This is a genomic window from Domibacillus sp. F004 (assembly GCF_057814295.1).
The window spans coordinates 230,686-288,356 of record NZ_JBVATB010000003.1 but is presented as its reverse complement, the minus strand read 5'-3'; the positions used below and the strand labels follow the sequence as shown (position 1 = coordinate 288,356).

The window sequence follows — 57,671 nt, the reverse complement described above, 5'->3', positions numbered from 1 at the left end:
CAATCAAGCGACAGATAAGTATATCGTAACGGAATTCAATCAGCAAAAAGTTGTTTTTCATGTGCAAAATGTAACACGTATTCATCGTATTTCCTGGACTGATATTGAGAAACCATCTGAAATGTATCAAGGCATTGAAAATCAAATTATCGGTGTGATCAAGATGAATGAAACAATGATATTACTGATTGATTTTGAAAAAATCGTTGTTGATATTAATCCGCATTCAGGAATTCATATCGATCAAATTCAGAGTCTAGGAAAACGAGAAAGGTCTGAAAAACGGCTTATCGTCGCGGAAGACTCACCACTGCTGCGTAAACTGATTCATGACACATTAGGTGAAGCAGGATATGACCAGATTGAGTTTTTTGAAAATGGCCAGTTAGCGTACGATTATTTAGAATCTACCATTGGACAGGAAAATACAGTTGAAAAAGTGCAGCTCGTTGTGACAGATATTGAAATGCCGAAAATGGACGGTCACCATTTAACGAAACGCATTAAAGAGCATCCGCAATTAAAGCAATTGCCTGTCATCATTTTCTCCTCTCTTATTACAGATGAGCTCCGTCATAAAGGAAAAGGTGTCGGTGCAGATGCACAGGTGAGTAAACCAGAAATTGCGCGCCTTGTTGAATATATTGACGAACTTGCCTTATAAAAGAGAAAAAGGACGCTTACCCTTGCCGGGCAGGTTGCGTCCTTTTTCGTTCTAGTAGGATTGCCCAAGCGGTTTGAAAATGGGCTTTGTATACTTTTTACGGCCTGGAGGATTATGTTTTGGCTGATCTTCTTTCAATCGAGTATAAGCTTCTAATACACCTTTTGCTTTTGACAAACTCATTGAGCAGCGTGGATTACGAAATTCCTCATTAAGGTATCCTAAATGAGGCAGTAAGCTGAAGTCTTCTTTGCATGGCGGTATATGAAATGTATAATGACCACATTCAACGAGGACATCCGATTGTTGCCGGCTATGTTTTGGATTTCGAGAAAAATGAAGGCCTTTTTTTTTCGCTTTTCCTTCTTTAATCATTTTTAAGAGGGCTTGCTTCTTTAATTCATACAAATATTTTGGATTTGTCGCCGTCTTTGCATGACGGTTAACCGTAAAGATCGCTTTAGCGAGGGTATCATCAGATGAAGGTTCGGTGAAAGGTTCAGATAAATTACTCAAAATTGTGACTCCTTTCGCATTCATTTTTTCTTATTATATACCTTTTCAAGTGGATTTGAAAGCAAACATAACAGTTTGCATGGTATATTTAAGTGGAAAAGATGAATAAAAAAGAAAGCAGGAAAATTAATGGAGCACAGTAGAACAGCAATTATTGATATCGGGTCGAATACCGTTCGTCTCGTTTTATACAAAGAACAGGGAGTGGGCATTGAGGAATTCCGTAACGTAAAAGCGCCACTCAGATTAAACCGTTTTCTAGATGAATCAAGTGTGATGAGTGACGAGGGAATAAATTTATTGCTTGAAGCACTCAAAAACTTTCGTGAAGTACTTGATTATTATAATGTAACAGAAGTGGAATGCACGGCAACTGCTGCGATCCGCCAGGCGAAAAATAGGGCTGAAATCATTCAGAGGGTGAAAGAAGAAACCGCTTTTCAAGTCCGGCTTTTATCAGGCGAAGAAGAAGCAATGTACGGTTTATCCGCCGTCTTAAAAACAATGCCCCTAGATAATGGCTTAACAATTGACATTGGCGGGGGAAGTACAGAAATTACACTGTTTGAAAATAGAAAATTAAAGTATTCACATAGCTTTTCATTTGGTATTGTTTCACTTAAACAGATGTTTATTGCGGAAGACCGGATGAAGCCGAAGGAACAGAAAAAAATGGCGGAATACATTCAAAAGGAATTGCTGAAATATCCATGGCTGCAAAAAGCGCCGGATGGCGTTATTGCAGCTATTGGAGGGAGTGCAAGGAACCTGGCGATTGTGCAGCAGTTAAAGGGAAATTATCCGCCGCTCGGTGTTCACGGATATGAATTGACTCTAGATGCGCTGGATAAGCTACGCGAAGAACTGTCATCACTATCCTATTCAGAATTGGAAAAAGTGGATGGACTATCGAATGAGCGAGCCGATTTGATTTTGCCAGCGATCGAAGTATTTTACCAGCTGGCCGTACATACGAGAGCAAAAGGACTAATGGTCAGTTCACGCGGGCTTCGCGATGGCATTATGCTTGAACGGATAAAAGGCGGACAGTATGATACAGCGGAAGACGTGAAGCGAAATGGAATTAAACGGCTTTTAAAAGTATACGGACATGATGATGAACATCATTATCAAATGATACAGTTAACGAAAAAAATGCTGAATGGCTTTGAAAAAGAAGGCTTATTAAACGTTACAAAGCAAGAACAATTTATGATTGAACAGTCAGCGGCGCTGTTTTATCTTGGTGAATATATTTCATCAAGTTCTAAAAGCAGGCATACATTTTATTTGTTAATTAACTCGTTATTTGACGGTTTTACCCATGTTGAAAAAGCGTATCTTGCATTAACAGCATCATTCACAAATAATTCAACGTTAAAACAGTATTTAGAAGAATTTGATGGATGGTTTACTAAAGAAGAGATACAAAAAATGCGTGAATATGGTGCCTTGTTGAAATTATGCTATAGCTTAAATAGTTCAAAGAGAAGCGTCGTGCAAAACCTTGATATCAAAGAGCTGCAAGATGGTATTCTTATTATTGTCTTTTGTGAAGGAAACGAAATGGCAGAGCGCTATCAGAGTGAGAAGCAAAAAAAACACCTGGAAAAAGCGTTGCATAAAGAAATTAAATTACATTTTGAAAGAAAATAATTGAAATGGGGGATGTGGGGTGAATGGACAGGTGGAAAAGGACCTGGCAAATCCAAATTATTATAACAATCGTGAATTGAGCTGGCTTAATTTTAATCAGCGAGTATTGCAAGAAGCATCGGATTTAAATAATCCGCTTCTTGAGCGAATGAAATTTTTAGCTATATTCAGCTCCAATCTCGACGAGTTTTTTATGGTGCGTGTTGCCGGACTAAAAGACCAAGTAAAAGCTGGTTTTAATAAACCGGAAAACAAAGCAGGACTAACACCGAAACAGCAGTTAAAAGCGATTAGTGAAAAAGCGCATGAACTGGTACATATGCAAAACCGGATCCTGACAGAAGAAATTTTGCCTGCTCTTGGAGAAGAAGGGTTTCGCTTCGTAAAACCGAATGAATTGAATGCTGAACAAAAAAAGTACCTTCAAGATTATTTTGAGAATGAAGTGTTTCCTGTGCTGACCCCAATGGCGATCGATGCATACCGTCCGTTTCCAATGCTTTTGAATAAAAGTTTGAATTTAGTTGTGATGCTTGAAAATGATGACCCTGAAGCAGAAACGGACCGTGTAGCAATCGTTCAAGTACCCGGTGTCCTTGAGCGGACGATTGAAGTACCATCTGATGCAAAAGGAGGAACGTATGTCCTTTTGGAAAATGTCCTTATTCATTTTATTGATCGTATTTTCCAAGGATACACCGTAAAAAGTGTAAACATGTTCCGGATTACGAGAAATGCAGATATGGAAATTCATGAAGAAGGCGCACGCGATTTGCTGCTTGAAATTGAAAAAGAGTTAAAAAAACGGAAATGGGGAGCTGCGGTTCGCCTTGAGATTAAGGCCCAGGATTTTGATCAGCATGTGCTTGATTATTTACTGGATGAACTCGAAATTCACTATAAAGATGTATATGAAATTGAAGGCGCAGTCGATTTAACCCTCTTTTTTCCTTATACAAAAAAATTAAGTTCACTAAGGGAAGAATTAACATACGAAACATTTATTCCCCAGCTCCCGGAAGATTTATCGTCGCGTGAAGATGTGTTTGCAAAGACATTGCAGCAAGATATTCTGTTTTACCATCCATACGAGTCGTTCGAACCAGTCGTCGATTTTATTTCACAGGCAGCAGATGATCCTTCCGTATTGGCGATTAAAATGACGTTGTATCGTGTCAGCGGCGATTCACCGATTATTGAATCGCTCAAACGAGCTGCTGAAAAAGGAAAACAGGTGACGGTACTTGTTGAATTGAAAGCACGTTTTGATGAAGAAAATAACGTGCAGTGGGCAAAAGAGCTTGAAAAGGCGGGATGCCATGTTATTTACGGTATGCATAATTTAAAAACGCACAGTAAAATCACGCTTGTCGTTCGTAAGTCTGCCGGCCAAATTGAACGATTTGTTCATCTTGGCACAGGGAACTACAATGATGCTACGGCTAAAATCTATACAGATCACGGGTTGATTACGTCGAAAAAAGAGTTTGGCGTAGACGCTACAAATTTCTTTAACTATTTGAGTGGCTATATGGATAAGCCCCATTATAATCATCTGGTCGTCGCACCATATGACATTCAAGAAGAATTTATTAAATTAATTGATGAAGAAATTAAAATTCATAAAAAACACGGTAACGGCCGGATTATTGCAAAAATGAACTCGTTAACAGATAAACGTCTGATCATGAAGTTTTATGAAGCATCGAATGCGGGTGTTCAAATAGACTGTATTATTCGTGGTATATGCTGTATGAAACCAGGGATACAAGGTGTGAGTGAAAACATTCACGTCATTAGCATCGTCGGTCGTTTTTTAGAGCATAGCCGTATTTATTACTTCCATCATGCAGGCAAGCGAAAGATTTATTTATCATCTGCTGATATGATGACACGTAATATGATTAAGCGGGTGGAAATTTTATTCCCTATTGTAGAAGAAGAATTAAAAGACCGTTTAACAAATGTTCTTCAATTACAGTTATCGGATAATGCCAAAGCGCGTTATCAAGATAGTGAAGGCAATTATCATTATGTGCCGCGTAATAAGGGCGATGTATACATTAATAGCCAGATGGAGTCATTAACGGCTTCTTATAGAGTAAGAGAAGACGAAGAGTAAAAAGAAAAACTCCGTGTAGAGTCGTTATGCGGAGCTTTTCTTTTCGTACAAGAGAATAATTGATTTCCATGTTAACAAACAGGCAGCGGATTCCGCTGTCTTTTTTATGCACAATCGTTTTCTTCCTATCTTGACAACTTGTATATACAAGTGATAAAATCGCACCAAGATGTATATACAAGTTTGGGGGGGGGAGCACGAATGGGAGCGTATTCAAAGCAAGCAAAATATATTGTTGAAGCAGTTGGTGGTAAGGAGAACATTGAGGCAGCAACGCATTGTGTGACAAGACTCCGGTTTGCCTTGAAAGATGACAGCAAAGTGGATGAATCGAAATTAGAGCAGATTGATGTCGTTAAAGGATCATTTTCAGCAAACGGTCAATATCAAGTCGTCATCGGACAAGGAACCGTTAATAAAGTGTACCAGGATCTTGTCGATCAAACAGGGATTGGAGAAGCGTCTAAAGACGATGTGAAAAAAGCATCCGAATCCAATTTAAATCCGCTTCAGCGGGCGATTAAAACACTGGCTGATATTTTTATTCCAATCTTGCCAGCAATTGTCACAGCAGGTCTGCTTCTCGGGTTAAATAATATTTTAACAGGTCAAGGCATCTTTTTTGATGAGTCGATTATTGAACGGTATCCTCAGTGGGCAGACATTGCGAGCATCATTAGTTTAATTGCGAATACAGCGTTTACATTTTTGCCGGCACTTATTGGGTGGTCTGCTGTCAAACGATTTGGAGGAAGCCCACTTCTCGGGATTGTCCTTGGCTTAATTCTTGTTCATCCGGATTTATTAAATGCATGGTCGTATGGAGCTGCCCAAGAAGCGGGAGAAATTCCAACGTGGAACATTCTTGGATTAGAAATTGAAAAAATTGGCTATCAAGGCCAAGTACTTCCGGTTTTATTTGCCTCCTATTTATTGGCGAAAATTGAAGTCTTTTTAACAAAGCGTGTACCTGAAGGCATCCAGCTTCTTGTCGTTGCACCTGTTGCTCTTCTTATTACGGGGTTTGCAGCGTTTATTTTAATAGGACCAGTTATGTTTACCGTTGGAAATGTCATTACAGATGCCGTTATTCTCGTTTTTGATAAAATACCGCTTCTCGGCGGTTTCATTTACGGCGGTTTTTACAGCCTGCTCGTGATTACAGGAATGCATCACACGTTCTTGGCAGTAGATTTACAGCTTGTCGGGTCACAATTAGGCGGTACATTCCTCTGGCCAATGCTTGCCTTGTCCAACATAGCACAGGGTGCAGCTGCAATGACAATCGGCTGGCTGTCAAAAGATGAAAAATTAAAAGGATTGTCATTTACATCTGCACTGTCTGCCTTTTTAGGAATTACAGAGCCTGCGATGTTTGGGGTTAACCTTCGTTTCCGTCACGCGTTTGTTGCAGCTATGATCAGTTCAGCAATTGCAGGAATGTTCATCTCGCTCAATGGTGTATTAGCAAGCACGATCGGTGTCGGGGGTATTCCTGGATTTCTAGTCATCAGCAACGGCATGATAGCGTTTTTAATTGGAATGGTCATCGTAATCGTGCTGCCAATTATCTTAACAATCATCTTTTCAAAATTTGTGAAACAAAAATAAAGGGCGAAATGGGCCCTTTTTTTCTGTGAGGAGGAGATATTTATGAGGGAACAATGGTGGAAAAAAAGTGTTGTTTATCAAATCTATCCGAAGAGTTTTAACGATACGACAGGAAGCGGAACGGGAGATATTCAGGGTATTATTGAAAAATTGGACTACTTACATGATCTCGGAGTCGATGTCTTATGGCTGACACCGATTTACGAATCACCGCAAAAAGACAATGGCTATGATATAAGCGATTATTACAAGGTGAATCCACAGTACGGCACGATGAAGGATATGGAAACATTGCTTTCAGAAGCACACGGCCGCGACATGAAAATCGTAATGGATCTCGTCGTTAATCATACATCGACTGAACATGAGTGGTTCCACAAATCGCGCAATGACAACTCGTCATACAGAGATTATTACATCTGGAAAGATGGCCAAAATGGAGGTCCGCCAAATAACTGGAAATCTAAGTTTGGCGGTTCTGCATGGGCTTATGATGAAGAAAGCGGGCAGTACTATTTGCATTTATTTGATAAAACACAGGCGGATTTAAATTGGGAGAATCCAAATATGCGCCGCGATATATATGACATGATGCATTTCTGGCTGAGAAAAGGGATCGATGGCTTTCGGCTCGATGTGATTAATTTAATTTCGAAGGGCCAGAAATTTCCAGATGATTTTGAAGGAGACGGTCGTCGTTTTTATACGGATGGACCGCGCGTACACGAATTTTTACAGGAAATGAATAAGGAAGTATTTTCTCACTATGACTTGTTGACGGTTGGTGAAATGTCTTCCACATCGATCGAGCACTGCATTCGCTATTCGCACCCGGATTCAAATGAACTGGCCATGACGTTTAACTTTCATCATTTAAAAGCGGATTATCCGAACGGTGAGAAATGGGTGGCAGCACCATTTGATTTTAAGTGGCTGAAGCAGGTCATGTCTGCGTGGCAGGTGAAAATGAATGAAGGAAGCGGCTGGAACGCATTGTTTTGGTGTAATCACGACCAGCCCCGCATCGTAAGCCGATATGGAGAGGACGGACAGTACCGAGAAAAGTCCGCCAAAATGCTGGCAAATGTCATTCATTTTATGAAAGGAACTCCCTACATTTATCAAGGGGAAGAGATGGGTATGACGAACCCGAATTTTGAACGGATTGATCAGTATCGGGACGTAGAATCCCTTAACATGTATACGATTTTAAAGGAACGTGGTCTTTCTGAACAGAACGTGATGACGATTTTAAAGCAAAAATCACGTGATAACAGTCGTACACCTGTTCAGTGGAATGATTCTCTTCATGCGGGCTTTACAAGCGGTACACCTTGGATTGAAACGGCTGCTAATTATAAAGAAATTAATGCGGACATTGTTCAAAAAGATGCACATTCAATTTTTCAACATTATAAACAGCTGATTAAGCTTCGCAAAACACATCCTCTTCTTCGCGAAGGCAGTTACCGTCTTTTAATGCCAGATCATCCAAAGTTATTTGCCTATTTACGTGAAACAGAAGAGGAGAAGTGGATCGTTATAAACAACTTTTTTGCAGAACATGTTTCGTTTACAGTGCCGGATGAGTGGACGGCCTATCAATCAGAGCGTGTGATCACGAATGATCCAGATTCACCGGCTCAATTGTCAAATTGGACGTTATCACCATATGAAAGCACGGTGTACCGTCTGTATAAATAATGTGTATTGTGCTATAGTGGAGTTGAACGACATCATGTAGGTGAACCGGATGAAAAAAAATAAGTATAAGAACATTTATGAAGAATTAGTAGAGAAAATGAAAGACGGCACATTTCAGCCTGGAGAATTGATTCCATCTGAAAATGAACTCGCATTGCAATATGAAACGTCGCGTGAAACGATTCGTAAAGCGTTAACCCATCTCTCACAAAATGGCTATATTCAAAAGCTGCGCGGAAAAGGCTCGGTCGTACTTGACACAAGTCGGGCGAGTTTTCCAATTTCCGGTCTTGTGAGCTTTAAAGAGCTGGCGGAGCAAATGAAAGGCTCGATCTCGACAGCAGTGGAAGAATTTGATCTGATGCAACCGCAACCTTTTTTGCAGCACCAGCTTCAGTGCAGTGCGAAAGATGATGTTTGGAAAGTTATTCGCACACGTACATTCGACGGAGAACGGGTCATTCTTGACAAAGATTTTCTGCTGAAAAAGTACATTCCAATTTTAACAGAAGACATTTGCAAGCAGTCGATTTATGCTTATATTGAGCAGGAACTAGGTTTGACAATCAGCTTTGCGAAAAAAGAAATTGTTGCGGAGCCGTGCACAAAAGAAGATGAGAGGTATTTGGATACGAAGGGTTTTGCACACGTTATTGTTGTGAAAAATTATGTATATTTGGATGATGCAAGTCTATTTCAATATACAGAGTCAAGACACCGGTTAGATAAATTCCGATTTGTTGATTTTGCCAGACGTCATACGAAATGAACCCAGCCCTTAAACAGGCCGGGTTTTTTCATGAAAGCATATCCGAGAAAAGTTATGTATAATAATAAGCGATTTGATGGAAAAAAGGGGGTCCTTCAATGGACGCACTGGAAATAATGAGTAATCTCGATCGGGTCATCCCATATTATCAACCGATCTTTAGCGCTGATGAACACAAAGTTGCCGGCTACGAAGTACTTGGCCGTTATATGGATGGAGAGACGGCAAAGAGTCTTGGCGGCTTTTTTCATGATGAAGATATCCCAGATGAATACCGCCATGAAGTGGAAGATGTTATTTTAAAAAAAGCGCTTGATGCTTATACGGCTGAAAAACAGAACTCTTTTCTATTTATTAATCGTCAGGCATCAGGGCTTCTCGAAGACTACGGTGAATCGTTTCTTGCAACTATCGAAAGCTACACAAATAAAGGCATAAGGTTTGATAAAATTGTACTTGAAATTTCAGAAGCGGAATATAGTCCCTCACTCGCTAACATATTGCGCTACTACAAGACGCTTGGCATCCGCTTGGCAGTGGATCATCTTGGTGAAGTAGAAGGCGATATTCGGCATTTTGCGAATTATTCTCCAGATATATTAAAGGTAAGTCTCCGGGCGCTACGCAAAGATGCGGGAGATCAAACATATAAAAACATTGTGTATTCCTTATCTATGTTTGCACGAAAAATTGGTGCCTCGCTTTTATTTGAAACAGTAGAAGTCGAATACCAACTACAATATGCATGGAAAAATGGAGGCCGCTATTATCAAGGATTTTACCTTGCAGAACCGTCTCCTGTATTTGTACATCGAGATCAGTTAAAAGCCATGCTGCGAGAAAAATGCAGTCAGTTTATTTCTTATGAAAAGCAGGCGCTCAGCAGTGTGTATACACTAGCTGATAAAATTGAAAGGGAGCTCGATATGGTTTTGTCTAAATCAAAATTAGCCTCTAAAGAAAATATTTTGGGAGAAATCGGGCGCCATTTTGGTGATATGTGTTTTCGTCTTTATATATGTGATGAAAATGGTTTTCAACTGACACCTAACTATTTTAAAAAAGACGGCGAGTGGGTGTTTCAGCCAGAATATGTCGATAAAAACTGGAGCTGGCGGCCTTATTTTTTAGAAAATATATTAAGAATGCGAAAAAATGGAGGCGGGCTTATTTCAGATCTATACAGTGACATTGAAACGGGAGAAATGATTCGTACGTTTTCTTGTCCGATCAGAGATAATAAATATTTGTTTTTCGACATACCTTATGAATTTTTGTATGATCAGGAAGGGCTTTTATATTAATGTATGAGAAGAAGAAAAGTGGGGCAGACTAGCAAATATCACGAAGAATAAGAAGGTGGCTGTCATCGCAATTTTTCTTATAGGTTCAATCATTTTACTTGCTGCTGCAATTTTCGGTACAGTGGCAGCTGTGAGACGAGCATCAGCTGGGAAAGTAAAGGATGAGAATGTAGGTCTACTGGTACGTAATCATCCTTATACGCTTAATCCAGTTATTTGGATGTATTTGGCTGCAATAGTGATTTTCTTAGGGATTATACTTATTGTTTGGCTTAGGGGACGCTAACTTTTTAGCGTCTCTTTTTAAGGGAAATCAATGAAAAAAAGGGATAAAAATGTTGGATTATCAAATAGATGTATGGTATATTTCTTGTGCTTACTTAAAGGACTAAGAATCGAAAGGGGTCGACAATATATGTCGCAACTAGTTGGGATTGTACAGCGTTTAAAGTCATTGCAGGAGGGCGGAGAGCAGGGTGAAGTGCAGCAGCGCCTTTTTGAATTGAACGGAAAAATGCTCTGCCAAGTAAAATACTTCCCGAATAAAGATACATTTGAACTTGAAGTATACGATAAAGATGGAAAAGGAAGTAAATACCCGTTTGATGATATTGACATGACCGCAATTGAAATTTTTGAACTACTTCAGGAAGAGAAACAGAAGGATCAGATATAAGGCCAACTGCCATTTGAGAGCCGAATCTTTTTTTATGAAAAGAACGGCTCGTCTGCCTGGCGTATTGTATATAAGGTTTGCTATACTAAAAGTTAAGTTAAGCGCTTACAAAAGGAAAAGGAGAATCAAGATGATTTCCTTCACAAATAAAGATGTATTACAGACAAATATTATGGATTACATTATTTCAGGAGAGAAAGTAGCATTTGTTCAGCGTGGTAACAGCCTTGAGCATGCGCTTCTCATTTTGACGAAAAGTGGCTATACGGCGATTCCTGTGTTGGACACAAAGTACCGTCTTGAAGGATTAATCAGTATTCCGATGATTACGGAAGCAATATTAGGTCTTGAACGAGTTGAATTTGAACGGCTTGAACATATGAAAGTAGAAGAAGTCATGGCGGTGGATAAGCCGAGTTTAACGGTTCATGATCATTTTCGAAAAGCACTCGGTTTGTTAATTAATCATCCTTTTTTGTGTGTGACCGATGAAGAGGGGTATTTTGAGGGGATTTTAACGAGGCGGGTCATTTTAAAACAGTTGAATCATTACATCGATCAGCTGAATTAACGAGGATCTGCCTAAGCGGTAGGTCTTTTTTTGTTGAAGGCTCTGTTATAGAACATTATTGATTTTTGGCTCATTTTAGCTCTGGCTCGATGAAGCGTTTAGAGAAAGCTCGCTTTCTCCTGCGTTTCATCGAGCTAGAGCAACCTTTCAGCTATGCTGAAAGGCGCCCCCCGGAACTGCGGTTCCAGGGCGAAATGAGCTAAAAATCATTTTATCAATAATATTGTTTAACATAGCCTTGTTGAAGGAAGGATTAAATTATGAAAGAAAGACAAACAAACCGGCCGCTCGTACTAGTGGCTGTGATGCTCGTAATGTTTATGAGCGCAATTGAAGCGACAATTGTGGCGACCGCCATGCCAAATATTGTAGCGGATCTCGGTAGTTTTTCGTTATACAGCTGGGTATTTTCAGCCTATTTGTTAATGAACGCAGCGACCGTTTTAATATACGGAAAACTTTCCGATATTTTTGGGCGCCGCCCGGTTTTAGTCATCGGGATCGTCATCTTTTTAATTGGTTCTGTTTTATGCGGTTTTTCGGCATCGATGGAGCAAATAATTTTATTTAGGATTATACAAGGTATAGGCGCTGGGGCGGTCATGCCGGTGGCAACAACGATTGTGGGTGACATTTACACGAAGGAAGAACGGGCGAAAGTACAGGGCTATTTAGCTAGTGTATGGGGTATTTCAGCTGTCTCTGGTCCGGCACTGGGAGGATTGCTTGTTGAATTTGTCTCGTGGCGCTGGGTATTCTGGATGAACGTACCGCTTGGCATTATTTCGATCATTATGCTATTTCTTTTTTTGCATGAAAAAGTGGAGAAAAAGAAACCGAATATTGATTACATCGGAACGGCTTTGTTTTTGATAAGTATATCATCTTTTATGTATCTTCTTGTCGAGGCAGGGAAAACGAAATTGATGATTCCGCTTCTCCTTGTCGGAATGACTTCACTCGTTTTCTTTGTCTTTCATGAGCAGCGGACTGCTGTGCCGATGATGCCATTTCATTTATGGAAAATGCGTCCGATTTTAATTGCTAATCTTGTGTCATTGATGACAGGGATTATGCTGATCGGTATTTCGACCTTTTTACCAATGTATGTGCAAAGTGTAATGGGCAAAAGCGCGACGATAGCAGGGTTCACCTTAACCGCAATGTCCATTGGCTGGCCGATTGCTTCCTCGTTGTCTGGAAGGCTTCTTTTGTTTTTGGGCTACCGGAAGACAACATTGATTGGTGGCGCGGCACTGCTTGCAGGTGGACTTATGTTCGCCTTGATGGATCCATCTTACGGTCCATGGTGGGCGGCTTCTGCATCCTTCGTAACAGGCATTGGCATGGGTCTGACTTCAACAGCCTTTATTGTCTCTATTCAAAATGCAGTCGATTGGGATGAACGGGGAGCAGCAACAGCGTCAAATATGTTTATGCGCAATATCGGCAATACGATTGGTGCTGCACTTCTTGGTGGTATACTGAACATCCGTCTTACTGCTTACTTGCAAAACAATCCGAATGTGCCTGATGGTTTAACAGTCGATTCCATTAATAACCTTTTTGGAGAAGGCGTTCAAATAAATGAATCGGTCCGTTTCATTTTAAGTGAAGGATTGACGACATCGCTGCACAGCGTATACTGGGTCGTTTTTCTATTTGCAGTGGTTTCGTTCCTGCTGCTGTTGTTTTTGAAGAAAGGGGAATAAGAAAATATGTCCTTTTCAGAATTTCGCTTGTTAACAGTGCTTGCAGAAGAAATGAATATGAGAAAAGCAGCGGAGCGTCTGTTCGTCTCTCAGCCGGCATTATCTCAGAGGCTTCAAACGATTGAAAAAGAGTGGACGTACAAAATATTTAACCGTTCAACAAAGGGATTATCTTTAACACCAGCAGGTGAACTTATTGTCGATTATGCAAAAAAAGCACTTGAGAAGAAAGAACGGCTGCTCGAAGAATTGCAATCACTAGAACCACACGTACATGGAACGCTGAAAATTGCTTGTGCGAGCATTGTCGGTCAAAATTGGCTGCCAAAAGTATTAAAGCTCTTTGTTGAACGTTATCCGTATGCGAAAATTCAACTTATGACGGGCTGGAGCAGTGAAATTTTAAAAGAGCTGTATGAAGGTGACGTTCATATTGGAATCATTCGCGGCACACCTGAATGGAAGGGACGTAAAATTCATTTGTTTGAAGATCCGCTTTATTTAGTTGATAAAGACATTCAGGATGTAGAAGAAGTGTTAACGACAGAAAAACCGTTTATTCAATTTAAAAGTGATTCAAATTATGACCAAGAAATTCAAGAATGGTGGCATAATCGATTTCAGGTAACACCAAAGCGCTCCATTGTTGTTGATCAAATTGAAACATGCCGGCAAATGGCGTTTAATGGAATCGGTTATGCGATTTTGCCGGCGATTACGCTATCAAATCAAGAAAATAACTTGTATAAAACACCGCTCCTAGACCGCGATGGAGAACCGATCCAGCGGGACACATGGATGCTTGGCTATGATGCTGCATTTGAACTGCGGCAAGTGAAAGCCTTTGTTGAAACGGTTGAACGGTTTATGGAACATTCGGATGAAAATTGCTTGTGAAAATTGCTTCACTTTGGTAAAGTAAAGGCAGAAAATTTATTATAAGAAGTCTGGGGAGGAATACATAACGATGAAAATGATGGATGCACATGAAATTATTTCATTTATTAGTAACAGTACGAAATCAACACCAGTTAAAGTGTATGTAAACGGTGATATTGAAGCAATCAACTTTGGCGCTTCAGCAAAAGTGTTTGGGGAAGGTAAATCCGTTATCGTATTTGGTGAATGGGCTGAAATATCAGAGGCACTTGAACAAAATAAAGATAAAATCACGGATTATGTTGTTGAAAATGACCGCCGTAACTCAGCGATTCCGTTGCTTGACATGAAAAATATTAAAGCGCGTATTGAGCCGGGTGCTATTATTCGCGATCAAGTTGAAATTGGTGACAATGCGGTTATTATGATGGGGGCTTCAATTAATATTGGCTCTGTTATTGGTGAAGGTACGATGATTGACATGAATGCAATCCTTGGTGGCCGGGCAACAGTTGGTAAGAATTGCCATGTAGGTGCGGGCGCTGTGCTGGCGGGTGTTATTGAGCCGCCATCTGCATCACCGGTTGTGCTTGAAGATAACGTATTGATCGGCGCTAACGCTGTCGTACTTGAAGGCTGCCGTATTGGTGAGGGCTCCGTCATTGCTGCAGGCGCTATCGTAACAGAAGATATTCCGCCATTCTCGGTTGCTGTTGGAGCACCGGCGCGTGTTATTAAACAAATTGATGATAAAACAAAATCAAAAACAGAAATTATGCAAGAACTCCGTAAACTGTAAGAGCGGTGGGGAAGAACGCGTGGGCAGTTGCCTGCGCGTTCTTTTTAAAAAGGTTTTGTTATACGTTGTTCATTTTAGGATCATGCTAGCTAGCTCTATGGAACGTTAGAGAAAGAGTAAGGCGTACGTTCTTCTTGCGTTTTACAGTGCCTGGGATGAATGAGCTTAAAATCGTTTGATCAACACTATCGTTTAACATACCCTTTAAAAAAGAGGAGGACTTTGCACATGAACCGGTTTATAGATATTCGCCGCGATCTCCATCGAATTCCCGAGCTTGGCTTTGAAGAGGTGAAAACACAACAGTATTTATTGGCCTATTTACATACACTGCCGCAGAACCGAATTAAACTAAAAAAGTGGCGTACAGGCATTATTGTTAAATTAGAAGGGTTGAAACCGACGAAAACAATCGGCTGGCGTGCTGATATCGACGGTTTACCGATTATTGAAAAAACAGATCTCCCGTTTTCATCCGTACACGAAGGACGGATGCATGCCTGTGGACATGACTTTCATATGAGCATTGCTCTCGGTGTTGTCACACATTTTGCTGAAAATCCAATCAATGATAATCTTGTTTTTATCTTTCAACCGGCAGAAGAAGGACCGGGCGGTGCGGAGCCGCTTATGGCGTCTGAAGAGCTGCAAACATGGATGCCTGATGAAATTTATGCATTGCACATTGCACCGGAACATCCAGCCGGTACTATTGCAACAAAGCCGGGGCTTTTGTTTGCGAACACGTCGGAGTTATTTATTGATTTTAAAGGAAAGGGAGGCCATGCAGCTTACCCGCATGAAACAAAAGATATGGTAGTTGCAGCATCCTACTTCGTTACCCAATTACAATCGATTGTATCTAGAAATGTGGATCCGCTCGACAGCGCGGTTGTAACAATTGGTAAAATGACAGCTGGTACCGTGCAAAATGTCATTGCCGATCATGCGCGTCTAGAAGGGACAATCCGCACGTTATCACCCGAAGCGATGATAAAGGCAAAAGCACGTGTTCAAGCACTATTAAAGGGCATTGAAGTATCCTTTGAATGCGAGTCGGAAATTGATAATGGAAGCGGCTATTATCAAGTATTTAATGATCCAGAAGTGACGGACCGATTCATTCAATTTGCTAAAGCGCAAACGGATATTCAGTTCGTTCATTCACGTGAAGCAATGACAGGTGAAGATTTCGGCTTTATGTTAAAAGAGATACCAGGCATGATGTTTTGGCTAGGTGTTGGGTCAGAATACGGTTTACACCATGCAAAATTGAATCCGGATGAAGCTGCTATTGAAACGGCAATCTCATTTATTACACGCTATTTTACTGTTCTTGGACATAAGTAATTTACATAAAAGACACATTGAGGCCTAACTTAACTGTTAGGCCTTAATGTGTCTTTATATAAAAACGGATAACTTTTGTGAATGATTGTGAAACTTGTCACAAAATAGTCATACCCCATTTATAGCATTGTTATTGTTTTCGGTTTACAATACGGATAGCGTGATAATTTTATTTAAATTGAATCACTCAGGAGGTCGTATAAATGGAACTCGACAGCGTCATGCTCAGCCGGATGCTGACAACAATGACATTAATGTTTCATATTATTTTTGCGATGATTGGCGTAGGTGTACCGGTTATGATTGCTATTGCTGAATTTATCGGTATTAAGAAAAATGATCCATATTATTTATTATTGGCAAGGCGTTGGGCGCGCGGTTTTACGATTACAGTCGCTGTAGGCGTCGTAACGGGAACAGCGATTGGTTTACAGTTGTCACTTTTATGGCCAAGCTTTATGGAAGTAGCAGGACAAGTTATTGCTTTGCCATTGTTTATGGAAACATTTGCATTTTTCTTTGAAGCGATCTTTCTGGGTATTTACTTGTATACATGGGACCGGTTTAAAGGAAAATGGACACACTGGTTCTTAACGATTCCTATTATGATTGGGTCATCGGCGTCTGCATTGTTTATTACAACCGTAAATGCATTTATGAATACGCCGCAAGGATTTGATTTAAAGGATGGTCAGGCAGTTAATATTGATCCAATTGCGGCGATGTTAAATCCGGCCACACCATCAAAAGTGTTTCATGTCGTTTCTACATCATACATGACGTCTGCAGCCATTTTAGCAGCGATTGTTGCGTTTGCTATTTTAAAAGGAAAACGCAGTCAATATGAGAAAAAAGCCCTTCGCTTAACTGTTACATGCACATTACTATTTTCGGTTCTTACAGCCATCGCGGGTGATGTATCAGCGAAATTTTTAGCGGAAGTGCAGCCAGAAAAATTAGCCGCTGCTGAGTGGCATTTTGAAACGGAAGAAGGAGCAGATATCATTTTCTTCGGAACACTTAATGAAGACGGAGAAATCGAGAATGAAATTCGTGTTCCAAAACTGTTAAGCTTTCTCGCAGGTAATTCATTTGATACGGAAGTAATTGGGTTAAATGAAACACCTGAAGATGAACGTCCACCACTTTGGATTCATTATATGTTTGACATAATGGTCAGCATTGGCATGTTTGTTATGGCGGTAACGGCGCTCTTTGTTATCATGAGTAGAGTGAAAAAATGGAATGAATGGAACAAACCGCTTTTATGGGCGATTGTGGCATCAGGACCGCTATCTCTTATTGCCTATGAAGCGGGATGGATTTTAGCTGAAGTGGGGCGCCAGCCGTGGATTTTACGCGGTTATATGACAGTGGCGGAAGCAGCGACAAGAAACGATGATGTAGGCATTACGTTTGTTATGTTTGCTTTGCTTTACCTCGTGCTCGGTGTGATGACAGTAATTGTATTGATTAAAATGTTTAAAAATTCGCCGGCAGAAGCAGAACTTGAAAAACGCTTTCCAAATGGGGAGGGATCGGCATGAATTTAGAAATTCTCGGGATCACGGTTCTATGGACCTTTTTGTATGGTTATTTAATTGTATCGTCTATTGATTTCGGTGCCGGTTTTTTTGCTTTTTATGCCAGGTGGAAGAAAAAAGACCATATTATGAATGATCTTATTTCACGTTACTTATCACCTGTATGGGAAGTAACGAATGTTTTTTTCGTCTTCTTTTTCGTTGGCATTGTCGGTTTTTTTCCGGCAACAGCTTACTATTTTGGAACAGCACTTCTAATTCCAACAAGTGTCGCGATTATTCTACTTGCGATTCGTGGTTCGTTTTATGCGTTTAATAATTATGGTTCGCGTGATAGTATAGTGTACCTTTTCTTATACGGAGCGACAGGATTATTAATTCCAGCTTCGTTATCAACTGTACTGACAATCTCTGAAGGGGGCTTCTTAGCCGTTACGGATAATAATGTGACATTCCTTGCTAAAGAGTTGTTCACAAGTCCGTTTTCATGGAGTGTTGTCTTTTTATCTATCGTATCCGTTTTATATATTAGCGCCATGTTTTTAACGTATTATGCAGATCGTGCGAATGATAGACAGGCACGCCGGACGATCCGCCAGTTCGCGCTGTTCTGGAGCATGCCGACAATTGTGGCAAGCCTCCTTGTCTTTATATCCCTGCAAATGCACAATCCAGAACATTATAATAGAGCTGTAACAGAATATTGGTGGATGTTTGGGTTATCTCTTCTCTGTTTCGGTATTGCTTCTTGGTTTATTTACACAGGAAAAAAATATGGAACGGCGTTTATTATGGTGATGCTGCAGTTTTTCTTCGCTTTTTTTGGCTACGGAGCCTCTCATTTGCCGTATATTTTGTATCCATATATTACAGTTCATGAAAACGTAACGAATGAAACAATGGCGTTGGCACTCGTTATTGCCTTTATTTTAGGCTTGCTCTTGCTTATTCCTTCACTTATCTTGTTGATGAAACTGTTCCTATTCGATGCAGATTATGTAAAAGGAAAAAAGAAATAAGCACAGTTTTGAAGAAATCATGGTAAACTTTCATAATAGGAACCATTCTTTAGTATGGACAGCGGGGGAATGAATATGAAAAAAGAATTTGTCGTTATTGGCCTCGGTCGTTTTGGCAGCAGTATTTGCAGAGCACTGAGCGAGCAGGGAATGGAAGTGATGGCGATTGATAGAGATGAAGACCGAGTGAATGAATTCGCCTCGATTGCATCCCATGCTGTTGTTGCAGATACGACAGATGAATCTGTATTAAAAAGCCTTGGCATTCGCAACTTTGACCATGTAATTGTTGCGATTGGGGATGATATTCAATCAAGCATTTTGACGACGCTCATGTTAAAAGAAGTTGGCGTTAAAAAAGTAACAGCAAAAGCACAGAATGATTACCATGAAAAAGTGTTAGTGAAAATTGGCGCGGATCAAGTTGTTCATCCGGAACGGGACATGGGGCGGCGTATTGCAAACAATATTGTGTCAAATAATGTACTTGATTATTTAGAGCTTTCTGATGAACATTCTATTAAAGAACTTATTGCAAATGACGCTCTTGCAGGGAACACCATCATTGATCTTGATATACGTGTTCGATATGGAATTAACATTGTTGCTATTAAGCGGGGAAAAGAAATCATCGTCTCACCACAGGCGGATGAAACAATCATTTTGAATGACATTTTAATTATTATCGGAGCAGATAGAGATATTGACCGTTTTGAGAAAAAAATGAATGATTAAATCCCACCTCACAGTGGGATTTTTTGTGAATCAGGTGGTGTAATAAGGACGAAGCGGAGTATAGAAGACTGCTTTTTATACGATATGCATTTTTGTTTACTATCGCGGCCAAGTCCCCCGTTGTCGTGAAAAAATAAAATAATCTCCCCATCCTTTATTTTATAGCCAGTTAAGACAACCCAGTGATACGCATATAAGGGGTTTGAAAAAAAACGAAGGGAAAAATATTTATCGAATTTTGCTGCAACAGGGTGGCCTTTTTGCAGTTCAGCTACTACTTCATCGATTCGATTTGTACTTTTCACTTGCCAGTCTGGGCCAAGAAGACGGCGAAGCTTATAAACCATCATAAAACGAAATAGACCGATCGGTGTCGTGCACAGTGATGTGTACAATTCATTCACATGAAGCGGATAATTGTTATTAAACCAATAGTTTAATATAACGGAAACAGTAACGGGTCCGCAGGCTGAAGAGCGGAATTGCGGCTTTATTGTATCATCGTACTGCGATTTTCCTTTCACAGGAATCATGATAAGTACCTCCAATCAAAAAGAACTTTCCAATAAACGGAAAGTTCTTTTGTTATGTTATACTTCCATAATGATAGGTAAAATCATTGGACGGCGTTTTGTTCTTTCATAGAGAAACGGCGAAAGCGTATCGGTAATTTCATTCTTAATATCGGACCATTGAGTTGTACTACTAATAAGCAATTGCTTAATATGACGATTTAATACTGATTGTGCTTCATAAATTAAGTCGCCTGATTCACGCATGTAGACAAATCCACGTGAAATAATATCGGGACCGGCTTCAATTTTATTTGTTGTTTTATTAATGCTTACAACGACAATCACAAGGCCTTCTTCTGATAAAATACGGCGGTCACGCAAAACGATGTTGCCGATATCGCCAATACCGCTTCCATCAATGTAAACAGAACCGGATTGAATGCGGCCAGCAACGTGAGCTTCCTCTTTTGAAAGAGCAAGAACATCTCCATTATCCATAATAAAGCAGTTTTCTTCAGGTACACCGCAGTCGATTGCATGCTGACAGTGTGTCTTTTGCATCCGGTATTCACCATGAATGGGCATGAAGAATTTAGGTTTTATAAGACTGAGCATTAACTTTTGCTCTTCCTGACTTCCATGGCCGGATGTGTGAATGTTATTAAGCGGTCCGTGAATGACATCCGCACCAGCACGTGACAACGCATTAATAATTCTATTTACGCTTACCGTATTCCCTGGAATAGGGGAGGATGAAAAGACAACGGTATCTTTTGGCTGAATTTGAATTTGACGATGGGAGCCGTTCGCGATACGCGAAAGGGCCGCCATTGGTTCTCCTTGGCTGCCTGTACAAAGAATCGTGACTTTGTTAGCCGGCAATTTATTCAATTGGTGTGTATCGACAAATGTGTCTTTAGGGCAGTGAATGTAACCTAACTGTTGGCCGAGCGTAATGGCATTATCCATACTTCGTCCAAATACACCGACTTTTCGACCGTCTTCAACCGCTGCTTCGACTACTTGCTGTAATCGATGAATATTTGATGCGAACGTCGCGAAAATAAGCCGGCCTTCCACTTTACGAAAGATATTGCGGATGCTTTCACCGACTTTGCGTTCTGACATTGTAAAGTTAGGCACTTCACTGTTCGTACTATCAGAGAGGAGACAAAGTACACCTTCTTTTCCGATCTCCGCTATTTTGGTTAAGTTTGCAGGTTCACCGACTGGCGTAAAATCAAATTTAAAATCTCCGGTATGCACGATGTTTCCTTGAGGTGTTTTAACGACAACACCATATGAATCCGGAATACTATGCGTTGTTCGGAAAAAAGAAACGGACGTTTTCCGGAATTTAATTACATCATCTTCTACGATTTCATGAAGACGTGCGCGGCGCAGAAGCCCATGCTCATCCAGCTTATTGCGAAGCAGGCCGAGAGCAAGTTTTCCGCCGTATACAGGTACATTGACAACACGCAGCAAATAAGGGATACCACCGATATGGTCTTCATGACCGTGTGTGACGAACAATCCTTTAATTTTATCTGCATTTTTTTCTAAGTATGAATAGTCGGGAATCACATAATCGATTCCAAGCAGTTCATCTTCTGGAAATTTTATTCCGGAATCAATTAAAATAATTTCATCTTGAAATTGGACAGCATACATGTTTTTACCGATTTCACCCAAACCGCCGAGGGCAAAAACAGCTGTTTGATCATTTTTTACAAACTTCATACTTTACAGCTGCTCCACTTTATAGTTTGGCGACTGTTTCTCATATTCGAGATGAGATTCATTCACCAATTGAACAAATTCAATATTATAGGGGCGGTTTTTTAATGCGTGACGAACGGCGCGTTCTGAATCTGCTTCTGCGTATAACGATTTCGTATTTTCACGAACGGGTACCTCTGAATAATCTTCTTGATAGTATACTTTGTAAATCATGAACTTCTCTCCTTTTTCCGAAGTAATATATAAACCGCTCGAGAGCGGTTCTTCTCAGGATGTTAATGTTTTTTAATATGCGGCGATGTTAAACAGTATTGTCGATCAAACGATTTTTGGCTCATTTTGTCCTGGAACAAAAGTTCAGAACGCCTTTCAGCCATGGTGAAAGAGTGCTAGAGCTATAAATTGATCCAAAAAGCAACAATGTTCTATAATAGAGCCTATTATATAGAAAAAAAGATGTTTTTACACGAAATGAACATCTTCAGTCTCTTACATAAAGACAGCCCTTCGTTTCGGAAGGGCTTAACCATTCAATGTTATGCGATTGTTTTTCTTCTGAGCATATCTTTCCACTGTTTTACAAGCTTTTTTTTAAGCTTTTTTAACATTGTGGATCACTCCCTAAAGCCATTTTATCATACACACAGCTTTATGAAAAGAAAAATGGGTATTCTTAGAATGAACAATGTTTATGCATATTATCTTTCAATAGGACACGCATTCTCTTCTACATAGAATGGGTCATTTTGATTAATGTGGTCGTAAAATAAGACACCATTTAAATGATCAATCTCATGCTGAATACAGATGGCAGGCAGTCCTTTTAAACGAAATTTAACATCATCACCCGCAAGTGTCGTTCCTTTAATTGTGACACGTGCATAGCGATGAACGTATCCAGGTATATCACGGTCAACCGACAAACACCCTTCCCCACTTGTTAAAAATGCTTTTTCTACCGAGTGGCTCACAATTTTCGGATTGAAAAGGGCATAACTGATTAATGCACCTTTTTCATCTTTTACATGAATCGCAATCATTCTTTTTGATACACCAATTTGTGGAGCGGCAAGACCGATACCGGGGCGAAGTCCATGTTTTTCAGCAATTTTCGGATCCTGGCTATTTTGCACATAGTCCATTAGCGAAGCAAGTACTTCCTTGTCTTCAGCTGAAGCAGGAAGCGGTACATCGCTCGCTTTTTTACGCAGGACAGGTTCTCCTTCACGTACAATATTGTTCATTTTAATCATCAGTATACCTTCCTTTTTACGATTGGTGTACTTATCTTATCAAAAAGTGTGCAAAATGTTAATGACGCATATCATGTGTTTTGAAAAGTAAGGAAAGGGAAAAAGAGGAAGGCAGGTAGATAAACGTAATGTATAACAGATGTTAAAAGCGCTTCCTTTTTATAATACAGGTTGCGAATACAAACTGATACAGGTATTCTTTTTTGAGAGCTATATAAGAAAAATATTTTGATTTGACGTAGTAAACATGATGTTATAAACTGATGATCATAGCTTTATATTGTATTAGTATGAGTTTTAAAACAACTGATACAGTAAATTATAAATAAAAAAATAGTTGTGTAACCAATAATGAAAGGATAGGTGACGATCATGAGTGTAAAGAAAACGGCTCAGTTCGATCCACAAAAAACACTTGAATCGATTGAAAATCAAATTGAAATGATCCAAGTTTTAAATGAAGAAGGAAAAATTGTGAATGAAGAGGCTATGCTGGAAATGCCGGATGAAGCGCTTCAAGAGTTAATGACGCGTATGGTTTATACACGTGTTCTTGACCAGCGTTCCATATCGCTTAATCGTCAAGGCCGACTAGGTTTTTATGCGCCGACTGCTGGACAGGAGGCATCACAAATCGCCTCTCATTACGCACTTGAAAAAGCCGATTGGATTTTACCAGGTTATCGTGATGTACCACAAATCTTTTGGCATGGGCTTCCGCTTTGGAAAGCGTTCTTATTTTCACGTGGACATTTTGTTGGTAATCAGGCACCTGAAGGCGTAAATGTATTGTCTCCACAAATTATTATTGGTGCACAGTATGTTCAAAATGCAGGTGTGGCACTTGGATTGAAAAAACGCGGCAAAAAAGCAGTTGCTGTAACATATACAGGTGATGGCGGTTCTTCACAAGGCGATTTCTATGAAGGAATTAACTTTGCAGGAGCATTCAATGCCCCAGCGATCTTCATCGTGCAAAACAACCAATTTGCGATCTCAACACCGCGTGAAAAGCAAACTGCGGCGAAAACGATCGCTCAAAAAGGAATTGCTGCTGGTATCCCATTTGTTCTTGTTGATGGTATGGATCCACTTGCTGTATATACAGTCGTGAAAGAAGCCCGTGAGCGCGCAATCAATGGGGGCGGCCCGACATTGATTGAAACAGTGTGTTACCGTTATGGCCCGCATACAATGGCTGGTGACGATCCAACACGCTATCGTACTTCTGATCTTGATACAGAATGGGAGAAAAAAGATCCGCTCGTTCGCTTCCGTAAATACCTTGAAGAAAAAGGCTTATGGAATGAAGAGAAAGAAACAGAAGTAATTGAACGCGCAAAAGAAGAAATTAAAGATGCGATTAAAAAAGCAGATGAAACACCAAAACAAAAAGTAACAGATTTAATGGCAAACATGTATGACGAAATGCCAGCTAATCTGAAAGAACAATATGAAATTTATACTGCAAAGGAGTCGAAGTAAGCCATGGCACAAATGACAATGATTCAAGCGATTACGGATGCCTTGCGCGTAGAACTAAAAAATGACGAAAACGTACTAGTCTTCGGTGAAGACGTTGGCGTTAACGGAGGGGTGTTCCGTGCAACAGAAGGTCTTCAAAAAGAATTTGGAGAAGAACGAGTATTTGATACACCGCTTGCGGAGTCAGGAATCGGCGGTCTAGCGGTCGGTCTTGCTCTTGAGGGTTTTCGTCCTGTACCAGAAATTCAATTTTTTGGTTTCGTCTATGAAGTAATGGATTCCGTGAGTGGACAGCTTGCACGTATGCGCTACCGTTCTGGCGGCGTTTATTCGGCTCCTGTGACAATCCGTTCTCCTTTTGGCGGCGGCGTTCATACACCTGAACTTCATGCGGACAGCTTGGAAGGGTTAATGGCTCAACAGCCAGGCTTGAAAGTGGTTATTCCTTCATCACCGTACGATGCAAAAGGACTTTTAATTTCTGCAATCCGTGACAACGACCCGGTTATTTTTCTTGAGCACATGAAATTGTACCGCTCATTCCGTGAAGACGTGCCAGAAGAAGAATACACAATTCCTCTTGGCAAAGCAGCTGTAAAGCGCGAAGGGTCTCATTTGTCAATCATTACATATGGTGCAATGGTTCATGAATCATTGAAGGCAGCTGAAGCACTTGAAAAAGAAGGTCACTCTGTTGAAGTCATTGATCTTCGTACGATTCAACCGCTAGATATCGAAACAATTATTGCCTCTGTTGAAAAAACGGGTCGTGCAATTGTCGTACAAGAAGCACAAAAACAGGCTGGTATTGCAGCGAATGTTGTCGCTGAAATTAATGAGCGTGCGATCTTGAGTCTTGAAGCGCCTGTTCTTCGCGTTGCAGCACCCGATACAGTCTTCCCGTTTTCACAAGCGGAAACTGTATGGCTGCCTAACTATAAAGATGTGATTGAAACGGCTAAAAAAGTACTTGAATTTTAATGAATAGATCACATTAGAAAATGAGGGTCCACGTGCCTTCTAATCTAAACTGACTATAGAGGAGGATGAATACATTGGCATTTGAATTTAAACTACCGGACATCGGAGAGGGAATTCATGAAGGTGAAATTGTCAAATGGTTCGTAAAGCCAGGCGATAAAGTACAGGAAGACGACGTGCTTTGCGAAGTTCAAAATGATAAAGCAGTGGTTGAAATTCCGTCACCTGTTGCTGGAACGGTAGAAGATATACTTGTTGCTGAGGGTGCTACGGCCATTGTGGGCGATACATTGATTAAACTTGATGCACCAGGTTATGAAGATTTGAAGTTTAAAGGCAGCCATGAAGATGAAGGAGCCGCTGAAACAGAAGAGCAAGTTCAATCAACAGCGGAAACAGGTCAAAATATAGATAAAACACCAGCAGAAGAAACAAAACAAGCATCGGTTGAAACGACAGGGGCAGCCGGCCAGCCGCAAGCCGATACATCAGAAGCAGATCCGAATCGTCGGGTTATTGCTATGCCATCTGTACGTAAATATGCGCGTGAAAAAGATGTCAATATTACACTTGTATCAGGAAGCGCTAAAAATGGCCGTATCCTAAAAGAAGATATCGATCAATACCTTCAAAAAGGTCCTGAAGCAACTGAACAGCAGGTACAAGAAAAAGTGAAAGAAGCGGAAGTGCAAGAATCAACACCAGTTGCAGCATCGGTCATTCCTGAAGGGGAATTCCCGGAAACACGCGAAAAAATGAGCGGAATCCGCAAAGCGATCGCCAAAGCAATGGTTAATTCAAAACAAACCGCACCACACGTTACACTAATGGACGAAATTGAAGTAACAAAATTATGGGCGCACCGTAAAAAATTCAAAGAAGTAGCGGCGGAAAAAGGCGTGAAATTAACATTCCTTCCATATGTTGTGAAAGCTTTAACGAGCGCACTTCGTGAATATCCGGCTTTAAACACCTCCATTGATGATGCAACAAGCGAAATCGTTCACAAGCATTACTATAATATCGGAATTGCAGCAGACACAGATAAAGGATTAATGGTACCAGTTGTGAAAAATGCAGATCGTAAATCAATGTTCACTATTTCCAATGAAATTAATGAGCTTGCCGTAAAAGCACGTGACGGTAAACTGGCACCGGCAGAAATGAGAGGTGCATCTTGCACGATTACCAATATCGGGTCAGCTGGAGGCCAATGGTTTACGCCGGTTATTAACCATCCGGAAGTGGCGATCTTAGGAATTGGCCGAATTGCTGAAAAAGCAATTGTGAAAAATAGTGAAATTATTGCCGCACCTGTGTTAGCATTATCATTGAGCTTTGATCATCGGATGATTGATGGAGCGACAGCACAACATGCATTGAATCATATTAAGCGGTTGTTGAACGACCCAGAACTTTTACTAATGGAGGCGTAATAAATGGTAGTAGGAGATTTCCCAATTGAAACAGACACTATAGTTATTGGTTCAGGTCCTGGTGGATATGTAGCCGCTATTCGTGCAGCACAGCTTGGACAAAAAGTGACCATCGTTGAAAAAGAAAATTTGGGAGGCGTTTGTTTAAACGTAGGCTGTATTCCTTCAAAAGCTCTTTTAACAGCAGCTCATCGCTTTGATCAGGCGAAGCATTCAGATGATATCGGTATTGTCAGTGAAAATGTGACTGTGAATTTTGAAAAAGTTCAAAAGTGGAAAGGCAGCGTTGTTAAGAAATTAACAGGCGGCGTTGAAGGATTGCTAAAAGGGAACAAAGTAGAAATTGTACGCGGTGAAGCTTATTTTAACGATGCGAATACACTTCGCGTTATGACAGACAGCTCTGCTCAAACGTACAACTTTAAAAATGCAATCATTGCAACAGGGTCACGGCCAATCGAAATTCCAAACTTCAAGTTTTCAAAACGTGTTCTTGATTCAACAGGTGCGCTTGCACTTCAAGAGATTCCGAAAAAGTTGGTCGTTATTGGCGGCGGCTATATCGGATCAGAATTGTCAACAGCATTTGCAAATTTCGGTTCTGAAGTAACCATTCTTGAAGGTGCCCCTGAAATTCTAGGCGGCTTTGAAAAACAGATGTCTGCTATTGTTAAACGCAGTATGAAGAAAAAAGGTGTATCCATTGTAACAAAAGCGATGGCAAAATCATCAGAAGAAACAGAGAATGGCGTAAAAGTAACATACGAAGCAGGCGGTAAAGAAGAAACAATTGAAGCTGATTACGTGCTTGTTACAGTAGGCCGTCGTCCAAACACGGATGAACTTGGACTTGAAGGCGCTGGTATTAAAATGACAGACCGTGGAGTAATCGAAGTAGATAAACAGTGCCGTACGAGCGTTGAAAATATTTTTGCGATCGGTGATATTATTGCGGGACCACCGCTTGCCCACAAAGCATCTTATGAAGGTAAAATTGCTGCAGAAGCAATCAGTGGTGAAAAATCCGAAATCGATTATTTGGGAATTCCAGCTGTCTGCTTTACAGAACCTGAGTTGGCAACAGTCGGTTATACAGAAGCACAAGCAAAAGAAGAAAAAATGGATGTAGTAGCAGCTAAGTTTCCATTTGCTGCGAATGGACGTGCACTTGCACTTAACAGTACAGAAGGTTTTGTTAAAATCATAGCGCGTAAAGAAGATGGCCTTGTAATTGGTGCTCAAATTGCAGGTACAGGTGCATCAGACATGATATCTGAACTTGGCCTTGCCATTGAAGCAGGCATGACACTTGAAGATATTGCGATGACCATTCATGCACATCCAACACTCGCTGAAATGACGATGGAAGCAGCAGAAGTTGCGCTTGGAACACCTATTCATGTTGTGAAATAATAAAATAAACGACTTGTATCCCCCTATTTACTATACAATGTAAATAGGGGGATTTTTGTCCCATTTTTAATTATGTTATACAATTTATACTTGCAATCTTTAATGTGTTATATTATTATATATTTAAGAAACATAAAGCGTTTTCAAAAAGAAGAAACAATGGGAGGTAATGAAAAATGGGAACAATCATCTGCACAACTTGCTTGAAAACAATTGAATATTTTGAAGAAAATAAGGTGACAGTTCTTTACTCTCACTGTGGATGCGATTGCGAAAAAGAAACAGAAACAGAAAATGATAATTAATATATACAAAAAGAGCTGTCTCGACGGAGGCTAACAGTCTAGAGTAAGACGAATAAAAAACACCTTTCAAGTTGAAAAACGGGTATTGACGCCCTAAAGACAACTTGGAGGTGTTTTTTTCTATGGAAAAAGAGGGAGCTGGATGGGTGAATTCAAAAAAAAGCAGGATTATAAGCAGCACCTATAAAAAAACGTCCGCTGATCATGGCCTCGCTAAAGTGTGAAGGATTCTATATAGACCAGTTAAATACTATGATGGCCATTGGTTGCAGAGCAAAATAGCCATTAGTATAACCTCAAGCAAAATTAAACAGCCAGTTGCCGGCACCGTACCGGCAACTGGCTGTTTAAAAGGTGGCGTTGATCCACTCTCAAAAAGAGGGGACCAATTCCGTATCCCATAACAGACCCTTTTTATTAATAAATTGCTTTTCGTTCTCTAATTACACGTAATGTTTTTAACTCCTCATCTTCAGGACCTTGTACAGGAAGACCTGCAGCCACGTTTTCGTGCACATATCGTAAATTTTCTTCGGTAATAATCTCCCCTGGAATGAAAATGGGGATGCCTGGTGGATAGACCATCATAAATTCCGCTATAATCCGGCCAGCTGATTCTTCAATTGGGACCGTCTCTGTCTCGGCGTAAAAAGCTTCACGAGGCGACAATGCAAGAAGGGGAATATCAGGCAGCATGACGTGCGCATATCGTGATTGGACAGTGTCGCTGAATGTCTCAGCCATATCCGTTAGAGCTTTGACGAGTAAGGAACTTTCTGTATCTGTATCGCCAGGGGTTATAAGACATAGAATATTATATAAATCGCTTAATTCTACTTCAATGTTGTAATGTTCACGAAGCCATTTTTCAGCATCATGTCCACTAATACCAAGGTTTTTCACTGAAATAATGAGTTTGGTTGGATCATAGTCGTACGTCGCTTTTGAACCGAGTATTTCAGAACCAACGCAATAAAAATGATCAATATTGTTAATTTTTTCACGTGTTTTTTCAGCAAGTTCAATGGCTTCGCCGATAATTTTTTTACCATTTACGGCTAAATGTTTTCGTGCAGTGTCAAGTGATGCAAGAAGGATGTAGGACGTTGATGTCGTCGTTAACATGCTAAGAATAGACTGTACGCGATTGACGGATACAAGACCTTCACGAATGTTTAAAATAGAGCTCTGGGTCAATGAACCGCCCAGTTTATGCACACTTGTCGCCGCGATATCAGCTCCTGCTTGCATGGCAGAAATCGGCAGGTCATCGTGAAAGTGAATATGAACGCCGTGAGCTTCGTCAACAAGCACTGGTACGGAGTAGGAATGGGCCATCTCGACAATTTGTTTTAAATCCCCGGCAATACCGAAATATGTCGGGTTAATGACGAGGACAGCTTTTGCATCAGGATGTTCTGTTAATGCACGTTTGACGGATTCTGTTGTTATTCCGTGTGAAATCCCGAGGTCTTTGTCAATCTCCGGATGGATAAAAATTGGTATGGCTCCGGAAAAAACAATCGCTGTCATAATTGATTTATGAACGTTGCGCGGGACGATAATCTTATCACCGGGCCCGCATACAGCCATGATCATGGTCATAATCGCTCCGCTTGTTCCTTGTACAGAGAAAAATGTGTGATCGGCACCAAATGCTTCAGCAGCGAGCTGTTGGGCTTCTTTAATAATGCCGTGTGGCTGATGTAGGTCATCAAGTGGTGCAATGTTAATTAAATCGATAGATAAAGCATTATCACCGATGAACTCTCTAAAAGCAGGGTCCATCCCTTTTCCTTTTTTATGGCCGGGTATATGAAACTGAACAGGGTTCTTCTTTGCGTGTTGAAGAAGCCCGTTAAATAATGGTGTATTGTGTTGTGACAACGCATTATCCACCTCTTTCTACATAATTCAAAACATAAAGCATTATAGCACTTTGAAAGGTTATTGCAAAGAAAAATCCGCATGCTTTACATATAGAAAACAAAGGATATGTAGAAGGTGAAACGAATAAAATAAAGTGAGGTGAGAGCAATGGAATATTCGTACCCATTTAGGACGGATTGGTCAACGGAAGAAGTCATTGATGTCGTTTCTTTTTTTGAAGCGGTAGAGAATGTATATGAGAAAGGTATGAACCGAGAAGAGTTTATGGAACGCTATCGCCGGTTTAAAGAAATTGTTCCGGGCAAAGCAGATGAAAAGCGAATTTGTGATGATTTTGAAGAGGTGAGTACTTATTCCTCTTATCGTGTTGTTCAAAAAATGAAGCAGGCGCCGGAAAATGCACGTGTTCGTATGTAAAGGAAGCCCCCACTCGCTCTTGAGCGGGGGCTTCTTTTAGTTATAGGCCAGTTTATATAATGGAATAAGCGTTTCATACGTTTCTTTTGCCAGTTTGTAAAAGGCTTTATCGTCTTTTAAGATAGGGTCAGTGGCTGTAATGTGCCGGCCGATTAATAACTCAGCTTTTTTTACGTCGTGAAAACGTTCAAGGGCTTCCGTTAAATTGATTTCATCTAATGAGAAAGCGTCCTTTTTCAAATGATCCAGCGAAATAACATAGTCAGCTGGAATCGTTTGTCTAATCATATCCACATTGTTCAAAAATGTTTTTGCAATATCTGTTTTTTGAGGAAGTTCGTAAATAAACGCTAGCCAAATAAAAACATGATCGTCAAATAAGCCAATTTGAAAATGCGGATGTTGTTTATATCCGCGTTTGTTACCTGCGATCGCCAGCCACGTATCATTAGGCGGATTCACTTTGCGCCGAGCGTGCCGGGCAATATGTAAAAACATTTCCTGACCAAGCAGTCCGGAAAGGTCATCTGTCAGTTCATCACCGATTTTTTTGAACTTTGGTTGAATGCGTTCTTGAATAGCATTCATTCTCTCCTGAAGCCCGTCAATTCTAAATACTTGAAAATCTTCCATGGTGAAAAATGGTGTCGTCATGTGAAACTCCTTTCAGTTTATCTATAGTATCCATAGTACCATAGCACATTTGAATGGAAAAACTTGATAACCTTTATAAATTAGTTTAATGTGAAAATAATTAAAGCGGAATTGAGAGTCAGTAAGGGGGACATCATATGACAAATTGGGCAGTAATAGATGAAGAGGTAAGGCGATGGATTCAAAAAGCAGGAGCGTTAATTAGAGAATCTTTTCATCATTCACTGAGCATTCAGTCCAAATCGAATCCAAATGACTTAGTCACAAATATGGATAAAGAAACAGAACGATTTTTCATCGAAAATATTCGTACGAATTATCCCGCTCATGCCATTCTAGGTGAAGAAGGTCAGGGCGATAACGTTCAGTCACTTGATGGTATTACGTGGATTATTGATCCGATTGATGGAACAATGAATTTCGTCCATCAGCAGCGCAACTTCGCTATTTCGATTGGAATTTATGAAAACGGAATAGGTAAGCTTGGCTATATATATGACATTGTGCACGATGAGTTGTATCATGCACGTCGTGGAGAAGGTGCATGGATGAATGATGTACCGCTTAAAATGCTAAAACCTGTGCCGGTAAAAAAAGCCATTATTGGCATTAATGCAACGTGGCTAATTAATAACCGCCATTTCGATCAAAATAAATTGGTGGCATTGGCGAATCAGGTGCGTGGAACACGTTCATACGGTTCAGCGGCACTTGAGCTTGCGTATGTAGCTTCAGGACGCTTGAGTGCATACATAACGATGAGAAACGCACCATGGGATTTTGCGGCAGGAAAAATAATTGTGGAAGAAGCCGGTGGGGTTGTGAGCACATTGGACGGATCGAATGTCAATATGCTGAAGATCAATCCACTCTTTGCCAGTGCACCGGGGCTGCACGAACAAATATTAACCGATTATTTAAAATAAAGGGTATGTTAAACACTAGTGTTGACTAGCTGAAATAAAAAAAAGTCGGAAAGACAGTGGTTTTGTCTTTCTGACTTTTTTATAATTTGCCTAGGCGGCGTAATTTTGCTTTGTATGAAAATCCAAAACCCATTACAACAAAAAGAACTACAATCGAAAGAATGGCGCCAATCCAGCTGTGTTCACCGATTGCGACGCCTATTCCAATCATACAAGAAGCGGCAAGAACAGCAAAACCGAGCAATGGCCAGTGAATATTGGACACTGTGAAGGCCCTCCTTTTTTTCTTTATTGTAGTACAAGCCGTTCCTTCTTTGCAAGGATCGTTTTTTTTTTCAAATAGGCATCGTGTAAAGTGTGTGATATAATAACGCAGTTAATAGAAACCGTATTTGAAAAAGTTTCTAGAAAAGAGCAGGAGGAAATAGTTTGAAAACAAGAAATGACTTACGTAACATCGCGATTATTGCCCACGTTGACCACGGGAAAACGACACTCGTCGATCAGCTTTTGAAGCAGTCGGGCATTTTCCGCTCTAATGAACATGTAGATGAGCGGGCAATGGATTCGAATGATCTTGAGCGGGAGCGCGGCATTACAATTTTAGCAAAAAATACCGCGGTTCAATATAAAGAAACGAAAATCAATATTCTCGATACACCGGGACATGCGGATTTTGGCGGTGAAGTAGAGCGGATCATGAAAATGGTCGACGGTGTTCTCTTAGTTGTCGATGCGTATGAAGGATGTATGCCGCAGACGCGTTTCGTGCTGAAAAAAGCGTTGGAGCAAAACTTGCGTCCAATTGTCGTTGTCAATAAAATTGACCGTGACTTTGCCCGTCCGGCGGAAGTAGTTGATGAAGTAATTGAATTGTTCATTGAGCTTGATGCAAATGACGAGCAGCTTGAATTTCCAGTTATTTATGCTTCCGGTATTAACGGTACGGCAAGCAAAACACCGGATAAGCAAGATGAGAATATGGAAGCTCTTTACGAGGCAATCCTTGAACACATTCCAGCACCAATTGATAACAGCGATGAGCCGCTTCAATTCCAGGTCGCACTTCTTGATTACAGCGATTATTTGGGCCGTATAGGGATTGGCCGTATTTTCCGCGGCGAAATGGAAGTAGGTCAATCTGTTGCTCTGATGAAACTCGATGGAAAGGTAAAACAATTTCGTGTTACCAAAATGTTTGGTTTCCTTGGATTGAAACGGATTGAGATTGAAAAAGCAAAAGCAGGCGACCTAGTGGCAGTATCTGGAATGGAAGATATTAACGTGGGGGAGACGGTAACACCGACAGATCATCAAGAAGCACTTCCGGTTCTACGTATTGATGAGCCGACTCTTCAAATGAACTTCTTAGTAAACAATAGCCCATTTGCAGGCCGTGAAGGTAAATTTGTTACGTCTAGAAAGATTGAAGAACGTTTACATGCACAATTAGAAACGGATGTTAGTTTGCGTGTTGAAAATACATCTTCACCTGATGAATGGATCGTATCAGGCCGTGGCGAGCTTCATTTGTCGATCTTAATCGAGAATATGCGCCGTGAAGGATTTGAACTTCAAGTATCAAAACCTCAAGTAATTGTCCGCGAAATAGACGGTGTGAAATGTGAACCGATAGAACGCGTTCAAATTGACGTGCCAGAAGAATATACGGGTTCAATTATTGAATCATTCGGTGCGCGTAAAGGCGAAATGCTAGATATGGTGAACAATGGAAATGGTCAAGTTCGTTTAATTTTCATGGTTCCTGCACGCGGTTTGATTGGATATACAACGGAATTCTTAACAATGACACGCGGGTATGGGATTATTAACCATACATTTGACTCATATCAGCCAATGCAAAAAGGCCGGATCGGCGGACGCCGACAAGGTGTTCTAGTTTCACAGGAGACAGGAAAAGCATCAACTTATGGTATTATGGGTGTCGAAGATCGTGGAATTATATTTGTTGAAGCAGGAACGGAAATTTATGCAGGTATGATCGTCGGCGAGCATACACGCGATAACGACTTAACGGTTAATATTGCGAAAACAAAGCAAGCGACAAACGTCCGTTCAGCAAATAAAGACCAAACAGCAACAATGAAAAAACCTCGTATTATGTCGCTTGAAGAAGCGCTTGAGTATTTAAACGATGATGAGTATTGCGAATTGACGCCAGAATCCATACGTCTACGCAAAAAAATTCTGGATAAGAGTGAGCGCGAGCGTGCAGCGAAAAAGAAAGTATAAGCAGGAGGGATAGATGTGGAAGGACTTGAACACGTCAGTCCGCTTTTGGGAGCATTCATCGAAGCGTTCGGTGTTAAAGGAGCTGTCTACATTTACTGGGGGCTATTAATCGCCCTTTCCATTCTCGTTTACAATCTCGGGTTTGCGAAAAAATTAAAAATGTGGCAGAACGTCATTATATATATTTCACTTGCCATTGGTTCATTGCTTCTTTTAATTCTATCTTACCAATTGCCGGTTGTCGAAAGTCTTATTGTTGCGGCCCTCATCTTAGGTACGTATAAATTAAGACTTAAAAAGCATCAAAAAGAAGAAAATACAACACAATAAATAAAGCGGAGGACGTGTTAAAGTCTTCCGCTTTATTTATTTATTAAAAAGCCGATATGAGCTTATGGTAACATGTTTCTTATGACATATATTTATGAAAGCCATTCTTTTTGTTTGCCTGATCGGTAAACGAAAAACTGCCCGGTGTTGACCCGCTTTGTCGTCTTCTCAGTAATACGCATCCGGCATTCATCGCACATATAGGTATGAATAGGACGGTTTCGCAGTTTCTTTGCAGCGGGAAGACTGTCTTCAATCGTTTCAATTTTATCGCAAATAATGCATTTTACTCTCATAACACACCCCCATACTATTTTTCAATAGTATAACATGGATGATGGCAGATTACTTTTATATAGAAAAGGAATATCTTTATCGGTATAATGGAATAAAAAGCTAAAAAAGTGCGGAAGGTCATGTTTTACAGTTCGATAGTTACAAGAAAGTCTGTTTAGCGGAAAATGTTTGGCATGCAAGCCGTTCTTAAACCAAACCGTCAAGTTACCGGTGCATTGAAAAAAGGAATATCCACCCAGTTAACAAGAACAACAATGTAAGTTGATTATGTAAGGAGACAGGGGCAAGTTGAGATTAATCGCGGTATCATCTATAAAGGAAGACGTAAAATTAGCTGAAAACGTGTTTAACAGCAAAGGGAAAATTTTGTTGAAAACGTGTGCCAATTTGACAACGTCTATTATTAACCGATTACAGATGTTAGGCATTACGTATGTGTATATTGAAGATGGGCGTACGGATGACAGCCTACTTTAACAGCGGAAACGCGTCATCAAGCGATACAAGTAATGAAAAACTTTCTAATAAATAGAAAGTTTTTCAATCTAGGCGGATGGCTGTCACATGGGTAATCGGTCGATCGAGATTTGAGCCGTCTTTTAATAAAATATGGACAGGCCCGTCTATGAGGAATGGTTTTCCTTTATTTGAAAAAGCCATAATAAGTGAATCAGCATTCTCAATAGAAAAAGAATGATCTCCATTTTTCGTTTCGATTACAAGTTGAGATGCATGATCAGCCGGCTCTGCATTTTCTAAAAATGGTGCAAGCGGCATGCCAAATGAACCGGTAAGCACTTTTTCTTTTTCGTATTTTTTCTCGGATTTAATCGTAGGGGGAAGAGTGGCGCCTTCACGGATTTCTTTTTCCCAGAACTTCGATACGCTTTTCGTATACTCTTCATTTGGATCTATTTCGGGTTGATCTGGTTCGGCGAAATAAGAATCAAGGTCAATCCGACGATCATCAAAAATCCATACACTTGGATCAAGTGTAATGGGAAACGCGACTTTCCCTTTAAAAGGAATGATTTTTTCCATGAATAAGTCTCCTTTGATTTTGCTATGTACAAATTAAGTATACAGTGAATTTTTCCGATTGTCAGTTTACGTATTAAAATTCCTTGCAAATTGCTAGTATTAACGATAAAATCTTTAATTATATAAGTAATTTCATTCTTTGGACAGGGGGGAGTTTAATATGGCGTCTAATTTAAAAATAGATCATCGGGAAAAAGCCTACTCTCTGTTACAGGAGGATGCGGAAAAAATTTTGCGCCTCATCAAAGTTCAAATGGACAACTTGACGATGCCGCAGTGTCCTCTTTATGAAGAAGTGCTCGATACTCGAATGTTCGGTTTATCCCGTGAAATAGATTTCGCTATACGTCTTGGGCTAGTGGATGAAGCGGATGGTAAAAAGCTTATTGATTCGCTTGAACAGGAACTGTCCACTCTGCATGAAGCGTCCATCAATCGGTAAACAGACAAAAAAACTCAAACGAGCGTTTGAGTTTTTTTACACTTAAAATGAGTACCGCTTTTCGGTAAGCGCACGAATGGAAGGTTTATATGTGGAAAAGAATGTTAAAATCGTATGATTACTCGCTTATTGCCGTATTTCTGATTCTTTGTTTATTCGGGTTAATGATGATCTATAGCGCAAGCTCTGTTATTGCTGTTCAAAGATTTGAAGTAGCAAGCGGCTTTTTTTATGATAAGCAAAAGATTCATGTTATTCTCGCAATTTTAGCTTTTAGTGTGATGGCGGTTTTTCCGTATAAAAAGCTGAAAGCGAAGCGTTTTTTACTCTTTATTACGGGCGGCATGTTTCTAACACTCTTCCTTCTTTTTTTATTCGGAAGTGTCGCAAATAATGCGCAAAGCTGGTTTCAGATCGGCGCGCGTTCTATCCAACCCTCCGAATTTTCAAAGCTTGTCATTATCATTTATATGGCAGCGGCCTTTTCTAAAAAACAAAAAAATATTAATTCATTGAACAACAGTATTGCACCACCGGTTATTGTGCTGCTGGGAGTCGTGTTTTTAGTTGCGCTTGAACCGGATTTTGGAACAGCGTTCATTATTCTGTTGATCGGGTTGACAATCTTGTTATCATCCGGTATAAAAATGAAAAAGCTTGCAAAATTTACGTTGCTGCTAATTATAATTAGTGTAATCGTATCACCGCTCTTTATATGGCAAAAGGACAATATTTTTTCTGAAGAAAGAATGAGCCGTGTGACAAGCTACCTGGATCCGTTTAGATATGAAGAAGATGCGGGATATCATCTTGTTAATTCGTACATTGCCATTGGTTCTGGCGGACTAACTGGTCGGGGATTGGGCCAAAGTGTTCAAAAACTTGGCTATTTGCCTGAACCCCACACAGATTTCATCATGTCAGTTATTGCGGAGGAACTTGGCGTGCTGGGTGTGGTCATTACGATAGGCGGCTTAGCCTTTATCATATTAAGGGGAATATTCACATCTATTAAATGCAGTGATCCATTTGGTGCTATGCTCGCAGTAGGCATTTCATCTATGATTGGGATTCAATCCTTTATTAATTTAGGGGGGATATCCGGCGTAATTCCGATTACTGGTGTACCGCTTCCTTTTATTAGTTACGGTGGATCCTCGCTCATTTTGCTTTCGCTATCAATGGGCATTTTAGTGAATGTTTCTATGCATGCAAAATATGAAAAAAATTATAAGACCTAATGTTAAAATAAGAGGGTTCAACTAGTTGAACCTTTTTATATATACTTTACCAACATATCAGGGGAGAGATGAAGATGACAAAAATCAGCAAAGTGCTGGTGGCCAATAGGGGCGAAATCGCCATTCGTGTTTTCCGTGCCTGCACTGAATTACATATCCGTACGGTTGCTATCTATTCAAAAGAAGATTCTGGCTCATATCATCGTTATAAAGCAGACGAAGCATATCTTGTCGGAGAAGGAAAAAAACCAATAGATGCATACCTCGACATTGAAAGCATTATTGAAATAGCCAAGCAGGCAGATGTTGATGCTATTCATCCTGGATACGGATTTTTATCTGAAAATATTGAATTTGCAAAACGCTGCGAAGAAGAAGGTATTATCTTTATCGGACCAAAATCAAGCCATCTTGACATGTTTGGTGATAAAGTAAAAGCGCGTACACAGGCGATCAATGCGGATATTCCGGTAATCCCGGGTACAGACGGTCCTGTTAATAGCCTTGAAGAAGTTGTGGAATTTGGCAAACAGTATGGATTCCCTATTATTATTAAAGCATCGCTCGGCGGTGGCGGACGAGGTATGAGGATTGTACAGAACATTGGGGAAGTACGTGAATCGTATGAGCGTGCAAAATCTGAAGCAAAAGCAGCGTTCGGAAACGACGAAGTATACGTGGAAAAATTCGTTCAAAATCCGAAGCATATTGAAGTACAGATTATCGGCGACGAAGAAGGAAACGTCGTTCATTTGTATGAACGGGACTGCTCTGTACAACGTCGTCATCAAAAAGTTGTGGAAGTTGCCCCAGCTGTATCAATTTCAGAAGACTTGCGTAACCGTGTTTGTGAAGCAGCTGTTAAGTTAATGAAAAAAGTAAGCTATTTAAATGCTGGAACAGTTGAGTTTTTAACAGCGGGCGAAGACTTCTACTTTATTGAGGTGAATCCGCGTATTCAGGTAGAACATACAATTACGGAATTGATTACAGGTATTGATATCGTTCAAACACAAATTTTAGTGGCAGAAGGTCATTCCCTGCATAGCGAAAAAGTAGCCATTCCGGTACAGGAAAACATTCGTACAATGGGTTATGCCATTCAGTCACGTGTTACGACGGAAGATCCTGAAAATGACTTCATGCCAGATACAGGACGCATTATGGCGTATCGTTCCGGCGGTGGTTTCGGTGTTCGGTTAGATGCCGGGAACAGTTTCCAGGGAGCTGTTATTACACCCTACTATGATTCATTACTTGTAAAAGTATCTACATTTGCGATGACATTTGAACAAGCAGCATCAAAAATGGTGCGCAATTTGCAGGAATTTCGTATTCGGGGTATTAAAACAAATATTCCGTTTCTTGAAAACGTCATGCGCCATGAAGATTTCATTGCGGGCAATTACAATACGTCATTTATTGATACAACCCCGGAACTTTTTATTTTTCCTAAAAAGAAAGACCGTGCAACAAAAATGCTTAACTACATTGGGACAGTCACAATCAACGGTGTCCCGGGTGTAGAACAGAAGAAAAAACCAGTCTTTGAAACACCGCGCATTCCAAAAGTGAAACTGTCTGAAAAACCAGCACGCGGCACGAAACAAATTTTGGATGAGCAAGGGGCAGAAGGTCTTGTCAATTGGGTAAAAGAAAAGAATGAAGTATTGCTTACCGATACGACATTCCGCGATGCCCATCAATCGCTTCTTGCTACACGTGTACGGACAAATGATTTAGCACATATTGCACCGGCGACAGCACGTTTACTTCCTGAACTATTCTCAATGGAAATGTGGGGCGGCGCAACATTTGATGTGGCGTATCGTTTCTTGAAAGAAGATCCATGGAAACGCCTTGAAACACTTCGTAAGCAAGTCCCGAATGTATTGTTTCAGATGCTTCTTCGCTCAGCGAATGCGGTCGGTTATAAAAATTATTCAGATAACGTCATTCGTGAATTTGTTCAGCAGTCAGCGGAATCAGGCGTTGATGTATTCCGTATTTTTGACAGCTTAAATTGGGTAAAAGGAATGGAACTTGCGATAGATTCTGTTCGCCAGTCAGGCAAAATTGCTGAAGCGGCTATTTGCTATACGGGTGACATTGATGATCCATCTCGCGCGAAATATAACGTCGAATATTACAAAAAAATGGCGAAAGAACTCGAAGCACAAGGTGCCCATATTCTTGGCATAAAAGATATGGCGGGCTTATTGAAGCCGCAAGCTGCTTACCGTCTTATTTCTGAATTAAAAGCGACCATTAATATTCCGATCCATCTTCATACACACGATACGAGCGGAAACGGTATTTACATGTATACGAAAGCGATTGAAGCAGGTGTCGATATTGTAGATACAGCACTTAGCTCGATGGCTGGTTTAACGTCGCAGCCAAGTGCAAACACGCTTCGCTATGCGCTGGAAGGAACAGATCGTGCACCGTCTATTAGCGTCGATGCGCTTGAAAAATTGTCTTCTTATTGGGAAGATGTACGTAAATACTACGCGCCATTTGAAAGCGGTATGCTCGCACCGCATACAGAGATTTATGAGCATGAAATGCCGGGCGGACAGTATAGTAATCTTCAGCAGCAAGCAAAAGGAGTCGGTCTTGGCGAACGCTGGGATGAAGTGAAAGATATGTACCGCCGTGTGAACTTAATGTTCGGTGATATTGTTAAAGTAACACCGTCCTCTAAAGTCGTTGGTGATATGGCTTTATTCATGGTGCAAAATGATTTAACAGAAGAAGAGGTTTTACTTCGAGGCGATAAAATTGACTTCCCAGACTCAGTAATTGAACTGTTTGAAGGCTATCTTGGCCAGCCAGTCGGCGGATTCCCTGAGGCGCTTCAAAACGTTATTCTGAAAGGTAAAGCACCGATTACAGTGCGTCCTGGAGAACTGCTCGCGGATGTTGACTTTGAAGCGTTGCGTGAAGAGTTAAAGAAAGAAATCAATGAAGACCCGACAGACCATGACGTCATTGCCTATGCACTGTATCCTAAAGTATTTACAGACTACGCAAAAGTCGTTGCTCAATTCGGTGATATATCGGTTTTAGACACACCTACGTTCCTTTATGGTATGCGTTTAGGCGAAGAAAAAGAAATCGAAATCGAAACAGGAAAAACGCTGATTGTGAAATTGATTTCAATCGGCCATCCGCAGGCAGATGGAACACGTGTCGTTAACTTTGAACTAAATGGTCAGCCGCGTGATGTAGTTATTAAAGATGAAAGCATTAAATCGGTTGTAAATGCAAAAGTAAAAGCCGATCCGAAAAATGAATGCCATATTGGTGCGACAATGCCAGGTACAGTTATTAAAGTTATCCTTGAAAAAGGAGATAAAGTAAAACGCGGTGATCATTTGATGATCACAGAAGCGATGAAGATGGAAACGACCGTGCAAGCTCCGTTTGATGGAACAGTCAAATCGGTATACGTTCAAAGCGGTGAAGCAATTGCTACTGGTGATTTACTGGTTGAACTTGAAAAATAAATGAAGGAAATCTGCCCCGAATAGTGGAAATGAAAAAGCCCTATTTGGGGCTTTTTTTGTTTTTACATAGAATTTATTGTAGAACATTGCTGATCAACACTATTGTTTAGCAGCATAGGCTTTATACAAAATTTATCTATAAATCGGTTTGACAGTTTCACAGCGAATAATCAGTACAAAAAAACGAGTATTTTTTGAATATTATGATTAATATTAACAAATCTGTGACATGTAGGCTATAATTGAAGGGGAAGAAGAGGATGTAAATATTTATAAAGGAGCGACATTTTATGCGAAATCCAACAATCGTTTCAGTTTGGCGCTATCCTGTAAAGTCCATGATGGGAGAAGAAATGAATGCGTGTGAGGTGACATTAAAAGGGTTGCTCGGGGACCGTGCCTATGCTTTGATGGATATGTCAACGGGAAAACTTGCTAACGCGAAAAACCCGCGTAAATGGCCAAACATGTTTGATTACCGGGCTTCATTCGTTGAACCGCCTACTGATCCTCATTCCATTACAGACATTCGGATTACCTTTCCTGATGGTTCTACAGGGGTCAGCACTGAAGAAAATCTAAATGATCGACTTTCAGTGGAGTTGAATCGCCCTGTTCATCTTGTCACGCCAACATCTAATGAAGTGCAGTTTGAGGAATATATTCCGGATATAGAGGAACTAAACAATCGTAATTCAGTCATTAGCTGTGCATCTCCACAAGGCACTTTTTTTGATGCAGCGATGGTTCACTTGCTTACGACCGCTACTATTGATCAGATGCGCAAGTTGAATCCGGAGAGCAGAATTGAAGTACGGCGTTTTCGTCCGAATCTCGTTGTGGATGTACCTGAAGATGAAGGCTTTATCGAAAACGAGTGGGTTGGCAAGACTCTTCGTATTGGTAAAGAAGTACGCCTGCAAATCGAGCAGCCAACAGTACGTTGCGTCATGACTACATTGCCTCAAGGTGATCTTCCTAAAGATACAAGCGTCTTAAAAACGGCTGTAAAGCGAAATAACGGTGGGATTGGCGTCTATGCTAAAGTCATTCAAGGCGGTCATATTCAGCGGGGAGATACAATTGAGTTTGAATAAGATGTTCTATAACAGAGCACAAAATAAATAAAACGAGCCTTTAAAATCATTCTTAAGGCTCGTTTTTGCGTTACTGGCTGTTTGTGTTGCTTCTGGAAATAAGTAAAATGAAGTAGCAGAGAAGCCCAAATAAACAAGAAATAAATAACGCATGTGCAAGTGCTATATATAAATTTAAATTTGTCCAAATAATAAATGCACCAGCAATTACTTGTAATAAAACGAGAACGAATGCGATGATCCAGCCCCAATATAACACGCGCTGCTGTTTGTAATACTTAACAGCAAGATAGGTGATATAGGCGATCCAAATAAAAATTAACCCTGCCGCTGCCCGATGCCCCATTTGAATCCATTGGTACATATTTGACGGAAGGAAAGAATTATTCCCGCAAAGCGGCCAGGAACCGCACACCATGCTTGCTTCTGTGTGGCGGACGAGTGCCCCCGTATAAACCACCATATAGCTATAAAGAGTGACACCAATTGTGTGCCATTTCATTCGATTATCAATGATGATATTCGACGCATCAAAACGCTTGTCTACTTCAAAAATAAGCAATGTTAATAAAAGAACAGACGCAAAAGAAATGAGCGATATACCGAAATGAAGCGCCAGAATGAAGTCGTTTTGTCCCCATAATACAGCAGCAGCACCGATCAATGCCTGCGCCAATAAAAAGAAGCAGGCAATTACTGCTAAAAATTTGGTTTCCCGTTTATCTCCAATTACACGCCATGAGCCAATTGAAAGAGCCAGAACAAGTAATCCGGCTGCTCCTGAGACAGCGCGATGAGAAAGTTCAATAATTGTTTCCAGGGTAATATTTTCCGGAATGATCTGTCCGTGGCAAAGCGGCCATTCATTACCGCAGCCAAGTCCGGAATCTGTTTTTGTCACAAGCGCACCGCCAATTAACACACCTAACATGACTAGAGTTGTTAGCACGCCGAGCCATTTAAGCCAACTCTGCATTAGATTCACCTTCTTCTGTATATGAACGTATCCGTACATGATCATACAGAGAAAGACGCAATTCTGCAACTAGCCTCTGCACATAATTAATATTATCTTATAAAAATGAAACAATGAAAACAGAACATATTCACGAGTCACAAATTCGACAAAATTAGTTCATCATCTGTTCACATAAAAAAGAATGGATATGATTTAATATGGAATATAGCATCCGTTGTTTGAAATGTTTTTAAATAATGTAGAAAAGTGCGGCTCTATCCTTTATAGTAGGAGGAAGAAGCTGTTGTACGAGAGAGGAGGAGAAAAATGTGTCGCGTGCCGCAACAACGATGGATAAAACGAATGTGCCTGAAACAACCGCAATGAAAGATTTTATGGCGCTCATAAAAATCGGCATCGTCAATTCTAATTTAATCACGGTTTTTACTGGTATGTGGCTCGCATTTGTAATGAATGATGTCCCGTTCCTGGCTAACCTTGACACGATGTTCTTTACACTGATTGGCTCGGCATTTATTATCGCCGGCTCGGCTAGTTTAAACAATTACATAGACAAGGACATTGATCCGCTTATGGAGCGGACGAAATCACGACCGACTGTGACAGGAAAAATCAGTTATTCCAAAGTATTGATTTTAGGACTTGCGCTTGTCACCATTGGATCAGCGCTTTTATTTTTGACAACATTCACAGCAGGTGTGATTGGCATTATCGGTATTTTAAGCTATGTCGTAATCTATTCTATGTGGTCAAAACGCCGTCATGTTAGCAATACGATAGTCGGAAGTGTATCAGGGGCTGTGCCTCCATTAATAGGATGGGCTGCCGTGGATCCGTCACTTGATGTGCTTGCATGGATGCTGTTTTTAATTATGTTCATCTGGCAGCCGCCGCATTTTTATGCGCTGGCGATGAAACGGAGCGAGGAATATGGAAAAGCGGGTATTCCAATGCTGCCGACAGTAAAAGGATTTGCTGTCACAAAGCGCCACATGTTTGTGTGGACGCTTCTGCTTCTGCCACTTCCGTTTTTTATGATGGACCTCGGTCTGGCGTTTTTCATTTTGGCTACGCTGTTAAATATAGGCTGGGTAACGCTTGCAATTACGGGGTTTAAAGCAAAAGACGATTTAAAATGGGCGAAAAATATGTTTATTTATTCGCTTCAATATTTAACAATTATGTTTGTTGCAATGGTCATTGTGACCGTTATTTAAATGAGGGAATTCTTTCTTTTAAGAAATCCATATATATGCACTGTTTTTAGAAATTTATAGGAAAGAGGGGTAGTAATAAGCTATGAAACAGAAGTTAACAAAATGGCGTCTTTTGACGGTTTTTGGCTTGCTGACGCTCGTTCTGTCTGGCTGTGGTGAACCATTTCTTTCAACGTTGATTCCAGCCGGAGAAGCGGGTCAAATTGCATATGATCTCATGCTCTTGAGTACTGTGATCATGGTCGGTGTCGTCATCGTTGTAACGATTATGTTTGCTGTCGCCATCATTAAATTCCGTCGTAAAAAAGGCGATGAATCCATCCCGAAACAAGTGGAAGGAAGCCATGTGTTAGAGATTGTCTGGACGGTTATTCCGATTCTCTTACTCATCATTCTTACGATTCCAACCGTTATCACTACGTTTGAACTTGCGGATACAAAAGCGATGGATAAAAAGAATGAAGATGGTACAACCGATGCTCTCGTTATAAATGTTCGCGCGAGTCTTTACTGGTGGGAATTTGAGTATCCGAATCAAAAAATCATTACGAGTCAGGACCTTGTCGTTCCAACGGATCAAAGAGTGTATTTTAATATAAAAGCATCAGATGTTAAACATTCATTCTGGATTCCGGCTGCGGGCGGGAAAATTGATGCGAACACGGAAAATGTCAATAAAATGTGGCTTGAATTTGATAATCAAAAAGCAGCAGAAGCGGATAATCTTTTCTATGGAAAATGCGCCGAACTTTGCGGACCGTCTCATGCATTGATGGACTTTAAAGTACGTGCCATTCCACAAGATGAGTTTGACCAATGGGCAACAGCGATGCAAGCAGTTGATGCAAAAGCTGTACCAGAAGATCCACAAGCTGCTGCAGGACAGGAAATATTTAACCAAAAATGCTTAAGCTGTCACGCTGTATCACCAGCGGATACACGTCCGGAAGCAGCACGTATGGCACCGAACCTTGGAAACTTTGGTGACCGTGAACTTGTTGCAGGTGTTTTAGAGCATAACGAAGAAGAATTGAAAAACTGGATTGCTGATCCAGAAGCTTATAAACCAGGCAACAAAATGACAGGCACATATGGCGAATTGGATGATCAAGAACTTGATCAACTGGCAACGTATTTGATGGGTCTGAAAGTAGAACAATAATTACTGAAACATCATAAAGGAGGTAAAACCGTTGAGTACCATTGCACACACGCAAAAACGGGGATTTGCCGGTACAGTTTGGGATTACTTAACAACAGTTGACCATAAAAAAATCGCTATTCTCTATTTACTAGCCGGGGGTCTTTTCTTCCTAATCGGTGGTATTGAAGCGATGATGATTCGTATTCAGCTGGCTGTACCAAACAATGATTTTGTCAGTGCCGGTCTTTTTAATGAAATTATTACCATGCACGGTACGACGATGATTTTCTTGGCAGCAATGCCGCTGTTATTAGGTTTTATGAATGCGGTTATGCCGCTTCAAATCGGTGCACGCGACGTTGCGTTCCCATTTGTTAATGCTTTAGGATTCTGGCTGTTCTTTTTCGGCGGCGTATTCTTGAACCTTTCATGGTTCTTGGGAGGTGCGCCGGATGCAGGATGGACATCTTACGCATCACTTTCACTAGCATCAGAAGGGCACGGAATTGACTTTTACGTGCTCGGGCTGCAAATTTCCGGTTTCGGTACATTGATGGGGGGAATTAACTTTCTCGTTACAATTATCAATATGCGCGCACCGGGCATGACATACATGAGAATGCCGCTCTTCACATGGACAACATTTGTCGCATCAGCGCTTATTCTATTTGCATTCCCGCCACTTACTGTAGGTTTGTTCATGATGTTATTTGATCGTATGTTCGGAGCAGGCTTCTTTGATGCAGCTATGGGTGGTAATACAGTTATCTGGGAGCACTTATTCTGGATTTTCGGTCACCCGGAAGTATACATTCTTATTTTACCGGCGTTCGGTATTTTCTCTGAAGTAATCCCAACGTTCTCTAGAAAACGTTTGTTCGGATACTCTTCAATGGTATTCGCGACTGTGTTAATCGGGTTCCTTGGCTTCATGGTATGGGCTCACCATATGTTTACAACTGGTTTAGGTCCGATTGCCAATGCGATTTTCGCAGTAGCAACAATGGCGATCGCTGTTCCAACTGGTATTAAAATCTTTAACTGGATTTTAACAATGTGGGGTGGAAGCATTCAATTTACAGTGCCGATGCTTTATGCAATTGCATTTATCCCATCATTCGTTATGGGTGGTGTAACAGGGGTTATGCAGGCTGCTGCTCCTGCTGATTACCAGTTCCATGACAGTTACTTTATCGTAGCTCACTTCCACTACGTTATCGTTGGTGGCGTTGTATTTGGATTATTAGCAGGTGTTCACTTCTACTGGCCGCTTATGTTTGGCACAATGTTGAGTGAAAAATTAGGAAAAGTAACATTTGCATTCTTCCTTATCGGTTTCCATCTAACATTCTTTATCCAGCATTTCCTTGGACTTATGGGGATGCCACGCCGGGTTTGGACATTCTTACCGGGGCAAGGATTAGAAACTGGAAACTTAATTAGTTCGATCGGTGCCGCGTTTATGTTTGTCGGTGTCGTTGTATTGTTACTTAATGTCGTCGTGACACAAGTGAAAAAGGTGAAAGTTGGAACGGATCCTTGGAAAGATGGACGCACACTTGAGTGGGCACTTCCATCACCGACACCATTCTACAACTTTAAGCAGCTTCCACTTGTACGTGGTTTAGATCCATTCTGGATTGAAAAAATGGAAGGCAAAACAGAAATGACACCGGCAGAACCAATTGGTGACATTCATATGCCGAACAATTCATTTACACCGTTCATGATTTCACTAGGTTTATTCATTGCAGCTTTTGGTGCGATGTATCAAGTGGATGACAAAGAATGGGCAATTCCAGTATTAATTATCGGTCTGGCTGTAGCATTTGCTTCAATGCTTTACCGTTCAATTAAAGATGACCACGGTTTTCACATTCATAAAGAAGATCTTCTTGATGATGCTGATAAGGGAGGGACACGATAATGGCAGCTGAAGAAAAATTCACACCGCAGACGTGGCCTGGATCACCTGAACAGGCAACTCTAGAAGGCAAAAATAAGTTTTTAGGTTTCTGGCTTTTCCTTGGCGGCGAGACGGTATTATTTGCCTCTCTTTTCGCCACGTATCTGGCGTTAAAAGATAGTGTACCAAGCCCAGATCATGCACTTGCGAAAGATTTATTTGAACTTCCGCTCGTGTTCTTGATGACGATGCTTCTTTTAACCAGTTCATTAACATCTGTTTTCGCGATGTATCATATGAAGAACTATAACTTCAAAAAAATGCAGACATGGTTGTTCATTACGGTTGTACTTGGTCTTGGATTCCTTGGATGCGAAATTTATGAGTTCAATCATTATGTTCACGAATATGAACATACATTTACAAGCAGTGCATTCGGTTCAGCGTTTTACACGCTCGTCGGCTTCCACGGAGGGCACGTTACGTTCGGCCTTTTATGGATTATTGCTCTTATGGTCCGCAATGCGAAGCGCGGATTGAACCTTTATAATGCACCGAAGTTTTACCTAGCAAGCCTTTACTGGCATTTCATTGATGTTGTGTGGGTATTTATCTTTACGGTCGTATACTTAATGGGAATGGTGGGATAACGGATGGCGAATTTACAATCGAATTCAAATGATCCTAAAGTTAACTACGAATACCGCCGTAAGAAAAGTGCAGAAGAAATGAAAATGCAGGTCGTGACATTCACGATGATGATTTTCTTTACGGTTATCGCATTTGCAGCTGTTGGAGCAGGATTTTCTAAATGGTTTATCATTCCATTTGTATTGCTTCTTGCAATCGTACAGGTTATATTCCAGCTTTATTACTTCATGCACATGAGTCATAAAGGTCACGAGGCACCTCAATTATTTATGTATTCTGGTATTCTCGTCGGGTTCTTGACGGTACTTGCCTTTGTGACAATTGTCTGGTGGTAAGAAAGGAAAGTGTTTCCCTTTTTTAAGGGAAACACTTTTTTTCTGTCATGAACTTGTCAATACATAGCGTTGTATGAAGCTTTTTAGCAAGTTATAATGGATAGAGCATCAAAAAAACATTGAGGTGATAGAAGAATGATGCCTATAGGAATATTTGGCTTTCAGGCTCTATGGAGTCCTTTATTTATTGTCGTGCTTTTGTTTTTAACCGTTCTTTTTTTCCTAATTACGGTGAAGTGGAGAAAAGACTTTAGCATTAGTGAACCGTTGACAAAAAGACAAGCGATCCTTTTTTTAACAGCCATGGTGATCTTGTATGCAATGAAAGGTTCTCCAATCGATTTGATGGGTCACATTATGATGACATATCACATGATTCAGATGGCAATTTTATATCTTGTTATTCCGCCGTTGCTTATTAAAGCAATTCCTTGGTGGGTATGGAAAGCAACAATTGAGCTGCCGGTTATACGTAAGATATTTTCGTTTGCAACGCGCCCGCTCGTTGCGTTAATACTCTTTAATGGTTTATTCTCGTTCTATCATATTCCGCTTATTTTTGATTTCATTAAAATGAGCAATACACTTCATAGTATATACACCCTTATTCTGTTCTTTCTTGCCATTTTCATGTGGTGGCCGCTCGTAAATGAACAGAAGGAAGGGAAAACTTTACACGGTTTGAAAAAAGTAGGATACATTTTTGCAGATGGTATACTGCTCACACCGGCATGTGCCCTCATTATTTTTGCTTCAGCACCGCTTTATGCAACTTATTCAGACGCTTCTGTCTGGTTAAAAGCGATGGAATTGTGTGTGCCTGTTGACACGCTGGCTGGCCTTAATTTAAGCGGTCCGGAATTGTTTTCAAATATGCCGGTTGTTGAAGATCAGCAACTTGGTGGTGTGATTATGAAAATTATCCAAGAAATCGTATACGGTGTAGTATTAGCGCAAGTGTTTTTTGAATGGTTTCGTAAAGAGAACGATCAAGCAGATGAAATTACTAAAGCCGCTTTAGCACGCCACGATAAATCAATGTCTTAAATCAATGGCTTATATTAAACGCTCATTTTGATCAAACGATTTCTGGTTCCTTTCATTCGAAATGATGGTTCTAGGAACTTCTTTTGACCTAGCTAAACGGGAGCCCTAAATTAAGCGAGTTCTATACAGAGCCACGTAGAAAAAGAAACGTTGGGACCTTGTTCCCTTCGTTTCATTAATAATGAAAGAGAGGAATGTTCATGTCATTACCGATTTTGCCTACAATCAGCACGCTCTTTATTGCGCTTAGCGCCATTACTGTTGCAATTGGCTGGGCACAAATTAAACAGAGAAAAGTGGAACAGCATAAAAAAACAATGCTACTTGCTGGTGTTTTCGCGCTTACTTTTTTTATTATTTACATAAGCAGAACCTTATTTATCGGAAACACCGCATTTGGAGGACCGGACGATATTAAAAAGTATTATACGATCTTTCTTATATTTCACATTTGTCTCGCGACGACTGGAGCGGTGTTCGGTATTGTCTCTATAGTGAGTGGATTAAAGAACAGTTTAATTCGTCACCGCAAAGTGGGTCCTTATACAAGTGTTATTTGGTTTTTTACAGCGATTACGGGTATAGCCGTTTATCTTCTATTGTATGTTTTTTACACAGGAGGCCCGACAACCTCCGTGTTTAAAGCGATTCTTGGCTCATAAAAAAAGCTTTCCTCTTTTTTAAAGAGGAAAGCTTTTTTTAACCAACGTAATGAAGCGTCTCGGCTTTAATATCAGCAAGCAGTTTTTCACAAGTTTTGACAAGTGATTCTGGATAATATTCATCATCACCATATTCCACACCATGTGGATAGTAATGTTTACCAAGCATTGGCGTCAATAATTCAATAAGAGAATCATCTGCACCAACATCGCCTTGTACGGCGAAGCCAAATACACGTAAGTAATAAACGCCTTCTTTTAGTTCAAATTTGCGATCGTATGTAACTCGCTCATAGTCCCATTGACCGGCGAGCACCATTCCATGCTCTTCCATAATATAAGTAAGGCGGTTTAAATCAATTTGGGTTTTTTCTAAACCAGTATTTTCAAATTTCATGAAAAAAGTTCCCTCCTGCATTTCCGTCATGTTTTTTGCTACCTCTTCCATAATAGTCGAAATTACGCATTCATGCAATGTGCTTCATTTGATTGTCTATGACAATTTTGAAAAGATTAGATAGAAAGTTTTTTAAAATCAGAATCTGGAATAATGATATACTGAGAAAGAGATATTGGTGTACGGGTTTACAAAGGAGGAGATTTTCTGCGTTCTGTTTTTAAAATTTTAATTATTATTTTGGTTATTATGCTTGCAGGCATTTATACAGATAAATCGATGAATGAGGGAAAAGAGGAAGCAACACCGGTGCCGCCGCCTGTTAGTAGCGGTCAAGTAGAACCGGCAAAAGAAATAGAAACGGAAAAAACACCAGAATCAGGCGCTGGTTCCTTTATTGGAAAGCCCGCAGAGACATTATTAACTTTATATGGACAGCCTGTTCGGAAAGAACCATCTGCCTATGGATATGACTGGTGGGTATATCATACAGGCAATGCGTATTTTCTTGCAGGGGTAGAAAACAACCGGATTGTAACAATCTATGCAACAGGCAACATGGATACCGAGCCTTTTACACTCGGTATTTCATCGAGTGAAATTTTCCGCTCACGTTACCCTGAAACGGAGATTATTGTCAATGCGAATGACAGTTACTATCGGTTTGAACTATCTGAAGAGGATTTAAATCTCCGTCCAATTATACCGATTGGAAATTTTTATGCTCAACTGTATATTGACCAGTTTTCAGGAACTCTTTCTGCCGTTCGTTTTATGACGAAGGATGTGTTATTAAAAATGAAGCCATATGAATTAGTATATCAAGGGACTTTGCCTGAAGCGCCGTCACCGGGGCGCTCGGAATGGGTTCATATTGAGAGAGGAAGTGAGCAGCAAATATATGAAATTACAAATGTGATGAGAAGCCGGTTTGGTTTATCCACTCTTGAATGGAATACTGCAGTTGCAGCTGTAGCTAAAAGTCATAGCAAAGACATGTTTTCGACAGGTTATTTCGATCATGAATCACCGCAATTTGGCAGTTTGGAAGATCGACTTAAGCGTGCGGATGTTACGTATACTACCGCTGGTGAAAATATTGCAGCAAATTATGTAGACGCTGCTGCAGCGGTAGAAGGGTGGCTTAATTCAAAGGAGCACAGGGAGATTATGCTTAGTGAATCGATCTCTACACTAGGTGCTGGCGCTTATCGGAAACATTACACACAAAATTTCACCGAAGAGTAAAGTTATATGGTAAAATAAGTCGATGGAGGTGCATTTCATGATTGCGACAACGATGGAACTCATCAACGCAGCGGATGCAGCAGATGAACTTGGAGTGATGATTCTCCAGTCTGAAACGGCAATTAAATACCGCGACTGTTATAAAACACTTTATAAAAACGAATCGGTGAAACGAAAAATTTTCGCGTTCAGCCGATTAAAAGATCAGTATGAAGATGTGCAGCGGTTTGGCCGCTACCATCCTGATTATAAAAAGATTATGATGGAAACACGCCAGGCAAAGCGTGAAATGGATCTGGATGAACATGTTGCCGCATTTAGACAGGCGGAGACAGAACTTCAGCAGCTACTTGACGATGTCAGTTTGCTTATTGCCCGTTCTGTGTCTGATCAGGTGAAAGTGCCCGGTGCAGGTTCTGTGTTCTCAAGCGCTTGTGGGAGTTGTGGAAGCAACGAAAGTGGCGGTTCTTGCGGATGCTCCGCATAATAGCGTAGCCCCATTAGCGGGGATTGTATGACTCTTTAACGCAAGATAAAAAATATAGGGCCGGAGGGCGAAATATGTTAACGGAACGACAGGCGTTAATTGTATGGCTTCATTCACTTAAGCCGGCTAAATCATTACGTAAGTATGGAAATGTTCATTACGTATCAAAAAAAATGAAATATGTCGTGCTGTACTGTGATCAGCTGGAGATAGCTGCACTTGCAGAAAAACTTGATACATTTTCATTTGTGAAAAAAGTGGAATTTTCAGAGAAACCATTTTTAAAAGTAGACTATGAAAATTCTCGGCCTGATAAAGCGAAAGAATATGATTATAAAATTGGGGTTTAAAAAAGAGGATCTGTCTCCATGACAGATCCTCTTTTTTATTGGAGCGGCGGAATGTGACGATTGAGCCGCAAAATACCAATAAGGTATTGATAGTAGAGCACTGTTTCTGCAAAAGCAGTAGACGGTTTGACGTCCAGCTCGATGACATTTTTATGAAGTGAATGTGCTGTTTCTTCAAAAAGCCGGTATCGCTCATTTGACTTTTCATGTGGATAGGGAATGCCTTCCCGGCATATGTATATTGGTTGGAAGTCGCCCGGTATAGTGGGCATTAGAACAACGGCACATGAAGTTATACGCCGTTTATCTACTTTTGAATGCAGCGCGAGAAAATGCTGGACGCGCTGTTCAGCTCTTTTTGCTACATCAATCAGTTCATACAAATCAGAATACCCTTCTCCAAGTTCAATGAATCGTTGAATCAATGTCAAAGCCTCCCTTCTTTTCACATCTATCGTACCGCTTCTCTAGTTAATAAACAATAATTGTTCACGTGATTATAATAAATTACATCTTTAAAAAAGCGAAAGATTTGTTATGATGAAAGTGAATCATTATCCTACAGGAGGCAGACAAATAGATGAAAAAAGTCTTGGTATTTAGTTTGTTGCTGTTTATTGTCTCCGGGGTATTATTAACAATGCAATGGATTGGCTATGAAAAAATATCAAAAGCATCTGAAAGGATTATTTCTCAACAAGAAATTGAACTTGATGTAAAAAAAGACCGTTTTGAGATAAGCCAGACGATCAAGTTATTGCCTGAAAATGAAAAAATGGTTTTTAAACTCCCGGCGGATGCAGATAAAGTATCATGTTCAAAGGGAGATATATGCGAAATTGGAGGTCAAACGGGTATCGCTGATGTGAATGGAGCAAGCCTGACGATTTATTACCAATTGCCGGCTCCTCATATAACGGATTCTTTTTCGCTGGATAACTGGTACGCTACGTTCTCTGATGTCAAAATGTCGGCAACAACGGTCATAATAACAGATTATACGAAGCGGGGTGGGGAATGGATATCGTCTCTTGAACAGACTGCTGCGAAACAAATGTCGATTATTGACTTTTATTCATTTCAAGGAAAATCTGGACAAGCTCCTTTATACTGGCAGAAATTGCCGCTCGTAAAAAGTGTACTTTCACCGATTTTGACTGTGTATAATGTTGAGCATATTCCATCCACTGCGCTTTCATTTTCCATCCCACTTGAAGAAGATAAAATAGCTCCGCAAACGGTTGTCATTGCGCCAAATGCAAAACCAGCAAAATTAAGCGGGTTAACGCTCATTCAAAGCATAGAGGAATTGAAGAGTGTTCAAAATCAGATTATTCATGATTACGTATCCCAATCCTTCATTTTACCAGAAAGTGAAAAATGGATGGCTTCTTTTATAGCGGTCACTTTATATGATATACAGCCTGTTTTTTTAAAAGCAGCTGTCATGAAAGAAGAAATTGCGGCTCAATTGACCGAAATGGAACAGGCTCAATGGCAGGGAAAATTAAAGCGCCTAAGAGGAAAAACGGTGACAATACAGAAGCTGGATGACTTACTCGGATCGGTTAAAGGAGAAGAAACACAGTTTTTTACTACTAATAAAAAAAGGGACACCGCCACCATGCCGCTTCTCTTTTTTGATGGCCGGCCGGTGACGATTGAAGGAAAAAAAACGGCTTTTCGCATGACAAAAAGAGAAGGAATTCTTTATGTGCCATTGAGAGAAGCAGCCGAATCACTCGGATTTATGATTCAAGAGCTATCCGCAGGCCGGGAATGGGTGATGAAAAAAGAATTTGAGACGTATCACTTTTATTTAAATGAAAACCGAGTCTCATATAACGATCGTCATTATGTGCTGTACGATACAGCATTTCAAAATATAAACGGAATCATGCATGTCGATAAAGTGTGGTTTCAAAAAATCTTTCTTATAGAAGTTCAGGAAAAGGCGGAAAAAATTGATTTGCTGCCTTATGAATTGTAAAGAAACCTTGCCAATCGTGTAAAAGGTTTCTTTTTTATGTTGTAGATTCGACAGTTTGTTTGTGATACCATAAACGGAGAAAAATGAATGGCAGGTTGAATAGAATGAGGATTATCTCTGGAATAAAAAAAGGACATCCGCTAAAAGCAGTCCCAGGTAAAGATACAAGGCCGACGACAGATAAAGTAAAAGAATCGATTTTTAATATGATTGGTCCTTATTTTGAAGGCGGTATCGCACTTGATTTATTTGCAGGTTCTGGCGGGCTTGGCATAGAAGCACTAAGCCGGGGAGTTGATCAAGTTATTTTTGTTGACCGCGATATGAAAGCGATTCAAACGGTAAAAGAAAATCTACGGTCTACTGGCTTTACAGAGGCAGCGGAAGTATACCGGAATGAGGCAGAGCGTGCATTAAAAGCACTTGTTAAGAGAGGCATCGTCTTTGACAGTATCTTTCTTGATCCACCTTACAAAAAGCAGAAGCTTGAGTCGATGCTTCAGTTTATTGGCCAGCAGTCATTGCTTTCAATAGATGGAGTTATTATGTGTGAACATGGCTCAGACGTCCAACTGCCAAATGTGGCAGGACCATTTAAACGTGTAAGGTTTGAAACGTATGGAGTCATTTCCATATCTATTTATTATTGGACGAATGGCAGGGAGGAATAATAATGGCTAGTATAGCAGTCTGTCCGGGCAGCTTTGATCCGATTACGAACGGGCATCTTGATATTATTCAGCGCGGAGCGAAAGTATTTGATAAAGTATATGTTGTTGTATTGAGTAATTCGTCGAAACAGCCGCTTTTCTCAACCGAAGAACGTGCGGAGTTAATACGAAAAGTGACGGCGCATATACCGAATGTTGAAGTGGACTACTATCAAGGTCTGCTTGTTGATTATGCAAAAGAAGTAAAAGCGAATGCGATTTTGCGTGGATTACGTGCCGTATCTGATTTTGAATATGAAATGCAGATCACGTCCATGAACCGCGTTTTAAATGATCAATTGGAGACATTCTTTATGATGACAAACAGCCAGTATTCTTTTTTAAGCTCCAGTATTGTGAAAGAAGTGGCGAAATATGGCGCGAAAGTTTCGGAGCTAGTGCCAAAAGAAGTTGAAGCGGCATTAAATCAAAAACGGCTTGCAGGACTGAACGAATAAGGACAGCTGGTACGAAAGAAATCAATTTCTTTTGCGCCGGCTGTTTTTATATTGAATAAAGAGCAAAATAGAAGCAATGGTCATCCACAAAACGGTTACGCTTATCCCGTTTTCAGGCGGAATCATCGAAACAGAAACAGGTGAATCGGCCAGCTTGAAGGAAGTTAGTAGAAATGTGATCAGTACAGCGTATATGCTGTGCAGTACACGCGCAGCAAGAAAAGGAGCATAACGAATATCTGTTTTACTGATAATAGCGGCCACCTGAGCATGAACACTGAAGCCGCTAAAAGCTAAAATAAAGCTGATTATCATGAGTAGGCCAGCAGGATCACCATTCATTTCAGCGGCCTGTTTTGTGCCAGCAGTGAGTTCAATCAATCCAGATAAAATCGGTGCAGCCATATCCGTATTCAGGCCTACCTTTGAAAAGAGAAAGGAAAAAACAGAAAAAAAACCATTCATTTTTAATAATTCAGTTATAACTGAAAAAAAGATAATAAATCCGCCGACGAGCATCAGTGTCTGAACGGAGGAAATGACTGCATCAGCAATTAGAGTACCAAATGGCCGTCCGTCCTGTCTGCGTGACATTACAAAGGATTGAATAGCACCTGCTGAGACAGAATGTGAAATGGGTTCCTGTTGTCCATAAAAGCGCATTGTAATACCGACGAAAAAAGCTCCGCTGTAATGGGCTGCAGCAAGTAAAAACCCACTGTCCGGGTCGTGAAGAAAGCCGCTTGCAACAGCACCTAAAATAAACAGAGGATTGGATGAGTGGGCAAAGGCAACAAGACGCTCTGCTTCAATTTGCGTAATGGCATTGTCGTTTCGAAGCCGTGCTGCGAGCCGTGCTCCCGTTGGAAAACCGGAAGCGAGTGAGAGAATCCAGGCAACACCGGCAGGTCCGGGAAGACGAAAAAGAACGCGCATGATGTTTTCTGAAAGTGCACCGAAAAAAGCAACGACGCCGAGACCGAGAAGCAGTTCTGTTAAGATGAAAAAAGGGAGGAGAGACGGGAAGACCGTTTTCCACCACATGTCCATACCTTTTCGGGCTGCATATACCCCCGTTTCGGGAAAAAAAAGAAGTGCAGCTGTTAACACTGTCATAAAGACAGCGGCGATAACCGTTTTCCATGGAATATCGTTCATTTAAAAGCCTCCCAAGCATGAATACAGTTTTCTTGTATTATTTTTTGTACAATAAAAAATAGCTTGTACG

59 protein-coding genes (1 of these 59 running past the window's edge) are annotated in these 57,671 nt (G+C 40.5%); 45 read left to right on the top strand and 14 right to left on the bottom strand.

Translation table 11 applies throughout. The features are described from left to right. Positions 1-664, top strand: the 3' portion of a protein-coding gene (locus tag ACZYRN_RS10010; protein WP_488911412.1) for a chemotaxis protein. Its footprint begins 239 nt before the window's first position; 664 of the gene's 903 nt are visible here — the last part of the coding sequence; its start codon lies off the left edge, out of view; the stop codon is at positions 662-664. Positions 665-715: 51 nt separating this feature from the next. Here the strand turns inward: ACZYRN_RS10010 and ACZYRN_RS10005 are convergent, their stop codons facing one another. Continuing rightward, complete coding sequence (locus ACZYRN_RS10005) at positions 716-1,180, bottom strand: YkyB family protein (protein WP_488911411.1); 465 nt, start codon at positions 1,178-1,180, stop codon at positions 716-718. A 129-nt stretch (positions 1,181-1,309) separates the two neighbouring features. Between ACZYRN_RS10005 and ACZYRN_RS10000 the strand changes: the two genes are divergently transcribed. The 16 genes from ACZYRN_RS10000 to ACZYRN_RS09925 all read left to right on the top strand — a co-directional run bounded on the left by ACZYRN_RS10000 (position 1,310) and on the right by ACZYRN_RS09925 (position 19,631). Then, a complete protein-coding gene (locus tag ACZYRN_RS10000; RefSeq protein ID WP_488911410.1) occupies positions 1,310-2,836 on the top strand; it encodes a Ppx/GppA phosphatase family protein in 1,527 nt (508 codons plus the stop codon). Positions 2,837-2,855: 19 nt separating this feature from the next. Continuing rightward, a complete protein-coding gene (locus tag ACZYRN_RS09995) occupies positions 2,856-4,958 on the top strand; it encodes an RNA degradosome polyphosphate kinase (protein ID WP_488911409.1) in 2,103 nt (700 codons plus the stop codon). Positions 4,959-5,159: 201 nt separating this feature from the next. After that, on the top strand, positions 5,160-6,569 hold the full coding sequence (gene treP, locus ACZYRN_RS09990; protein ID WP_488911408.1) for a PTS system trehalose-specific EIIBC component: 1,410 nt from the start codon (positions 5,160-5,162) through the stop codon (positions 6,567-6,569). 42 nt (positions 6,570-6,611) lie between these two features. Beyond that, positions 6,612-8,273 carry an alpha,alpha-phosphotrehalase gene (gene treC / locus ACZYRN_RS09985; protein WP_488911407.1) on the top strand — a complete coding sequence of 554 codons (1,662 nt, stop codon included), beginning with the start codon at positions 6,612-6,614 and terminating at the stop codon, positions 8,271-8,273. A 49-nt stretch (positions 8,274-8,322) separates the two neighbouring features. After that, positions 8,323-9,042 (top strand): trehalose operon repressor, encoded by a 720-nt coding sequence (gene treR, locus ACZYRN_RS09980; RefSeq protein ID WP_488911406.1) that lies wholly within the window; start codon positions 8,323-8,325, stop codon positions 9,040-9,042. A gap of 98 nt (positions 9,043-9,140) precedes the next feature. Further along, positions 9,141-10,346 carry an EAL domain-containing protein gene (locus tag ACZYRN_RS09975; protein ID WP_488911405.1) on the top strand — a complete coding sequence of 402 codons (1,206 nt, stop codon included), beginning with the start codon at positions 9,141-9,143 and terminating at the stop codon, positions 10,344-10,346. A gap of 55 nt (positions 10,347-10,401) precedes the next feature. Continuing rightward, positions 10,402-10,632, top strand: a complete 231-nt coding sequence (locus ACZYRN_RS09970) for a hypothetical protein (protein WP_488911404.1) — start codon at positions 10,402-10,404, stop codon at positions 10,630-10,632. Between the two features lie 129 nt (positions 10,633-10,761). Then, positions 10,762-11,022, top strand: a complete 261-nt coding sequence (locus tag ACZYRN_RS09965) for a YkuJ family protein (RefSeq protein WP_488911402.1) — start codon at positions 10,762-10,764, stop codon at positions 11,020-11,022. Positions 11,023-11,152: 130 nt separating this feature from the next. Beyond that, on the top strand, positions 11,153-11,593 hold the full coding sequence (gene cbpB, locus ACZYRN_RS09960; RefSeq protein ID WP_488911401.1) for a cyclic-di-AMP-binding protein CbpB: 441 nt from the start codon (positions 11,153-11,155) through the stop codon (positions 11,591-11,593). Between the two features lie 260 nt (positions 11,594-11,853). Next, on the top strand, positions 11,854-13,305 hold the full coding sequence (locus ACZYRN_RS09955) for an MDR family MFS transporter (protein ID WP_488911400.1): 1,452 nt from the start codon (positions 11,854-11,856) through the stop codon (positions 13,303-13,305). Positions 13,306-13,311: 6 nt separating this feature from the next. Then, entirely contained in the window at positions 13,312-14,202 is an 891-nt protein-coding gene (gene ccpC, locus ACZYRN_RS09950) for a transcriptional regulator CcpC (protein WP_488911399.1), read from the top strand. 70 nt (positions 14,203-14,272) lie between these two features. Next, positions 14,273-14,983: a 2,3,4,5-tetrahydropyridine-2,6-dicarboxylate N-acetyltransferase gene (gene dapD / locus ACZYRN_RS09945; RefSeq protein ID WP_488911398.1), complete on the top strand. Its 711-nt coding sequence runs from the start codon at positions 14,273-14,275 to the stop codon at positions 14,981-14,983. Between the two features lie 228 nt (positions 14,984-15,211). Next, entirely contained in the window at positions 15,212-16,333 is a 1,122-nt protein-coding gene (locus tag ACZYRN_RS09940; protein WP_488911396.1) for an N-acetyldiaminopimelate deacetylase, read from the top strand. A 203-nt stretch (positions 16,334-16,536) separates the two neighbouring features. Beyond that, a complete protein-coding gene (locus ACZYRN_RS09935; protein ID WP_488911395.1) occupies positions 16,537-17,880 on the top strand; it encodes a cytochrome ubiquinol oxidase subunit I in 1,344 nt (447 codons plus the stop codon). Next, positions 17,877-18,896 carry a cytochrome d ubiquinol oxidase subunit II gene (locus ACZYRN_RS09930; protein WP_488911394.1) on the top strand — a complete coding sequence of 340 codons (1,020 nt, stop codon included), beginning with the start codon at positions 17,877-17,879 and terminating at the stop codon, positions 18,894-18,896. The genes ACZYRN_RS09935 and ACZYRN_RS09930 overlap by 4 nt, the downstream gene beginning before the upstream one ends. Before the next feature lie 75 nt (positions 18,897-18,971). Continuing rightward, positions 18,972-19,631 carry a potassium channel family protein gene (locus ACZYRN_RS09925; RefSeq protein WP_488911393.1) on the top strand — a complete coding sequence of 220 codons (660 nt, stop codon included), beginning with the start codon at positions 18,972-18,974 and terminating at the stop codon, positions 19,629-19,631. A gap of 8 nt (positions 19,632-19,639) precedes the next feature. Here ACZYRN_RS09925 and ACZYRN_RS09920 read toward each other — a convergent pair whose 3' ends face one another. From ACZYRN_RS09920 to def, 4 genes are all read right to left on the bottom strand, one after another. Further along, positions 19,640-20,164 carry a C39 family peptidase gene (locus ACZYRN_RS09920; RefSeq protein WP_488911392.1) on the bottom strand — a complete coding sequence of 175 codons (525 nt, stop codon included), beginning with the start codon at positions 20,162-20,164 and terminating at the stop codon, positions 19,640-19,642. A gap of 57 nt (positions 20,165-20,221) precedes the next feature. Next, positions 20,222-21,889, bottom strand: a complete 1,668-nt coding sequence (gene rnjA, locus ACZYRN_RS09915) for a ribonuclease J1 (RefSeq protein WP_488911391.1) — start codon at positions 21,887-21,889, stop codon at positions 20,222-20,224. 3 nt (positions 21,890-21,892) lie between these two features. After that, positions 21,893-22,102: a DNA-dependent RNA polymerase subunit epsilon gene (locus ACZYRN_RS09910; RefSeq protein WP_018392210.1), complete on the bottom strand. Its 210-nt coding sequence runs from the start codon at positions 22,100-22,102 to the stop codon at positions 21,893-21,895. 485 nt (positions 22,103-22,587) lie between these two features. Further along, complete coding sequence (gene def / locus ACZYRN_RS09905; protein ID WP_488911390.1) at positions 22,588-23,142, bottom strand: peptide deformylase; 555 nt, start codon at positions 23,140-23,142, stop codon at positions 22,588-22,590. A 372-nt stretch (positions 23,143-23,514) separates the two neighbouring features. Here def and pdhA point away from each other — a divergent pair, with 372 nt between their 5' ends. From pdhA to ACZYRN_RS09875, 6 genes are all read left to right on the top strand, one after another. After that, complete coding sequence (gene pdhA / locus ACZYRN_RS09900; protein ID WP_488911389.1) at positions 23,515-24,627, top strand: pyruvate dehydrogenase (acetyl-transferring) E1 component subunit alpha; 1,113 nt, start codon at positions 23,515-23,517, stop codon at positions 24,625-24,627. A 3-nt stretch (positions 24,628-24,630) separates the two neighbouring features. Beyond that, entirely contained in the window at positions 24,631-25,608 is a 978-nt protein-coding gene (locus ACZYRN_RS09895) for an alpha-ketoacid dehydrogenase subunit beta (protein WP_488911388.1), read from the top strand. Between the two features lie 74 nt (positions 25,609-25,682). After that, positions 25,683-27,044: a dihydrolipoamide acetyltransferase family protein gene (locus ACZYRN_RS09890; protein WP_488911387.1), complete on the top strand. Its 1,362-nt coding sequence runs from the start codon at positions 25,683-25,685 to the stop codon at positions 27,042-27,044. Between the two features lie 3 nt (positions 27,045-27,047). Next, positions 27,048-28,457 (top strand): dihydrolipoyl dehydrogenase, encoded by a 1,410-nt coding sequence (lpdA, locus tag ACZYRN_RS09885; RefSeq protein ID WP_488911386.1) that lies wholly within the window; start codon positions 27,048-27,050, stop codon positions 28,455-28,457. A gap of 176 nt (positions 28,458-28,633) precedes the next feature. Further along, positions 28,634-28,762, top strand: a complete 129-nt coding sequence (locus ACZYRN_RS09880) for a GapA-binding peptide SR1P (RefSeq protein WP_488911385.1) — start codon at positions 28,634-28,636, stop codon at positions 28,760-28,762. Positions 28,763-29,028: 266 nt separating this feature from the next. After that, positions 29,029-29,166, top strand: a complete 138-nt coding sequence (locus tag ACZYRN_RS09875; protein WP_488911384.1) for a hypothetical protein — start codon at positions 29,029-29,031, stop codon at positions 29,164-29,166. Positions 29,167-29,179: 13 nt separating this feature from the next. On the opposite strand, the gene ACZYRN_RS09870 is transcribed toward ACZYRN_RS09875, so the two are convergent. Further along, positions 29,180-30,649, bottom strand: a complete 1,470-nt coding sequence (locus tag ACZYRN_RS09870) for an aminotransferase class I/II-fold pyridoxal phosphate-dependent enzyme (protein ID WP_488911383.1) — start codon at positions 30,647-30,649, stop codon at positions 29,180-29,182. A 150-nt stretch (positions 30,650-30,799) separates the two neighbouring features. Between ACZYRN_RS09870 and ACZYRN_RS09865 the strand changes: the two genes are divergently transcribed. After that, complete coding sequence (locus tag ACZYRN_RS09865; protein WP_488911382.1) at positions 30,800-31,069, top strand: UPF0223 family protein; 270 nt, start codon at positions 30,800-30,802, stop codon at positions 31,067-31,069. 36 nt (positions 31,070-31,105) lie between these two features. On the opposite strand, the gene ACZYRN_RS09860 is transcribed toward ACZYRN_RS09865, so the two are convergent. Then, positions 31,106-31,723 carry a YktB family protein gene (locus tag ACZYRN_RS09860; RefSeq protein WP_488911381.1) on the bottom strand — a complete coding sequence of 206 codons (618 nt, stop codon included), beginning with the start codon at positions 31,721-31,723 and terminating at the stop codon, positions 31,106-31,108. Between the two features lie 137 nt (positions 31,724-31,860). Between ACZYRN_RS09860 and ACZYRN_RS09855 the strand changes: the two genes are divergently transcribed. Beyond that, positions 31,861-32,649 carry an inositol monophosphatase family protein gene (locus ACZYRN_RS09855; RefSeq protein ID WP_488911380.1) on the top strand — a complete coding sequence of 263 codons (789 nt, stop codon included), beginning with the start codon at positions 31,861-31,863 and terminating at the stop codon, positions 32,647-32,649. 79 nt (positions 32,650-32,728) lie between these two features. Here the strand turns inward: ACZYRN_RS09855 and ACZYRN_RS09850 are convergent, their stop codons facing one another. Further along, complete coding sequence (locus ACZYRN_RS09850; RefSeq protein ID WP_488911379.1) at positions 32,729-32,914, bottom strand: YlaF family protein; 186 nt, start codon at positions 32,912-32,914, stop codon at positions 32,729-32,731. A gap of 164 nt (positions 32,915-33,078) precedes the next feature. Here ACZYRN_RS09850 and typA point away from each other — a divergent pair, with 164 nt between their 5' ends. Then, on the top strand, positions 33,079-34,902 hold the full coding sequence (gene typA / locus ACZYRN_RS09845; RefSeq protein WP_488911378.1) for a translational GTPase TypA: 1,824 nt from the start codon (positions 33,079-33,081) through the stop codon (positions 34,900-34,902). A 15-nt stretch (positions 34,903-34,917) separates the two neighbouring features. Beyond that, on the top strand, positions 34,918-35,232 hold the full coding sequence (locus tag ACZYRN_RS09840) for a YlaH-like family protein (RefSeq protein WP_488911377.1): 315 nt from the start codon (positions 34,918-34,920) through the stop codon (positions 35,230-35,232). Between the two features lie 92 nt (positions 35,233-35,324). On the opposite strand, the gene ACZYRN_RS09835 is transcribed toward ACZYRN_RS09840, so the two are convergent. Beyond that, on the bottom strand, positions 35,325-35,528 hold the full coding sequence (locus ACZYRN_RS09835) for a YlaI family protein (protein ID WP_488911376.1): 204 nt from the start codon (positions 35,526-35,528) through the stop codon (positions 35,325-35,327). Positions 35,529-35,817: 289 nt separating this feature from the next. Between ACZYRN_RS09835 and ACZYRN_RS09830 the strand changes: the two genes are divergently transcribed. Further along, complete coding sequence (locus tag ACZYRN_RS09830; RefSeq protein WP_488911375.1) at positions 35,818-36,006, top strand: hypothetical protein; 189 nt, start codon at positions 35,818-35,820, stop codon at positions 36,004-36,006. 63 nt (positions 36,007-36,069) lie between these two features. Here ACZYRN_RS09830 and ACZYRN_RS09825 read toward each other — a convergent pair whose 3' ends face one another. Continuing rightward, the gene (locus ACZYRN_RS09825) at positions 36,070-36,570 is read right to left on the bottom strand and encodes a peptidyl-prolyl cis-trans isomerase (protein ID WP_488911374.1); all 501 of its coding nucleotides are present in this window, start codon (positions 36,568-36,570) and stop codon (positions 36,070-36,072) included. Positions 36,571-36,730: 160 nt separating this feature from the next. Between ACZYRN_RS09825 and ACZYRN_RS09820 the strand changes: the two genes are divergently transcribed. The 4 genes from ACZYRN_RS09820 (at position 36,731) to ACZYRN_RS09805 (ending at position 42,862) form a co-directional block, all read left to right on the top strand. Beyond that, positions 36,731-37,012 carry an Fpa/YlaN family protein gene (locus ACZYRN_RS09820; RefSeq protein WP_488911373.1) on the top strand — a complete coding sequence of 94 codons (282 nt, stop codon included), beginning with the start codon at positions 36,731-36,733 and terminating at the stop codon, positions 37,010-37,012. Between the two features lie 89 nt (positions 37,013-37,101). Continuing rightward, on the top strand, positions 37,102-38,253 hold the full coding sequence (locus ACZYRN_RS09815) for an FtsW/RodA/SpoVE family cell cycle protein (RefSeq protein WP_488911372.1): 1,152 nt from the start codon (positions 37,102-37,104) through the stop codon (positions 38,251-38,253). Between the two features lie 74 nt (positions 38,254-38,327). Beyond that, positions 38,328-41,765 carry a pyruvate carboxylase gene (pyc, locus tag ACZYRN_RS09810; protein WP_488911371.1) on the top strand — a complete coding sequence of 1,146 codons (3,438 nt, stop codon included), beginning with the start codon at positions 38,328-38,330 and terminating at the stop codon, positions 41,763-41,765. Between the two features lie 290 nt (positions 41,766-42,055). After that, positions 42,056-42,862, top strand: coding sequence for an MOSC domain-containing protein (locus tag ACZYRN_RS09805; RefSeq protein WP_488911370.1), 807 nt, complete (start codon positions 42,056-42,058; stop codon positions 42,860-42,862). A 70-nt stretch (positions 42,863-42,932) separates the two neighbouring features. Here ACZYRN_RS09805 and ACZYRN_RS09800 read toward each other — a convergent pair whose 3' ends face one another. Then, positions 42,933-43,838: a COX15/CtaA family protein gene (locus tag ACZYRN_RS09800; RefSeq protein ID WP_488911369.1), complete on the bottom strand. Its 906-nt coding sequence runs from the start codon at positions 43,836-43,838 to the stop codon at positions 42,933-42,935. A gap of 332 nt (positions 43,839-44,170) precedes the next feature. Between ACZYRN_RS09800 and cyoE the strand changes: the two genes are divergently transcribed. The 7 genes from cyoE to ACZYRN_RS09765 all read left to right on the top strand — a co-directional run bounded on the left by cyoE (position 44,171) and on the right by ACZYRN_RS09765 (position 50,803). Continuing rightward, positions 44,171-45,058 carry a heme o synthase gene (gene cyoE / locus ACZYRN_RS09795; protein WP_488911750.1) on the top strand — a complete coding sequence of 296 codons (888 nt, stop codon included), beginning with the start codon at positions 44,171-44,173 and terminating at the stop codon, positions 45,056-45,058. Between the two features lie 82 nt (positions 45,059-45,140). Next, positions 45,141-46,220, top strand: coding sequence for a cytochrome c oxidase subunit II (gene coxB / locus ACZYRN_RS09790; RefSeq protein WP_488911368.1), 1,080 nt, complete (start codon positions 45,141-45,143; stop codon positions 46,218-46,220). 31 nt (positions 46,221-46,251) lie between these two features. Beyond that, positions 46,252-48,129: a cytochrome c oxidase subunit I gene (gene ctaD / locus ACZYRN_RS09785; RefSeq protein WP_488911367.1), complete on the top strand. Its 1,878-nt coding sequence runs from the start codon at positions 46,252-46,254 to the stop codon at positions 48,127-48,129. Next, on the top strand, positions 48,129-48,758 hold the full coding sequence (locus ACZYRN_RS09780; RefSeq protein WP_488911366.1) for a cytochrome (ubi)quinol oxidase subunit III: 630 nt from the start codon (positions 48,129-48,131) through the stop codon (positions 48,756-48,758). Before ctaD ends, ACZYRN_RS09780 begins: the two co-directional genes overlap by 1 nt. Before the next feature lie 3 nt (positions 48,759-48,761). Continuing rightward, positions 48,762-49,094 (top strand): cytochrome c oxidase subunit IVB, encoded by a 333-nt coding sequence (gene ctaF / locus ACZYRN_RS09775; protein WP_488911365.1) that lies wholly within the window; start codon positions 48,762-48,764, stop codon positions 49,092-49,094. Positions 49,095-49,232: 138 nt separating this feature from the next. After that, a complete protein-coding gene (gene ctaG, locus ACZYRN_RS09770; protein WP_488911749.1) occupies positions 49,233-50,141 on the top strand; it encodes a cytochrome c oxidase assembly factor CtaG in 909 nt (302 codons plus the stop codon). A 194-nt stretch (positions 50,142-50,335) separates the two neighbouring features. After that, positions 50,336-50,803 (top strand): DUF420 domain-containing protein, encoded by a 468-nt coding sequence (locus ACZYRN_RS09765; protein ID WP_488911364.1) that lies wholly within the window; start codon positions 50,336-50,338, stop codon positions 50,801-50,803. 37 nt (positions 50,804-50,840) lie between these two features. On the opposite strand, the gene ACZYRN_RS09760 is transcribed toward ACZYRN_RS09765, so the two are convergent. Next, a complete protein-coding gene (locus ACZYRN_RS09760; protein ID WP_488911363.1) occupies positions 50,841-51,200 on the bottom strand; it encodes a YugN family protein in 360 nt (119 codons plus the stop codon). 279 nt (positions 51,201-51,479) lie between these two features. Here ACZYRN_RS09760 and ACZYRN_RS09755 point away from each other — a divergent pair, with 279 nt between their 5' ends. From ACZYRN_RS09755 to ACZYRN_RS09745, 3 genes are all read left to right on the top strand, one after another. Continuing rightward, positions 51,480-52,448 carry a CAP domain-containing protein gene (locus tag ACZYRN_RS09755; protein WP_488911362.1) on the top strand — a complete coding sequence of 323 codons (969 nt, stop codon included), beginning with the start codon at positions 51,480-51,482 and terminating at the stop codon, positions 52,446-52,448. Between the two features lie 37 nt (positions 52,449-52,485). Beyond that, the gene (locus ACZYRN_RS09750) at positions 52,486-52,935 is read left to right on the top strand and encodes a YlbF/YmcA family competence regulator (RefSeq protein ID WP_488911361.1); all 450 of its coding nucleotides are present in this window, start codon (positions 52,486-52,488) and stop codon (positions 52,933-52,935) included. 74 nt (positions 52,936-53,009) lie between these two features. Further along, entirely contained in the window at positions 53,010-53,285 is a 276-nt protein-coding gene (locus ACZYRN_RS09745; protein WP_488911360.1) for a YlbG family protein, read from the top strand. A 35-nt stretch (positions 53,286-53,320) separates the two neighbouring features. Here the strand turns inward: ACZYRN_RS09745 and ACZYRN_RS09740 are convergent, their stop codons facing one another. Beyond that, positions 53,321-53,710 carry a DUF7147 family protein gene (locus ACZYRN_RS09740; RefSeq protein WP_488911359.1) on the bottom strand — a complete coding sequence of 130 codons (390 nt, stop codon included), beginning with the start codon at positions 53,708-53,710 and terminating at the stop codon, positions 53,321-53,323. Between the two features lie 155 nt (positions 53,711-53,865). On the opposite strand from ACZYRN_RS09740, the gene ACZYRN_RS09735 reads away from it, so the two are divergent. The 3 genes from ACZYRN_RS09735 to coaD all read left to right on the top strand — a co-directional run bounded on the left by ACZYRN_RS09735 (position 53,866) and on the right by coaD (position 56,443). Beyond that, the gene (locus ACZYRN_RS09735) at positions 53,866-55,275 is read left to right on the top strand and encodes a hypothetical protein (RefSeq protein WP_488911358.1); all 1,410 of its coding nucleotides are present in this window, start codon (positions 53,866-53,868) and stop codon (positions 55,273-55,275) included. A 104-nt stretch (positions 55,276-55,379) separates the two neighbouring features. Then, on the top strand, positions 55,380-55,946 hold the full coding sequence (gene rsmD, locus ACZYRN_RS09730; RefSeq protein ID WP_488911357.1) for a 16S rRNA (guanine(966)-N(2))-methyltransferase RsmD: 567 nt from the start codon (positions 55,380-55,382) through the stop codon (positions 55,944-55,946). Between the two features lie 2 nt (positions 55,947-55,948). Further along, positions 55,949-56,443, top strand: coding sequence for a pantetheine-phosphate adenylyltransferase (gene coaD / locus ACZYRN_RS09725; protein WP_488911356.1), 495 nt, complete (start codon positions 55,949-55,951; stop codon positions 56,441-56,443). Between the two features lie 21 nt (positions 56,444-56,464). On the opposite strand, the gene ylbJ is transcribed toward coaD, so the two are convergent. Beyond that, the gene (ylbJ, locus tag ACZYRN_RS09720; RefSeq protein ID WP_488911355.1) at positions 56,465-57,601 is read right to left on the bottom strand and encodes a sporulation integral membrane protein YlbJ; all 1,137 of its coding nucleotides are present in this window, start codon (positions 57,599-57,601) and stop codon (positions 56,465-56,467) included. Positions 57,602-57,671 lie beyond the last annotated feature (70 nt).

Coding starts and splice junctions, on each gene's coding strand:
- dapD (WP_488911398.1), top strand. CDS start 14,273: ATGAAAATGATGGATGCACATGAAATTATTTCATTTATTAGTAACAGT.
- ACZYRN_RS09865 (WP_488911382.1), top strand. CDS start 30,800: ATGGAATATTCGTACCCATTTAGGACGGATTGGTCAACGGAAGAAGTC.
- def (WP_488911390.1), bottom strand. CDS start 23,142: ATGATTAAAATGAACAATATTGTACGTGAAGGAGAACCTGTCCTGCGT.
- ACZYRN_RS09860 (WP_488911381.1), bottom strand. CDS start 31,723: ATGACGACACCATTTTTCACCATGGAAGATTTTCAAGTATTTAGAATT.
- ccpC (WP_488911399.1), top strand. CDS start 13,312: ATGTCCTTTTCAGAATTTCGCTTGTTAACAGTGCTTGCAGAAGAAATG.
- rnjA (WP_488911391.1), bottom strand. CDS start 21,889: ATGAAGTTTGTAAAAAATGATCAAACAGCTGTTTTTGCCCTCGGCGGT.
- ACZYRN_RS09895 (WP_488911388.1), top strand. CDS start 24,631: ATGGCACAAATGACAATGATTCAAGCGATTACGGATGCCTTGCGCGTA.
- ACZYRN_RS09910 (WP_018392210.1), bottom strand. CDS start 22,102: ATGATTTACAAAGTATACTATCAAGAAGATTATTCAGAGGTACCCGTT.
- ACZYRN_RS09835 (WP_488911376.1), bottom strand. CDS start 35,528: ATGAGAGTAAAATGCATTATTTGCGATAAAATTGAAACGATTGAAGAC.
- ACZYRN_RS09780 (WP_488911366.1), top strand. CDS start 48,129: ATGGCAGCTGAAGAAAAATTCACACCGCAGACGTGGCCTGGATCACCT.
- ylbJ (WP_488911355.1), bottom strand. CDS start 57,601: ATGAACGATATTCCATGGAAAACGGTTATCGCCGCTGTCTTTATGACA.
- ACZYRN_RS09935 (WP_488911395.1), top strand. CDS start 16,537: ATGGAACTCGACAGCGTCATGCTCAGCCGGATGCTGACAACAATGACA.
- ctaF (WP_488911365.1), top strand. CDS start 48,762: ATGGCGAATTTACAATCGAATTCAAATGATCCTAAAGTTAACTACGAA.
- ACZYRN_RS09750 (WP_488911361.1), top strand. CDS start 52,486: ATGATTGCGACAACGATGGAACTCATCAACGCAGCGGATGCAGCAGAT.
- coxB (WP_488911368.1), top strand. CDS start 45,141: ATGAAACAGAAGTTAACAAAATGGCGTCTTTTGACGGTTTTTGGCTTG.
- ACZYRN_RS09930 (WP_488911394.1), top strand. CDS start 17,877: ATGAATTTAGAAATTCTCGGGATCACGGTTCTATGGACCTTTTTGTAT.
- ACZYRN_RS09825 (WP_488911374.1), bottom strand. CDS start 36,570: ATGGAAAAAATCATTCCTTTTAAAGGGAAAGTCGCGTTTCCCATTACA.
- ACZYRN_RS09920 (WP_488911392.1), bottom strand. CDS start 20,164: ATGATTCCTGTGAAAGGAAAATCGCAGTACGATGATACAATAAAGCCG.
- rsmD (WP_488911357.1), top strand. CDS start 55,380: ATGAGGATTATCTCTGGAATAAAAAAAGGACATCCGCTAAAAGCAGTC.
- ACZYRN_RS09940 (WP_488911396.1), top strand. CDS start 15,212: ATGAACCGGTTTATAGATATTCGCCGCGATCTCCATCGAATTCCCGAG.
- cyoE (WP_488911750.1), top strand. CDS start 44,171: ATGGATAAAACGAATGTGCCTGAAACAACCGCAATGAAAGATTTTATG.
- ACZYRN_RS09855 (WP_488911380.1), top strand. CDS start 31,861: ATGACAAATTGGGCAGTAATAGATGAAGAGGTAAGGCGATGGATTCAA.
- cbpB (WP_488911401.1), top strand. CDS start 11,153: ATGATTTCCTTCACAAATAAAGATGTATTACAGACAAATATTATGGAT.
- ACZYRN_RS10000 (WP_488911410.1), top strand. CDS start 1,310: ATGGAGCACAGTAGAACAGCAATTATTGATATCGGGTCGAATACCGTT.
- ACZYRN_RS09745 (WP_488911360.1), top strand. CDS start 53,010: ATGTTAACGGAACGACAGGCGTTAATTGTATGGCTTCATTCACTTAAG.
- pdhA (WP_488911389.1), top strand. CDS start 23,515: ATGAGTGTAAAGAAAACGGCTCAGTTCGATCCACAAAAAACACTTGAA.
- ACZYRN_RS09800 (WP_488911369.1), bottom strand. CDS start 43,838: ATGCAGAGTTGGCTTAAATGGCTCGGCGTGCTAACAACTCTAGTCATG.
- ctaG (WP_488911749.1), top strand. CDS start 49,233: ATGCCTATAGGAATATTTGGCTTTCAGGCTCTATGGAGTCCTTTATTT.
- ACZYRN_RS09765 (WP_488911364.1), top strand. CDS start 50,336: ATGTTCATGTCATTACCGATTTTGCCTACAATCAGCACGCTCTTTATT.
- treR (WP_488911406.1), top strand. CDS start 8,323: ATGAAAAAAAATAAGTATAAGAACATTTATGAAGAATTAGTAGAGAAA.
- ACZYRN_RS09755 (WP_488911362.1), top strand. CDS start 51,480: ATGAATGAGGGAAAAGAGGAAGCAACACCGGTGCCGCCGCCTGTTAGT.
- ACZYRN_RS09955 (WP_488911400.1), top strand. CDS start 11,854: ATGAAAGAAAGACAAACAAACCGGCCGCTCGTACTAGTGGCTGTGATG.
- treP (WP_488911408.1), top strand. CDS start 5,160: ATGGGAGCGTATTCAAAGCAAGCAAAATATATTGTTGAAGCAGTTGGT.
- lpdA (WP_488911386.1), top strand. CDS start 27,048: ATGGTAGTAGGAGATTTCCCAATTGAAACAGACACTATAGTTATTGGT.
- ACZYRN_RS09975 (WP_488911405.1), top strand. CDS start 9,141: ATGGACGCACTGGAAATAATGAGTAATCTCGATCGGGTCATCCCATAT.
- ACZYRN_RS09815 (WP_488911372.1), top strand. CDS start 37,102: ATGTGGAAAAGAATGTTAAAATCGTATGATTACTCGCTTATTGCCGTA.
- pyc (WP_488911371.1), top strand. CDS start 38,328: ATGACAAAAATCAGCAAAGTGCTGGTGGCCAATAGGGGCGAAATCGCC.
- ACZYRN_RS09805 (WP_488911370.1), top strand. CDS start 42,056: ATGCGAAATCCAACAATCGTTTCAGTTTGGCGCTATCCTGTAAAGTCC.
- ACZYRN_RS09735 (WP_488911358.1), top strand. CDS start 53,866: ATGAAAAAAGTCTTGGTATTTAGTTTGTTGCTGTTTATTGTCTCCGGG.
- ACZYRN_RS09965 (WP_488911402.1), top strand. CDS start 10,762: ATGTCGCAACTAGTTGGGATTGTACAGCGTTTAAAGTCATTGCAGGAG.
- treC (WP_488911407.1), top strand. CDS start 6,612: ATGAGGGAACAATGGTGGAAAAAAAGTGTTGTTTATCAAATCTATCCG.
- ACZYRN_RS09820 (WP_488911373.1), top strand. CDS start 36,731: ATGGCGTCTAATTTAAAAATAGATCATCGGGAAAAAGCCTACTCTCTG.
- ACZYRN_RS09760 (WP_488911363.1), bottom strand. CDS start 51,200: ATGAAATTTGAAAATACTGGTTTAGAAAAAACCCAAATTGATTTAAAC.
- ACZYRN_RS09925 (WP_488911393.1), top strand. CDS start 18,972: ATGAAAAAAGAATTTGTCGTTATTGGCCTCGGTCGTTTTGGCAGCAGT.
- coaD (WP_488911356.1), top strand. CDS start 55,949: ATGGCTAGTATAGCAGTCTGTCCGGGCAGCTTTGATCCGATTACGAAC.
- ACZYRN_RS09880 (WP_488911385.1), top strand. CDS start 28,634: ATGGGAACAATCATCTGCACAACTTGCTTGAAAACAATTGAATATTTT.